The sequence below is a fragment of the Microbispora siamensis genome, assembly GCF_016863095.1.
Taxonomy (GTDB): Bacteria; Actinomycetota; Actinomycetes; order Streptosporangiales; family Streptosporangiaceae; genus Microbispora; species Microbispora siamensis.
In genome coordinates this window covers 1-56745 of the sequence record NZ_BOOF01000016.1, presented here as the reverse complement: position 1 = coordinate 56745, position 56745 = coordinate 1, and the positions used below count along the sequence as shown (strand labels likewise).

51 protein-coding genes and 2 pseudogenes (1 of these 53 only partly in view) are annotated in these 56745 nt (G+C 71.5%); 22 read left to right on the top strand and 31 right to left on the bottom strand.

The annotated features are described in order from the left end of the window. The 5 genes in view from Msi02_RS15875 to Msi02_RS15855 are tightly spaced (at most 13 nt apart) and all read right to left on the bottom strand, a layout consistent with a single transcriptional unit that may run on beyond the window. A protein-coding gene (locus Msi02_RS15875; protein ID WP_204049059.1) for a DUF5682 family protein crosses the window boundary here: on the bottom strand, positions 1–2293 show its 5' portion. The gene continues 515 nt to the left of window position 1, outside the view; 2293 of the gene's 2808 nt are visible here — the first part of the coding sequence; the start codon lies at positions 2291–2293; its stop codon lies off the left edge, out of view. Continuing rightward, entirely contained in the window at positions 2290–3405 is a 1116-nt protein-coding gene (locus Msi02_RS15870; RefSeq protein WP_142561786.1) for an ATP-binding protein, read from the bottom strand. Before Msi02_RS15870 ends, Msi02_RS15875 begins: the two co-directional genes overlap by 4 nt. Before the next feature lie 13 nt (positions 3406–3418). After that, on the bottom strand, positions 3419–4894 hold the full coding sequence (locus Msi02_RS15865) for a VWA domain-containing protein (protein WP_204049058.1): 1476 nt from the start codon (positions 4892–4894) through the stop codon (positions 3419–3421). After that, positions 4891–6324: a hypothetical protein gene (locus Msi02_RS15860; RefSeq protein WP_204049057.1), complete on the bottom strand. Its 1434-nt coding sequence runs from the start codon at positions 6322–6324 to the stop codon at positions 4891–4893. Before Msi02_RS15860 ends, Msi02_RS15865 begins: the two co-directional genes overlap by 4 nt. After that, positions 6324–6827 carry a hypothetical protein gene (locus Msi02_RS15855; RefSeq protein ID WP_079313738.1) on the bottom strand — a complete coding sequence of 168 codons (504 nt, stop codon included), beginning with the start codon at positions 6825–6827 and terminating at the stop codon, positions 6324–6326. Before Msi02_RS15855 ends, Msi02_RS15860 begins: the two co-directional genes overlap by 1 nt. Before the next feature lie 209 nt (positions 6828–7036). Here Msi02_RS15855 and Msi02_RS15850 point away from each other — a divergent pair, with 209 nt between their 5' ends. Further along, complete coding sequence (locus Msi02_RS15850; protein WP_204049056.1) at positions 7037–8125, top strand: HesA/MoeB/ThiF family protein; 1089 nt, start codon at positions 7037–7039, stop codon at positions 8123–8125. A gap of 24 nt (positions 8126–8149) precedes the next feature. Here Msi02_RS15850 and Msi02_RS15845 read toward each other — a convergent pair whose 3' ends face one another. From Msi02_RS15845 to Msi02_RS15825, 5 genes are all read right to left on the bottom strand, one after another. Then, entirely contained in the window at positions 8150–8608 is a 459-nt protein-coding gene (locus tag Msi02_RS15845) for a nuclear transport factor 2 family protein (RefSeq protein ID WP_079313739.1), read from the bottom strand. Positions 8609–8685: 77 nt separating this feature from the next. Next, on the bottom strand, positions 8686–9558 hold the full coding sequence (locus Msi02_RS15840) for a GNAT family N-acetyltransferase (RefSeq protein WP_204049055.1): 873 nt from the start codon (positions 9556–9558) through the stop codon (positions 8686–8688). A gap of 196 nt (positions 9559–9754) precedes the next feature. Then, positions 9755–10921 carry an MFS transporter gene (locus tag Msi02_RS15835; protein WP_204049054.1) on the bottom strand — a complete coding sequence of 389 codons (1167 nt, stop codon included), beginning with the start codon at positions 10919–10921 and terminating at the stop codon, positions 9755–9757. A gap of 22 nt (positions 10922–10943) precedes the next feature. Further along, positions 10944–11405: a PPOX class F420-dependent oxidoreductase gene (locus Msi02_RS15830; RefSeq protein ID WP_204049053.1), complete on the bottom strand. Its 462-nt coding sequence runs from the start codon at positions 11403–11405 to the stop codon at positions 10944–10946. A 77-nt stretch (positions 11406–11482) separates the two neighbouring features. After that, positions 11483–12499 (bottom strand): GntR family transcriptional regulator, encoded by a 1017-nt coding sequence (locus Msi02_RS15825; RefSeq protein ID WP_239108446.1) that lies wholly within the window; start codon positions 12497–12499, stop codon positions 11483–11485. A 136-nt stretch (positions 12500–12635) separates the two neighbouring features. Between Msi02_RS15825 and Msi02_RS15820 the strand changes: the two genes are divergently transcribed. The 3 genes from Msi02_RS15820 (at position 12636) to Msi02_RS15815 (ending at position 14648) form a co-directional block, all read left to right on the top strand. Beyond that, positions 12636–13733, top strand: coding sequence for an FAD-dependent monooxygenase (locus Msi02_RS15820; RefSeq protein ID WP_204049052.1), 1098 nt, complete (start codon positions 12636–12638; stop codon positions 13731–13733). Between the two features lie 163 nt (positions 13734–13896). Further along, positions 13897–14088, top strand: coding sequence for a DUF5999 family protein (locus tag Msi02_RS43255; RefSeq protein ID WP_079314569.1), 192 nt, complete (start codon positions 13897–13899; stop codon positions 14086–14088). Further along, positions 14085–14648, top strand: coding sequence for an ATP-binding protein (locus Msi02_RS15815; protein ID WP_204049051.1), 564 nt, complete (start codon positions 14085–14087; stop codon positions 14646–14648). Before Msi02_RS43255 ends, Msi02_RS15815 begins: the two co-directional genes overlap by 4 nt. Here Msi02_RS15815 and Msi02_RS15810 read toward each other — a convergent pair. From Msi02_RS15810 to Msi02_RS43250, 5 genes are all read right to left on the bottom strand, one after another. Further along, positions 14611–17031 (bottom strand): ATP-binding protein, encoded by a 2421-nt coding sequence (locus tag Msi02_RS15810; RefSeq protein WP_239108445.1) that lies wholly within the window; start codon positions 17029–17031, stop codon positions 14611–14613. The genes Msi02_RS15815 and Msi02_RS15810 overlap by 38 nt on opposite strands. Before the next feature lie 108 nt (positions 17032–17139). Continuing rightward, the gene (locus tag Msi02_RS15805) at positions 17140–17364 is read right to left on the bottom strand and encodes a hypothetical protein (RefSeq protein WP_204049049.1); all 225 of its coding nucleotides are present in this window, start codon (positions 17362–17364) and stop codon (positions 17140–17142) included. Positions 17365–17437: 73 nt separating this feature from the next. Then, positions 17438–17911 (bottom strand): NUDIX domain-containing protein, encoded by a 474-nt coding sequence (locus tag Msi02_RS15800; protein ID WP_079314572.1) that lies wholly within the window; start codon positions 17909–17911, stop codon positions 17438–17440. 195 nt (positions 17912–18106) lie between these two features. Then, on the bottom strand, positions 18107–18823 hold the full coding sequence (locus tag Msi02_RS15795; RefSeq protein ID WP_239108444.1) for an RNA-guided endonuclease InsQ/TnpB family protein: 717 nt from the start codon (positions 18821–18823) through the stop codon (positions 18107–18109). Continuing rightward, positions 18820–19125, bottom strand: a complete 306-nt coding sequence (locus tag Msi02_RS43250; protein WP_239108443.1) for a helix-turn-helix domain-containing protein — start codon at positions 19123–19125, stop codon at positions 18820–18822. The genes Msi02_RS15795 and Msi02_RS43250 overlap by 4 nt, the downstream gene beginning before the upstream one ends. Before the next feature lie 54 nt (positions 19126–19179). On the opposite strand from Msi02_RS43250, the gene Msi02_RS43985 reads away from it, so the two are divergent. Both Msi02_RS43985 and Msi02_RS15790 read left to right on the top strand, forming a co-directional pair. Continuing rightward, complete coding sequence (locus Msi02_RS43985; protein WP_275414145.1) at positions 19180–19305, top strand: hypothetical protein; 126 nt, start codon at positions 19180–19182, stop codon at positions 19303–19305. A 104-nt stretch (positions 19306–19409) separates the two neighbouring features. After that, a complete protein-coding gene (locus Msi02_RS15790) occupies positions 19410–20639 on the top strand; it encodes an MFS transporter (RefSeq protein ID WP_239108442.1) in 1230 nt (409 codons plus the stop codon). A gap of 15 nt (positions 20640–20654) precedes the next feature. Here Msi02_RS15790 and Msi02_RS15785 read toward each other — a convergent pair whose 3' ends face one another. The 4 genes from Msi02_RS15785 to Msi02_RS15770 form a co-directional block, all read right to left on the bottom strand. Next, on the bottom strand, positions 20655–21074 hold the full coding sequence (locus tag Msi02_RS15785; RefSeq protein WP_204049048.1) for a type II toxin-antitoxin system VapC family toxin: 420 nt from the start codon (positions 21072–21074) through the stop codon (positions 20655–20657). After that, the gene (locus Msi02_RS15780; protein WP_204049047.1) at positions 21071–21337 is read right to left on the bottom strand and encodes an AbrB/MazE/SpoVT family DNA-binding domain-containing protein; all 267 of its coding nucleotides are present in this window, start codon (positions 21335–21337) and stop codon (positions 21071–21073) included. Before Msi02_RS15780 ends, Msi02_RS15785 begins: the two co-directional genes overlap by 4 nt. Before the next feature lie 53 nt (positions 21338–21390). Beyond that, positions 21391–22062, bottom strand: coding sequence for an MBL fold metallo-hydrolase (locus Msi02_RS15775; protein WP_239108441.1), 672 nt, complete (start codon positions 22060–22062; stop codon positions 21391–21393). Positions 22063–22155: 93 nt separating this feature from the next. Further along, positions 22156–22302 (bottom strand): hypothetical protein, encoded by a 147-nt coding sequence (locus Msi02_RS15770; RefSeq protein WP_179155103.1) that lies wholly within the window; start codon positions 22300–22302, stop codon positions 22156–22158. 118 nt (positions 22303–22420) lie between these two features. On the opposite strand from Msi02_RS15770, the gene Msi02_RS15765 reads away from it, so the two are divergent. Continuing rightward, on the top strand, positions 22421–23236 hold the full coding sequence (locus Msi02_RS15765; protein WP_204049045.1) for a putative RNA methyltransferase: 816 nt from the start codon (positions 22421–22423) through the stop codon (positions 23234–23236). 19 nt (positions 23237–23255) lie between these two features. On the opposite strand, the gene Msi02_RS15760 is transcribed toward Msi02_RS15765, so the two are convergent. Further along, positions 23256–23603, bottom strand: coding sequence for an FtsX-like permease family protein (locus Msi02_RS15760; RefSeq protein ID WP_239108440.1), 348 nt, complete (start codon positions 23601–23603; stop codon positions 23256–23258). Between the two features lie 59 nt (positions 23604–23662). Then, the gene (locus Msi02_RS15755) at positions 23663–24859 is read right to left on the bottom strand and encodes an RNA-guided endonuclease InsQ/TnpB family protein (protein WP_204049086.1); all 1197 of its coding nucleotides are present in this window, start codon (positions 24857–24859) and stop codon (positions 23663–23665) included. A 22-nt stretch (positions 24860–24881) separates the two neighbouring features. Here Msi02_RS15755 and Msi02_RS15750 point away from each other — a divergent pair. After that, positions 24882–25206: pseudogene (locus Msi02_RS15750) on the top strand (transposase). Positions 25207–25484: 278 nt separating this feature from the next. On the opposite strand, the gene Msi02_RS15745 reads toward Msi02_RS15750, so the two are convergent. After that, positions 25485–26111, bottom strand: a complete 627-nt coding sequence (locus Msi02_RS15745) for a hypothetical protein (RefSeq protein WP_204049044.1) — start codon at positions 26109–26111, stop codon at positions 25485–25487. On the opposite strand from Msi02_RS15745, the gene Msi02_RS15740 reads away from it, so the two are divergent. Both Msi02_RS15740 and Msi02_RS15735 read left to right on the top strand, forming a co-directional pair. Then, positions 26080–27069: a helix-turn-helix transcriptional regulator gene (locus Msi02_RS15740; RefSeq protein ID WP_204049043.1), complete on the top strand. Its 990-nt coding sequence runs from the start codon at positions 26080–26082 to the stop codon at positions 27067–27069. The genes Msi02_RS15745 and Msi02_RS15740 overlap by 32 nt on opposite strands. A 109-nt stretch (positions 27070–27178) precedes the next feature. After that, positions 27179–28969 carry a S9 family peptidase gene (locus Msi02_RS15735; protein ID WP_204049042.1) on the top strand — a complete coding sequence of 597 codons (1791 nt, stop codon included), beginning with the start codon at positions 27179–27181 and terminating at the stop codon, positions 28967–28969. On the opposite strand, the gene Msi02_RS15730 is transcribed toward Msi02_RS15735, so the two are convergent. Then, positions 28966–30504 carry a PP2C family protein-serine/threonine phosphatase gene (locus Msi02_RS15730; RefSeq protein WP_204049041.1) on the bottom strand — a complete coding sequence of 513 codons (1539 nt, stop codon included), beginning with the start codon at positions 30502–30504 and terminating at the stop codon, positions 28966–28968. The genes Msi02_RS15735 and Msi02_RS15730 overlap by 4 nt on opposite strands. 153 nt (positions 30505–30657) lie before the next feature. On the opposite strand from Msi02_RS15730, the gene Msi02_RS15725 reads away from it, so the two are divergent. Both Msi02_RS15725 and Msi02_RS15720 read left to right on the top strand, forming a co-directional pair. Continuing rightward, a complete protein-coding gene (locus tag Msi02_RS15725) occupies positions 30658–34869 on the top strand; it encodes a HAMP domain-containing protein (RefSeq protein ID WP_204049040.1) in 4212 nt (1403 codons plus the stop codon). A 3-nt stretch (positions 34870–34872) separates the two neighbouring features. Further along, positions 34873–35499 (top strand): response regulator, encoded by a 627-nt coding sequence (locus tag Msi02_RS15720; RefSeq protein WP_204049039.1) that lies wholly within the window; start codon positions 34873–34875, stop codon positions 35497–35499. Between the two features lie 56 nt (positions 35500–35555). On the opposite strand, the gene Msi02_RS15715 is transcribed toward Msi02_RS15720, so the two are convergent. Together Msi02_RS15715 and Msi02_RS15710 are read right to left on the bottom strand one after the other, a co-directional pair. Continuing rightward, complete coding sequence (locus tag Msi02_RS15715; RefSeq protein ID WP_204049038.1) at positions 35556–37130, bottom strand: NYN domain-containing protein; 1575 nt, start codon at positions 37128–37130, stop codon at positions 35556–35558. A 236-nt stretch (positions 37131–37366) separates the two neighbouring features. Further along, the gene (locus Msi02_RS15710) at positions 37367–41017 is read right to left on the bottom strand and encodes a sigma factor (protein ID WP_204049037.1); all 3651 of its coding nucleotides are present in this window, start codon (positions 41015–41017) and stop codon (positions 37367–37369) included. 188 nt (positions 41018–41205) lie between these two features. On the opposite strand from Msi02_RS15710, the gene pyrE reads away from it, so the two are divergent. After that, positions 41206–41748 (top strand): orotate phosphoribosyltransferase, encoded by a 543-nt coding sequence (pyrE, locus tag Msi02_RS15705; RefSeq protein ID WP_079314585.1) that lies wholly within the window; start codon positions 41206–41208, stop codon positions 41746–41748. On the opposite strand, the gene Msi02_RS15700 is transcribed toward pyrE, so the two are convergent. Continuing rightward, positions 41720–42169 (bottom strand): hypothetical protein, encoded by a 450-nt coding sequence (locus Msi02_RS15700; RefSeq protein WP_204049036.1) that lies wholly within the window; start codon positions 42167–42169, stop codon positions 41720–41722. The genes pyrE and Msi02_RS15700 overlap by 29 nt on opposite strands. A gap of 134 nt (positions 42170–42303) precedes the next feature. Then, positions 42304–42984: a DedA family protein gene (locus Msi02_RS15695; protein WP_239108439.1), complete on the bottom strand. Its 681-nt coding sequence runs from the start codon at positions 42982–42984 to the stop codon at positions 42304–42306. A gap of 177 nt (positions 42985–43161) precedes the next feature. On the opposite strand from Msi02_RS15695, the gene fbaA reads away from it, so the two are divergent. From fbaA to Msi02_RS15675, 4 genes are all read left to right on the top strand, one after another. Beyond that, the gene (gene fbaA / locus Msi02_RS15690; RefSeq protein ID WP_079314587.1) at positions 43162–44184 is read left to right on the top strand and encodes a class II fructose-bisphosphate aldolase; all 1023 of its coding nucleotides are present in this window, start codon (positions 43162–43164) and stop codon (positions 44182–44184) included. 105 nt (positions 44185–44289) lie between these two features. Continuing rightward, entirely contained in the window at positions 44290–44712 is a 423-nt protein-coding gene (locus tag Msi02_RS15685) for a DUF3151 domain-containing protein (protein ID WP_079314588.1), read from the top strand. A 197-nt stretch (positions 44713–44909) separates the two neighbouring features. Further along, on the top strand, positions 44910–46193 hold the full coding sequence (locus tag Msi02_RS15680; protein ID WP_079314589.1) for an adenylosuccinate synthase: 1284 nt from the start codon (positions 44910–44912) through the stop codon (positions 46191–46193). 102 nt (positions 46194–46295) lie between these two features. Continuing rightward, a complete protein-coding gene (locus Msi02_RS15675; protein WP_204049035.1) occupies positions 46296–47222 on the top strand; it encodes a glycerophosphodiester phosphodiesterase family protein in 927 nt (308 codons plus the stop codon). Positions 47223–47385: 163 nt separating this feature from the next. Here Msi02_RS15675 and Msi02_RS15670 read toward each other — a convergent pair whose 3' ends face one another. From Msi02_RS15670 to sigJ, 3 genes are all read right to left on the bottom strand, one after another. Beyond that, positions 47386–47580: a ferredoxin gene (locus tag Msi02_RS15670; RefSeq protein ID WP_142561826.1), complete on the bottom strand. Its 195-nt coding sequence runs from the start codon at positions 47578–47580 to the stop codon at positions 47386–47388. A gap of 20 nt (positions 47581–47600) precedes the next feature. Further along, complete coding sequence (locus Msi02_RS15665; protein ID WP_079314592.1) at positions 47601–48797, bottom strand: cytochrome P450; 1197 nt, start codon at positions 48795–48797, stop codon at positions 47601–47603. A gap of 158 nt (positions 48798–48955) precedes the next feature. Further along, positions 48956–49891 (bottom strand): RNA polymerase sigma factor SigJ, encoded by a 936-nt coding sequence (sigJ, locus tag Msi02_RS15660; RefSeq protein ID WP_204049034.1) that lies wholly within the window; start codon positions 49889–49891, stop codon positions 48956–48958. A gap of 145 nt (positions 49892–50036) precedes the next feature. Here sigJ and wrbA point away from each other — a divergent pair, with 145 nt between their 5' ends. Further along, a complete protein-coding gene (gene wrbA, locus Msi02_RS15655) occupies positions 50037–50645 on the top strand; it encodes an NAD(P)H:quinone oxidoreductase (protein ID WP_204049033.1) in 609 nt (202 codons plus the stop codon). 77 nt (positions 50646–50722) lie between these two features. Here wrbA and corA read toward each other — a convergent pair whose 3' ends face one another. Continuing rightward, positions 50723–51841, bottom strand: coding sequence for a magnesium/cobalt transporter CorA (gene corA / locus Msi02_RS15650; protein WP_204049032.1), 1119 nt, complete (start codon positions 51839–51841; stop codon positions 50723–50725). A 403-nt stretch (positions 51842–52244) separates the two neighbouring features. On the opposite strand from corA, the gene purD reads away from it, so the two are divergent. The 4 genes and pseudogenes from purD to Msi02_RS15630 all read left to right on the top strand — a co-directional run. Beyond that, a complete protein-coding gene (gene purD, locus Msi02_RS15645; protein ID WP_204049031.1) occupies positions 52245–53486 on the top strand; it encodes a phosphoribosylamine--glycine ligase in 1242 nt (413 codons plus the stop codon). Positions 53487–53550: 64 nt separating this feature from the next. Then, positions 53551–54399, top strand: a complete 849-nt coding sequence (locus Msi02_RS15640; protein ID WP_079314598.1) for a phosphoribosylaminoimidazolesuccinocarboxamide synthase — start codon at positions 53551–53553, stop codon at positions 54397–54399. Between the two features lie 175 nt (positions 54400–54574). Next, on the top strand, positions 54575–55852 hold the full coding sequence (gene murA, locus Msi02_RS15635; protein WP_079314599.1) for a UDP-N-acetylglucosamine 1-carboxyvinyltransferase: 1278 nt from the start codon (positions 54575–54577) through the stop codon (positions 55850–55852). A gap of 262 nt (positions 55853–56114) precedes the next feature. Next, positions 56115–56745: pseudogene (locus Msi02_RS15630) on the top strand (transcriptional regulator); the annotation flags it as partial.

The following is a 56745-nucleotide window of genomic DNA, read 5'->3' as shown; positions in this document are numbered from 1 at the left end:
CGCGCAGTTCCTCCCTGGTCAGCAGGCCGAGCTGCGTCTGCGCCGCCCACAGCAGCGCGACCTTGGCCGGGGCCCGCGGGTGCGACTGCCGTACGGCCAGTTCGAGCTGGGCCCGGTCGCAGCCCAGCGACAGCGCGAGGCTCTCCAGCGTGAACAGGAAGCCGAGCATCGCGCCGACCTGACGCACGCCGGTGTCGTCGTCGGCGAAGGCGGTGGGCAGCAGCGTGCAGTAGTGGGCGTATCCGGCCGTGACGAAGTCCTCGCACCAGGCGGGCAGCTCCGGTTCGCTCGCCCGGTAGTAGGTCAGCAGCCGCCTGATCCGGCGCAGCACCTCGGGTGCGTCGTCCACGGTGCGCTCGGCGGCCAGCAGCTCGACGGCGCGGGCGCCGAGCTCGCCGGCGAGACGGCGGCCGCCCAGGTAGAGGATGGCGTCCTCGACGGCCGCGAGCGCGACTCCCGCCGTGGCCTGGGGATCCCACGCCCGGCGGCGCAGCCGCTGCTCCAGCACCTGTTCGACCGTGACACCCTCGTAGCCCAGCTCGATGATCTCCCGCTGGTGCCGGCCGAGCGCGACGTCCCAGCTCTCCTGGATCGGCCGCTCGCCGAGGCGGCGCGCCCCCATGATCGGCCGGATCGCACCGTCGGGCAGCAGGTAACGCAGCGTCCACAGCAGGTCGGAGCACGGCTCCAGCTCGGGATCCGCCTTGAGGTCGAGCAGCACCCGCTGCTGGGTGCGCTTGGTCAGGTCGAGCCCGAGGGGCTCCAGCCGGTCGTACACGTCGCGGGCCAGCGGGGGCAGCGCGTCGTAGCCGACCATCCCGATCTTGTCGCCGCCCAGGAGGATCTCGCACAGGCGGCGGACGTCCCGGCGGCCCGGCACCACGTCCTTCTCGATGCAGGTGACGGCCGCGTCGGCGAAGTCGTACGGCGTGGGCCTGGCCCGGCCGCGCAATCCGGCGAGCAGGATCGACGTCTCGAACACGGCGATGGCGTCGGCCGTGCTGGCCAGATAGCCGTTGCGGCGGGCCAGCCGCACGATGTCGACGCACCATCCGCGCAGTTCGTCCTCGTCCAGCCCGTCGAGCGCGGGCGGGGTGGCGAGGAACCCCGACAGCCGGTCGGCCTCCGGCTCGGCGACGGGCGGTGCGGCCTTGGCCGCTTTGGCGGCCCGCTTCCCGCGTCCGCCCTCCTGTCCCTCCAGCCGGTAAGGCGTGACGCCTCCGCGCTTGACCGCCTTGGCCCAGGTGGCGGCGGCGATGGACACCGAACCTTGGGCCAGGCCGAACTGCGCCTCGATCGCGGAGTGGCTGGAGGGGATCAGCCCGTAGAGCCAGCGGGTGCCCGTGCGCGGACCGATCGCGTACGGCGGCGCCTCGGACCGCAGGCCGAACTCGGCGACCGTGCTGACGGCGTGGAAGGCCCCGCACACGTACAGGCAGTCGGCGGGGTCGGCGCCCGACGCGGCGAGGTGCTCGCGGATGCGCGTCCACATGTAGCGCTCGCGTTCCTCGTCGACGGCCAGGCGGTCGTCCCCGTCGGGGCGCAGCCGCCGGAACAGGCTGCCGACCAGCGCCATCGCCTGGCGGTAGGTGTCGTAGTCGGCCCCGGTCAGCGGCTGCTCGACGTACTGGTCCCACCACTCCGACCAGTGCCGCACCTTGCCGTGGTGCAGCAGGTGCTTTTCCAGCTCGGCGAAGCGCGGCCGCAGGTCGCCGATCTCGACCCCCACGGCGTCCCCATGCAACGCAACCTCGTCGCCCTGCGCGTCTTCGATCGAGCCGGACTCCTGCGGAGCCGAGCCGTCGGTCTCCTGGGGCAGCCACTGGAAGACGTGGTCCACCGAGCGGTCGACCAGCACGATCTCGACGCCGGGGGTGTCGAGCGCGTACGCGATGGCCTGATACTCCGCCGACGCCTCCGTGACCGGCGCGATCACGCTGAGCGGTCCGGAGCCGGGCGGGAACCCGTCGAGCTGGGTGGCGAACGCCTGCAGCGCCACCGGCAGCCGGCAGTTGCGCAGCTCGTCCAGGAGCGGGCGCAGGTCCTCGCACAGCTCCAGGTAGACCACCTTGGGCCGCTTGTCGCGCAGCCGCCGGGTCATGGCCAGGGCGGAGGCCGGCGAGTGGTGGCACACCGGGAAGATCTCCAGCTCCTCGCGCAGCATGCGGTCGACGTCGTCGACCATGCCGGACAGGATGCCGGCCAGGGTCTGGGAAGGCGGTGCGTCCTTGCCGCCGGAGAAGGCCGCGGCGGCGTCGAGAAGCTGCTCGCGCAGGGCGTCGAAGGTGCTCATGACAGCGTCGAGATCGCCTGACGGCCGCCGTCGAGGAACCGCGTCCACTCGCCTCCGTCGTTCTTGCTGCGGGGTTCGACGACCCCGTGCCAGTACTTGTTGAGGATGGCCAGGTCCTCCGGGGCGCGCCTGGCCAGCGAGCCCACCAGCGAGCCGCCCAGGGTCTCGGCGCGCAGCGTGCGGTCGCCGAAGAAGTGGCTGTGCAGGATGGCGTCCTCAAGCACGCCGATCTGCTCGGCGGTGGACAGGGCCGACTCCAGCTTCTCGTCCTCGCTCGTGGCCGACGCCGCCGCGGCGCGCAGGTCGGCGAAGCTCTGCAGCAGGATGTCCAGGAGCGCGGGCGGCACGTCCAGTTCGATGCGGTGCCGGCGCAGCAGTTCTGTGGTGCGGAATCGGACGATCTCGGCCTCGCTGGCCTTGCTCGTCACCACGGGGATGCGGACGAAGTTGAACCGCCGTTTCAGTGCCGAGGACAGGTCGTTGACGCCCCGGTCCCGGCTGTTGGCGGTGGCGATGATCGAGAACCCGGGCCTGGCGAACACCGTGTTGTCGGTGTCCAGCTCGGGAATGGAGACGTACTTCTCCGAAAGGATCGAGATCAGGGCGTCCTGCACGTCGCTGGTGGCGCGGGTGAGCTCCTCGAAGCGGCCGATCATGCCCTGCTCCATCGCCGTCATGATCGGCGAGGGGATCATCGACTCACGGGACTGGCCCTTGGCGATCACCATCGAGACGTTCCACGAATACTTGATGTGGTCCTCGGTGGTGCCCGCCGTTCCCTGCACGACCAGGGTGGAGTCTCGGCAGATGGCGGCGGACAGCAGCTCGGCCAGCCAGCTCTTGCCGGTGCCCGGGTCGCCGATCAGCAGCAGGCCGCGGTCGGAGGCGAGCGTCACGATGCTGCGCTCGACGAAGCTCCGGTCGCCGAACCACTTCTGCGGGATCTCGCGGTCCAGGCCGTCGGACCGCTCGCTGCCGAGCACGAACAGGCGGACCATCCGGGGGCTGAGCCGCCAGGAGAACGGCTTGGGGCCGTCGTCGATCGACTCGAGCCAGTCGAGCTCCTCGGCGTACTTCACCTCGGCGGGCGCGCGGAGCATCTCGTTGGTCATGTGAGGGGGTCTCCTAGGCGAGGAAGTTCTTGAGTTCGAACACGAGCTTGCGGATGTGGCCCGAGATCACCGGCGTGCCCAGGTCCTTGAGCTTCTGCCGGAACCACGGGTTGACGCTCTGCTGGCCGCCGCTGTCCACCGAGCCCACGGGGATGAGCCGTACGCCGGATCGGTGCAGCGCCTCCATGCCGGCGTAGACGGCGGGGCAGTTCCACTCGTAGAAGTCCGAGATCCACACGACCACCGTGTTGCGGGGGTCGGCGACCTTCGGCTGGGCGAGGGCCAGGGCGGCGGTGCCGTCGGTGCCGCCGCCGAGCTGGGTGCGCAGTAGCACCTCGAACGGATCGTGCACCCACGGGGTGAGGTCGAGCGCGCGGGTGTCGTACGCGACCAGGTGCACGTCGACCTTGGGCAGCCCGGCGAAGATGGACGCCAGGATGGTGCAGTTGACCATCGCGTCGACCATGGAACCGGACTGGTCGACCACCACGATCATCCTGGCCGGTGTCGTACGCCTCGCGGTGTGCCGGTAGTAGAGCCGGTCGACGTAGAGCCGCTGGTCCTCGGGGCTGTAGTTGGTGAGGTTCTTCCAGATCGTGCGGTCGAGGTCCAGGTTGCGGAACACCCGCTTCGGCGGCACCGACCGGTCGATCGCGCCCACACTGGCCTTCTCGACCTGTGTGCGCAGCACCTCGGCGACCTCGTCGACGAACCTGCGGATCAGCGCCTTGGCGTTGGCAAGCGCCACCCCCGACAGGTTGGCCTTGTCGCGCAGCAACTGCTCGACCAGCGACATGCTGGGCGTGAGCTGCCGCGCCAGGGCCGGGTCGGCCAGGACCTCGCGCAGCCGCATGCGGCTGACCAGGTCGGCTTCGATACCGGCCAGCGCCTTGGCCAGGTCGTCGTCGCCGATCCTGACGCCGGAGCCCCGCCCGGACCCGGCCGTGGGGCCGGCCCCCGAGCTGGTCTCGGCCTCCGCTCCGGTTTCGCCGCCCGGCTCTCCCGGTGCCGCGTCCGTTCCCGCGCCCGCGCCCGATCCGGGCGCCGACCCCGCGCACAGGGCCCACTTGAGCCAGGCGGCGTCGCGCTGCCAGGTCGCGAGCCGGGTGGCGCTGACGTCACCGGAACCGGTGGCGAAGACGTTGAGCAGCAGCTTCGAGACGAGTGCCGCCCGGCGCACCTCGCCGCCCGGCACGTGCTCGTCCGGCGTCAGCAGGGTCTCGAACTCGGCGGACAGTTCGGGGAAGCGCTGCACCAGCGAGTCGACCGACACGGCCGGGTCGAGCAGTCCGGCGGGCAGGCCCAGGTCGCCGACGACCGCGACGCCGGCGGTCTCCAGCGCGGGCTGCTCCTCGTGGTCGAACAGCCGGGCGAGCAGCCGCCAATAGAGCACCTGACGCCGATTCCGGTCGGCGTTCGTCAGACCGTCGTCGCCGGTCGTGGAGATGCCGGTCGTGGAGATGCCGGTGGTGGAGAGGTCGTCGCTCATCGTCGCAGCAACCGTCCGGCTCGTTCCCGCAGCACGGTGACCGCGTCCGCCGCCCTGGCCTCGGCCTTGGCCGCCTTGGGGTCGGTGGGGCCGAGTGCCCAGTCGCCGGTGGCGGCCACCACCGCCTCCCGCTTGACCTTCGCCTGCACGGCGAGCGGCTGCAGCGTCCAGCGGCCGGCGTCCCACCGGACCAGTCCCACGCACGCCGACGAGGCCGCCACCAGCTTGGGCGTGAGCGGACCGCAGTCGGGCAGCCGTTCCGCGTCCACGGCGAGGACCGTTCCGCCCAGGTCGAAGGAGCCGTCCTTGGTGACCTTGTAGCCCTCCACCAGCACCGGTTCTGCGATGCGTACGGGAACGCGGTCGAGGGGCGGCACCGCCGGGGCGAGCGCGCCGGGCAGGCACAGCCGGGCGGTCGCCAACGGGTCGGCGGGCTTGCTCACGAAGGCGCGGTCGTCGTCCCAGACGAGGTCACCGCTGTCGAGCAGGGGCATGTCCGTGATCTCTACGCTGCGTCCGTCGGCCAGCGCGGCGAGCAGCACCTTGTGGCGCTGCGCCAGCTTCCACAGCGCGGGCCCGACGATGGTGTCGACCTTGGCGACCGTGACGGAGGTGCGCACCAGCCGGGACCTGCCGCCGCCGGCGGGCTCCAGGACGGCATGCACCTGGAACTGGACGGCGGTGCCGTGCTCGTGCACGTCGACGCCGAGTGCCAGCAGCCGTCCCGACACCGTGGTGGCGGACCGGGGCTCGCCGGTCAGGACGCCGTCCTGCGACAGCAGCAGAGCGCGGGTCCACAGGTCGGCCCAGCGCCGCACCGGCAGGTGCTCCGCCGGGCCGATCGGGCAGCAGGCGCGCAGTTCGGCCGCGAAGCCGTCGAGCAGCACCGCGAGCCTGTGCAGATCAGGTGCGGCGAGCAGGGCCTCGATGACCTGGTCCGCCGCGGAGACGAGGTCGTGGTCGACGCCGCGCCAGCCGGTGATGGCCAGCTCGCGCAGCCAGGAGCGGACGCCGCCGAGCACGTTCCCGGCCGGCTGAGCGCCGGCGTCGCCCGCCGTCCCCGGGCCGTCGGGCGCCGCTGGCCATTCCGCTCGCTCCCGTCCCAACGCCGTGTCCAGGCTTTCGAGCAGGGCGTCGTGCACGGCGCCGGACAACGCGACCCGGCCGCCCGCCAGGGCCCTCAGATGCTCCTGCGTGATCGAACCGGACACGACCGCGTCGGCGGCCTCCGCCAGCCGATCGCCGAGAGGGGTGGCCGCGAACGCCGCGGCCAGCGCGGTCACCGCGTCGGCGCGCTCGTCGGCGAGCCGGGCGAGGCCGTGCACCAGGGCGTCGTCGAAGCCGTCGAGCAGCGCGAGCGCCTCCCCGGCCCCGTCACCGGCGTTTCCCGAGTCGCCGGCGAGCAGCGCGGCGAGCTGTACGGCCAGCATCAGCTCACCGTCCCCGTGGCCGGGAACCAGTGCAGCTCCGGGATCGGCAGGGTGGTGTCGGGCACCTCGAGGTAGGCCAGGTGGCGCAGGAACCGGCTGAACACGACCGCGGCGGGGGCGGGCTCGTGGGCGCCGCCCAGGCAGTCGGCCAGCTCCTCGCCCTCGGGGACCTCGACCCGCAGGTAACGGGCCACGCGGTCGGCGCCGTACTGCACGACGGCCTCGGCGACCAGGGCCCGCAGGTGCTTGCACGGCGAGCCGTACAGGCCGCCGCAGGGGCGGTTGTTGTTGGTGCTGCAGTTGTAGTTGTGCGTGCCGGCGGCGATGGAGGAGACGTAGACCCGGCCGATGTCCGAGCCGCTCGACACCACGCCCTGCAGCCGGCCGTCCGCCAGCTCCACGAAGGGGACCTTCGCCAGCTTGCGCGGCTGGACCGGCGGCACCACGCGCAGCCTGCTGTGTCGTGCCCACACGGTCGCGCCGTTGGGGGAACGGTCTGTCATGATCCGGAAAGTAGCCGAGCCGTACGACAAAACCGCGGCGCCGCCCGCCCGGACCGGCCGGCTCCCGCTCGCGGCACCGGTCGCTACCGCTTCCAGGGGTGATGCCGCTTCGGAATTCGCCTTGACATGAGTGGACACTTCCAGAAAGATCCACCTGTCGATTGTTGTCCCGCTCGCGATGCCGAGAGGTCGCCTTGCGGTTGCCACGTGTGAAAGCCCAGCACCGCCCCCACAGGTACGGCAACGACCGGATCCGGATAGGCGGCGCCGCCCGGGAGATCAGCGATCCGGACGGCCATGTCTGGGCGGCCCTGAACTCCATGGACGGCACGAGGACCCCGGAGGAGGTCGCCGCCCGTCTGCTCCGCACGTTCCCGGGGCTCACCGAGGCCGAGGCGACCGGCGTCGTCGATCTCCTGCTGAAGTCGGGATACGTGGAGGACGCCGCCGCTCCGCGGCCCGAGGAGCTCAGCCTGCGGGAACTCGAGCGCTACTCACGCAACGCGGCGTTCTTCCGCGGCAGCGGCCTCGCGCCGCGCGAGCACGGCTGGGAGGCGCAGGTCCGCCTGAAGCGCTCGCGCGTGCTCGTCTTCGGGCTGGGCGGCACCGGCAGTCACACGGCCTGGGCACTCGCCGCGTGCGGCGTCGGCGAGATCCACTGCGTGGACCACGACCTGGTCGAGCTGTCCAACCTGACGCGGCAGGCCCTCTATCGGGAGGCCGACATCGGCAGTCCCAAGGTGGACGTGGCCGTCGCCCGGCTCGCCGAGGTCAACTCCTCCGTCCGCGTGACCGGGGAGGCCCGGGCGGTCGAGTGCGAGGAGGACATGCTCGACCTCGTACGCGGGTTCGACGCGGTGGCGATGTGCGCCGACGAACCGGCCGGCCGGGGCGGCATCCGCATCTGGGCCAACCGGGCCTGCCTGTCGGAGAAGATCCCGTGGGCGCTCGGCGGTTACAACGGCCCGCTGGTGAGCGTGGCGGCGTTCACCCCCGGCGGCCCGTGCTACGAGTGCCTGACCGCGAGCGTCGACGCCCCTCTCGCGCCCGGGATCCCCGTCGACCTCGGCGGGCCGGACGTCCTCGCGCCCTCGGCCGGAGTATCGGGCCACCTGACCGCCCAGGCGGTCATCGCGTTCCTGACCGGAATCCCCGCGGCCTCGGGCAGCTACGTCACCGGGATCAACCTCATCGCCCCGGACCAGCACGTCTACACGCGCCATCCGGCGGCGCCGGACTGCCCCGCCTGCGCTCCGGACGCGCTCCGCGCCGAATCCCTCGGCAGCATGGCCAGGTGACAGACCCCGGGCCGCCCCCGACGGTCAGGCGAGCGGAAGGCCTGCCCCGCGCTCGGACTCGGGGCGCGGGCCGCGGATGCGCCGCTCGCTCTCCTCGATCGGCACGTCGTTGATGCTCGCCTCCCTGCGGCTCATCAGCCCGTCGGCGGTGAACTCCCACAGTTCGTTGCCGTAACTGCGCCACCACCGGCCCTCGGCGTCGTGCCACTCGTACTGGAACCGTACGGCGATGCGGTCGCCGCCGAAGGTCCACAGGTCCTTGCGCAGGGCGTAGTCCCGCTCGCGCTCCCACTTGCGGCGCAGGAAGGCGACGATCTCCTCCCGTCCGGTCAGGAACTCCGAACGGTTGCGCCACACCGAGTCCTCGGTGTACGCGAGCGCGACACGTTCCGGGTCTCTGGTGTTCCAGGCGTCCTCGGCGGCCTGCACCTTCTGCCTGGCGGTCTCCTCGGTGAACGGCGGAAGCGGCGGACGTGTGCTCATCGTGCTCTTCTTCCCGGACGAGAGAACCCTCATTCTCCGATGGGGTAGGGGCCGAGGCCGGGCGGCGGCCGCCGCGCTCAGCCCATCGCGATCATCAGTGGGGCGAACATGCGGGTCCGGTCGCCGGGGAGCGGCCTGCCGCCGTGGACCATGAAGGACGTCGAGAACGCCGGGGACACGCCCCGATCGCCGAGCCAGTCCAGCAGGCCCGGCCGGGCGCGCTCGACCTCGATCCGCACCAGGCCGTCGGCGTTCCGCGCGAGGTCGGTGACGAGCGCGCGGGCGACCGCCTCGTCGCCGGCGACCACCGGCCCGATGAACAGGGTGTCCATGCTGCGCCACGACACGGCGTAGCCGGTCAGCCCCGTCTCGTCCTCGGCGACCCTGACCTCCTCGGCGAAGGCGAACACCCGCGCGAGCAGCCCGGCCCGGTCGGCGCCGAAGACCTCCCCGTCGAGCGCGAGCAGGGCGTCGAGATCGGCGCCGAGGTCGGCGCCGAGGTCGGCCGGCCTCGACAGGACGGGGTCGTCCCCGGCGCGCAGGCGCCCCACACGCGCCTCCGTCACGCCCAGCGTCTCGAACCCGAGCTTCTCGTACAGCGGCCGGCCGGCCTCGGTTGCCCAGAGGAAGACGGTCGCGTCACCGGCCGCGTCGAGCACGTGCGTCATCAGCCGCCTGCCCAGCCCGCGTCCGCCATACCGGGTGGCGACGAGCATCATGCCGATGCCCGCCGCGGCCGTGCCGTACCGGGTCAGCGTGACCGTGCCCGCAAGCTCTCCCGAAGGGGCGTCGATCGCGTAGACCTCGGCGTTCTCCAGGAGGAACAGCCACTTGCGCTCCTCCCGGGCCCAGGCCCTGTCCTCGCTGAGGGCGAGGCATCGATCCAGGTCCTCGGGTCCGAGCCGGCGTACGGGCAGTTCGGCGGCCGGTGTGGTGAGCGGGTCGGGCATGCGTCGTCCTTGTCCGCGCCGGTTCACGGCCCCGGCGCTCGTGGCGGCATCCGAGGCTAGCCGTATCCCCGATCCCGCGGAAACCGCTTTTCCCTCGCTGGAAATAGAGCGTTCCCGGGGGCGTACACGGCCGGCTCGGCGAGCGGCAGTTCCTCGGCCGTGACGGCCCCCACCGGGACTACCGCGCCGGCCTGATTCAGGCCGGCCACCGCCCGCGCCTGTCCGCGTACGCGGCGGCCCCCGCGAGCAGCCCGGCGAGCAGCAGGTAACCCGAGGTCAGGGACAGCGCGGTCGCGACCGCCCCAACGAGGAGCGGGCCGCCCGCGTCGCCGATCTCCCGGCCCACCTCGGCGCTTCCCATGGTCTGGCCCATGCGCTCGGGAGGTGTGGCCCCGGCCAGAACGGCGAACCCGAGCGGGGTGATCAGCCCGATCCCAGCGCCCGCCGTCGCCGCCGCGAGGACCAGCGGGACCACGCCCGGGACGGCCGCGAGCGCGAAGGCCGCCGCGCAGAGCAGCAGCCCGGTGGCCAGACCGCGGATCGGGCTGATCCTCCTCGCGTCGAGCGCCCGGCCCGCGAGCGGCTGGACGAGGGCGGCGCACGCGGCCAGCACGGAGACGGCCGCACCGGTCGTGATCGGGCCAAGCCCGTCCGCCCGGCCGGACACCGGCAGGAAGCCGACCCCCACCGACAGCGCCGCAGTCCCCGCCGCCAGGGCCGTCACCGGCCGCAGGAACCCGGGATCGGCGAGACGCCGGGCGAGGTCGCCCACGGTCTGCCTGGCGCGCGGCAGCGGCGGCACCCGGGGCACCGTGAGGGCCGCCCAGCAGGCCACCGCGGCGGCCAGCGCGGCCATGACCGCGAACAGCGAGCGCAGGCCGCCTGCCGCGACGACCGCCCCGCCGAGGAAGGGGCCGAGCGTGTAGCCGATGCTCTTGTAGAAGCCGTACGAGCCGAAGGCCCGGCCGCGAGCGCTCTCCGAGGTCAGCCGTGCGACCAGCGCGGACGCCGCGGGCGAGAACGCCGAGGCCGCCGCGCCCTGCCCCAGCCTCGCCGCCAGCAGCCACCCGGCGTCCGGGAGACCATGGGGCCGGGCCGCCACCACGTAGACGCCCGAGGCGAGGACGAACGCGACGAGGCCGCCCACGAGCACCGGCCGCGGTCCGACCCGGTCGGCCAGCGTGCCGAACGCCGGTTTGAGCACGACCTCGGCGCCGTCGTAGAGGGCGAGCAGCAGGCCGAGCCGAAGCAGGGACGCTCCCGCGCCGTCGCCGGCCACGCCGAGGTTGGCCGCGATGCCGTGCGCGCCGAAGGCGGTGGTGAACCCGGCGGCGTACAACGGCCACAGCCGCGCGCGGCTCACGGGCCGGTTCCGGGCCGGCGCGTCACGCCAGACGCGGCGGGAATCCGCCGGTGGCCACCGGCCCCCAGGACGTCGGGGTGATCCGCACCAGCGACTTGCCCTGGCGGACCATGGCGGCGCGGTACTCCTCCCAGTCGGGGTGCTCCCCGGAGATCGAGCGGTAGTACTCGACCAGCGGCTCCAGGGCCTCCGGCAGGTCGAGCACCTCGGCGGTGCCGTCCACCTGCACCCACGGCCCGTCGAAGTCGTCCGACAGCACGACCACGCTCGCCCGCGGATCGCGACGGGCGTTGCGGGTCTTGGCGCGTTCGGGGTACGTCGACACGACGATGCGGCCCTCGGCGTCGACTCCGCAGGTCACCGGGGACGCCTGGGGGCCGCCGTCGCGTCTCGTCGTGATCAGGATCGCCCGGTGGCGATCACGGACGAATTCGAGCAACTGCTCACGGGAGACCTTCTCGGCGGTCGCGATCCTCGGACTCATGCTCGCTCCTCGCCTCCGGCTCCGAGCGGCATACACCAGACACTGATTCGCTCGCTGCACTCGCTCATGCCGCCACTTTAATCACGCCCGGAGGCGCGGCTCCGCTCCACCAGGCAGGTGACGCCGTCGAGCAGGAGCCGCATGCCGAGCTCGAACAGGTCGTCGAGGCGGAAGTCGTACCCGTCCTCGCCCAGGCCGCCGATGACCTTGGCGAAGGCCGGGTAGCGCCCCGACCTCGCGATGGCGCTCAGCGCCGGCCCCTGGACGTCCATCCACTGCTCCTCGGACAGCCCGGTCGCCGCCGCGATCTGCGCCTCGCGCTCCAGGTTGATCGCGAGGCCCTGCACGTGGCTGTAGAGCAGGATGTGGACGTCGAGCACGGTCGCCGGATCGAGGCCGAGGCCGTCGAGGGCGGCCAGCGCCCAGTCGGCGTGCACGGTCAGCCCGGGCAGCGCCAGCGGCCTGCCGAGCGGGCTGAGCTGCGCCAGCCACGGATGCCGCCGGAAGATCGCCCACAGCGTACGGCCCGCGATCTCCAGCCGTTCCCGCCAGCCCTCGGGGGCATCGCCGGGGTAGCCCAGCTCGCCGAAGGCGGCGTCCGCCATGAGCAGGATCAGGTCGTCCTTGCTTCCGACGTACCGGTACGGCGACATGGCCGCGACCCCGAGCCGGGCCGCCACACCGCGCATCGACAGCGCCGGCAGCCCCTCCGCGTCGGCGATCTCGATGGCCGCCCGCACGACGCGCTCGCGGGTCAGCTCGCGTTCGGCCCCCGCGCCCGGCCGCCGCCGGGCCGCGTCGCCATCACGTGGGGCGGGCGCCGCGACGCGTACCCGATCTCCCGGCGGTGCGGCGGCTCCCGACGCGGGCGGGAGGGCCGGGGGCGGCTCCGCGACGACCGTGCCGACGCGGGATTCCGCACGGACGAGCCCTTCCCTGCGCAGCTCGGCGAGCGCCCTCGTGGCGGTGGCGAGCGCGACCCCCCACTGCGCGGCCACCTGCCGGGTCGATGGCACCCGATCGCCGGGCGCCAGCTCGCCCTCGGTGATCCTGCGCCTGAGTTCGGCGGCGATCCTCGCATACGGCGGTGTCACCTCGATCTCCTCCCTGTACTAGGACAGAATCTAGCTGTTCTAGTACAGATACTCGCCAAAATCCCAGCTTGAACGATGTGGGCGTACAGCGTACATTCACTGCACATACGGCATCCACACCCCCAAGGGAGCTTCGATGACCAACGTGCTCGTCTCCGGCGCCGGTGTCGCGGGGATCACGCTCGCCTACTGGCTGCGCCGCCACGGCTTCACCCCGACCGTGGTGGAGCGCGCACCCGGCCTCCGCTCGGGAGGGCAGGCGATCGACATCCGCGGCGTCGCGCTGGAGGTCGCCGGCCGCACCGGCGTACTCGACGAGGCGCGGCGCCTGCGCACCACCCACCGCGGCATGTCGGTGTACGACGGCGAGGGCAACGAGATCATGCGTTCGGAGGAGACGACCTACAGCAGCGGTCGGCTCGACAACGACGACATCGAACTGCTGCGCGAGGACCTCACCCGCCTGCTGTACGAGCGGACGCGCGGGGAGGTCACGTACCTGTTCGGTGACTCGATCACCGCGCTGGAGCAGGACGAGCGGGGCGTGCTGGCCCGGTTCGAGCACGCCGAGCCGCGCCGGTACGACCTCGTGGTGGGCGCGGACGGACTGCACTCCACGGTCCGGCGGCTGGCCTTCGGGCCGGAGCAGGAGTTCGTCCACCACCTGGGGACCTACCTGGCCGTGTTCGGCATGGACAACTTCCTCGGGCTGGAGGACTGGCAGGTCTGGATGCAGGACGGCGAGCGCGGATACGGGATCTTCCCGGTCCGGGGGAACACGGAGCTGCGGGTCAGCCTCGGCTTCCAGTCCGAGCCGCTCGACCATCGGGACCCCGCCCGGCTGCGCGCGGCCCTGGCCGAGGCGTTCGCGGGTGCGGGCGGGGAGACGCCGAGGGTGCTGAAGGGCATGGAGGAGGCGGGCGACTTCTACTGCGACTCGATGGCCCAGATCACCATGGACCGGTGGTCGTCGGGACGGATCGCGCTCGTCGGCGACGCCGCCTACTGCCCCTCCCCTCTGTCCGGGCAGGGCACGAGCCTCGCCCTGGTGGGCGCGTACGTGCTGGCCGCCGAGCTGGCGGGAGGCACGCACGAGGCCGCCTTCGCCCGCTACGAGCGGCGGATGCGGCCCTTCGTGGCGCTCAACCAGGCGCTGGCCACGGAAAACCCCGGCCGTGGGGCCTCCGAGGAATCGGTCGATCGCGCCAAGGACGCGATCTCCCTGGACGAGTGAGGGCCTTACGGCGCTTTACCCGCCGCCGACCCAGCCAGCACCCACTACGTACGTATGCCTCGAACAGGTATCGATACGGGTGTTTTCCCCCTCCCCACCCCAAGGCGCGAGAAGGCAGTCTGAAAACGTCTCAAAGAGTGCATGAGAGTCAGGGGGACCGATCATGTGCCAGCACCACCCTCAGTGCCCGCCGGCGGACGCACCCGACCGCGACGCGGCCTGTCTGATCGCCTTCCACCCGGAGCAGGGATGGGGTCTGCTCTGCAACGGCGTGGTGCTCTTCGACGACAGTGGTGAGCTCATGCCGGACGGTCGCAGCATCCCCGCTCGCGCATCTCTGGGGTGTGCCGCATGAGTTTGATCTACTGTCCCGTCCGAGACGAATCACCGTCATCCGCGTCACCGTCATCAGCACAGGACGGCCACGCACCCGCCGTCCCGTCACGCCGGCACTCCGCGGTCCGTCACCGCTGGGAGACGCTGCGGCAGCGGGTCGGCGACCTCGCGATCCAGCTCGTGGACGACCCCGACGTCGAGGTGGCGTCCTGGCGGCTGCCCACCGACGCCACCGCCGCCGGGCGGGCCCGGCGGCTGGTCGGTGAGCGCCTGAGCGCCTGGGGCATGGAGAACCTGTCCGACGTGACGCGGCTGTTGGTGAGCGAACTGGTCACGAACGTGCTGTGCCACACCTGCTGCGGCGACCTCGTCGTACGGCTGTCGGCCGTCGAGGGGCTGCTGCGCTGCGAGGTGGAGGACTGCGACGGCACGATGCCCGAGATGGCCCGGCCGTCCGCCGGCGACGAGCACGGGCGCGGACTGCGGCTGCTGGACTCGCTGGCCTGTTGCTGGGGCGCGGAGCGCACCCGGCAGGGCAAGATCACGTGGTTCGAGCTGCCGGTGTACGCCCTCCGCTGACCGGCCCGCTCGTCGGGCCGCTCGCGCCGTCCGCGGCCGGGCCGGCCGGGTTGGCCGGGTTGGCCGGGCGCTCGCTCAGCCGCTCCTTCAGCCAGGCGGCGACCTGGGCGCGCGACTTGAACCCGAGCTTGTCCAGGATGTGCTCGATGTGGCCTTCCGCGGTGCGCTGGGAGATGACGAGTCTGCCCGCGATGTCCTTGTTGCTCAGTCCCTCGGCGACAAGGTGCGCGATCTCCGTCTCCCGGCGCGTCAGCGGTGCGATCCGGCCCTCGAACGGCGCGGGCGCGCGGGCGGCGGGGGTCCGCTCGCGCAGGGCGTACGTGAGCGCCTCCTCCCGTGTCAGGGCCGCGCCCCGGGACACCTCGGCCTGGAAGGCGGCCTCGCCCAACGCCTCTCGGGTGACCGCCTCGCACTCGTCGTGACAGCGGCTCATGTAGCGGAACTCCGCCAGCCGCGCGCCGACGGCCCGCCAGAAGGTCCGTACGACGCCGAGCAGCCGGGCCGCCCGCTCGTACTCCTGCTCTCCGGCGGCGAACCAGGCGTGGGCCTCCAGGTTCATGCCCATGCCGAGCTGGTCGCCGACCGCCGTGTTGTAGCGCAGGCTCTCGTTGTCTATCTCGCAGGCCGCGCGCATGTCGTCCCGGTGCCAGGCGTCCATCGCGAGCGCCAGCAGCGCGTACGCCCGGTGCCATCCCTCGCCGTACAGGTCGCACAGAGCCACGCACTCCTCGGCGAGGTCACGGGCGGCCGGGCGGCCGAGGAACGCGTTGGCCAGGGCGAGCCGGTTGAGTGCGAGCGCGAGACCGATGGGGTTGCCGACGGCGCGGTGAGCGGCCGCCGCCTCCTCGTATCGCCGCATGCCCGTCTCCAGGTCGCCCCCGCACACGGCCGCCATGCCGGACAGGAACGCGATATAGCCGAGCGTCACCCGCAGCCCGAGCCGCTCGGCGATCGCCGTGGCCTCCTTCAGCCGTGCGAGCGTGGTGACGCAGTCGTCCCTCAGCAGGGCGATCCAGGCGCCCGCCCACAGGGCGTGGGCCCGCACCTCGCCGGGTTCCGTCGCGGCGGCCAGGCTCCGGTCGAACCAGCCGGCGCCCTCCGACAGGTGGTAGCCGCTCCAGTGGTAGAGCAGTTCCGCGGTCATCGCCAGGCCCGTCTCGGCCTCTCCCGGCTCGCGCAGCGACCAGCCCAGGGCCTTGCGGAGGTTGGCGTGGTCGCGCTGCAGGCGTTCCACCCACGACTGCTGGGCGGCGCTGAACAGCTCCGCCCAGGCCCGTGAGGTGATCTTCCGGTAGTAGTCGCGGTGGCGCCGGTGCAGCGTCGCCTCGTTCCCTGAGGCGGCCAGCAGCTCACGGCCGAACTGCCGCACCGTGTCGAGCAGGCAGTAGCGGACCGCCCCGTCGTACTCCCTGCGGAGCAGGACCGACTTGTCGACCAGCCCCGCGACGAGTTCGAGCACGTCCTCGCGGGCGATGCCGTCGCCCGCGCACACCTGCTCGGCCGCCTCCAGGTCCAGGCCCCCGGCGAAGACCGAGACCCGCTGCCACAGCAGCCGCTCCTGCTCGGTGCACAGGTCGTAGCTCCACTCGAACAGCGCGCGCAGCGTACGCTGCCGAGGCAGCGCGGCCCGCGATCCGCCGGTGAGCAGCCGGAACCGGTCGCCCAGCCGTTCGAGCACCTGGCTCACCGACAGGACGCGCAGCCGTACGGCGGCCATCTCGATCGCCAGGGGCAGGCCGTCGAGCCGGCGGCAGATCTCGGCCACCGCCTCCTCGTTCTCCTCGGTCACCTCGAACTCGGGGACGACCGCGGCGGCCCGCTCGGCGAACAGCCGTACCGCGTCCGACTCGGCGAGCGGCGCCGCCGGATCGCCCGGGGCGGGCATCGCCAGCGGCGCCAGCTCGACGATCTGCTCGCCGTCGATGCCGAGCGCCTGCCTGCTGGTGGCGAGGACCCGAAGGTCGGGAAGCGCCCGGACCAGCGTGTCCACGAGCACCGCGCACTCGGCGAGGACGTGCTCGCAGTTGTCGAGCACGATCAGGGTCTGGCGGCCCCGCAGGCGTTCGACCAGCGCGTCGAGCGGCGGCCGGGTCGAGTGGTCGTTGACCGACAGCACCTCGGCCACGGTCTGCACGAGCAGGGCCGGATCTTCGAGCGCGGCCAGCTCGACCAGCCGTACGCCGCCGGGGAAGCTCCGGCGGACGTCCTCGGCCGCCCGCAGCGCGAGGCGGGTCTTCCCCACCCCGCCCGCGCCGATCAGCGTGACCACGTGCGAGGTCCCCAGCAGGCGCTTGAGCTCGGCCAGCTCGTGCCGGCGCCCCACGAAGCTGGTCACCTCCGCGGGCAGACCGGCCGGTTCCCCCCTGGCAACCCTCGTTCGCATCGCGGTCATGACGCCCACGCCGCCCCCGTCGTCCGGTACGCCACCACGTCGTGGCTCATACCAGCGTACAAACGCTGTTCCGCCCGACCGGGGGACCCCGGGGCGGGCTCAGCCCTTCATCCGCCGCAGGATCTGCTCGCGCCTGACCTGCAGGTCGTCGATGAGCGCCTCCTGCTGCTCGACGTTGGTCAGCAGGGTGGCCTTCTCCGCCATGTCCGTGGGCGCGTCCCAGCTCTGCCCGATCTCCTCGCGTATCTGCGTGGTCTCCTTGCGCAGGCGCTCGATCTGGGCGTCCACCTCGTCGAGCTCCTTCTTGAGCTCCGGATCGTCCATGCCTCACCGTCCTGTTGCGTCACTCGCGTTCGCCATGGCGCGTTCGTCCACCCCATTCCACGGGGACGGGAAACTATTCGGCGACGGCGGCAGGGAGGTAGACGGTCTCGCCGGTCGCGCGGGCCCGCTGCGCCGCCGTCAGCCGGGCCACCAGGTAGGCCGGCATGAGGGAGACGGCCTGCTCCGCCGTGAAGAACCCGTAGTCGTCCAGCTCGTCCTCCTGGAGGACCACGCCCGTCCCGTCCTCGAACGTGCCACAGTCGAACAGGAAGTGGACCAGTGGGATCGGCCGGTCGTCCAGCGGCGGCACCCACTGGACCACGAGCAGGCGGCCCACGGGCCGGGTGAGGCCCAGCTCCTCGGCCAGCTCCCGGCCGCAGGCCGCCTCGGGCGACTCGCCCTCGTCGACGTGGCCGCCCGGCCAGCCCCAGTGGTCGCGATAGCCCGGCTTCACGAGCAGGACCCGCCCCGAGGAGTCGGTGAGGAAACCGGCCGCCGCGGCGGCCACCTTGAACAGCCCCGCGTAGAAGGCGTCCGCCGGGATCATCGCAGCTCCGATCGCATGCCCTGAGCCTAGTCAGGGATCTCCCCTAGATCGCGGGGAGGAGGGCGTACGCCCCGGGCAGTACGCGCGATCTGGTCTGCACGCCCGATGCCCCGCCCGTGATCGCTTCCTACCGTCGAAGCAGACGTAAAAGGGGAGGTCGTGACTCCTCCGCTACCTGAAGGGAGCGGCTTCTCGCTAGGCCGCTTCCGCAGCGTCGCGAAGGGCAAGCCCTGCCCTGAGAATGTTCTCGGCCGCGTTCGCGTCGGCGTGCGCCTCGTGGCCACACGCCTGGCATCGGAACCGGGCTTGGGTGAGGCGGTTGTCCTTCGCGCAGTGCCCGCACCGCGAGCAGGTGCGGGAGGTGTTGCGGGGATCAACTGCGATCAGCTCGCGACCGGCGCTTTCAGCCTTGTACGCGAGGACCCGCAGGAACACCCCCCAACCCGCGTCCAGGATGCTCCGGTTCAGCCCGGACTTGGCCGCGACGTTCCGCCCGGGGGCGTCGATCGTGCCGGACGCGCTGCGGGTCATGTTCGCGATCCGCAGATCCTCGTGCACGATCACGTCATACGCCCGGACCAGTGCCAGGGCGGCCTTGTGCGCGCCGTCCAAGCGCTGACGCCGGACCTTCGCGTGCAGCGCCGCCACTCTCGCCACCGCCTTGCGGCGCCGCTTGGACCCCCGATTCTTAAGGGTGAGGGCCCGCTGGGCCGCGGCCAGACGTCCGGCGGACGCTTTCAGGTGGCGCGGGTTGTCCAGGTGGTCGCCGTCGCTGGTGGTCACCAGCGAGGCGACGCCCATGTCGACACCGGCCGCCGCACCGGTCGAGGGAAGCGGCTGCGCGGGCACGTCATCGCACGACAGGATCACGTACCAGCGGGACGTTTCCCGTTTCACGCTGATCGTCTTCACCCGGGCGTGCGACCGGCCTTCACACGGGCGAACAACGCGGCGAACGCCTTATCCAATCGGCGCAAAGTGGCCTGCTGAGACGAGAACGACCAACGACCCTGGCCGTCTGGGTCGTCGGCGCGGATGTGCTTCGACTCCCCGGACTGGTCACCGTAGCGAACCGTCACGCCCGCCTTGCGGTAGGCGGTGCGCCGGTGCTCAAGAGCGGCGTTATAGAGCTGCCGGTGATCCTCAAGGCAGGCGGCGAGCGAGGCGGCCTGCCTGCTGGTGGGGCGCAGCAGGAATTTGAACGACCGGCGCACACCCACCCTCCACATTCAGGTCACTTCTTGTAATCAGACCACCACGCTACCGGAATGCACCGACATTCAGCCTCGCTCGTGGAGCTTCTGCCGCGCTGGCTCGACTGGCTGCCGCGGTTGTCGCACGGCGAGGACGCGGCCGAGGAGGCACCGGAGGAGCGGGTCCCCGCCCTCGCCTGACACTCCCGTCCTCGTGCGCCGGAACGGTGACCCTGCCGTTCCGGCGCACGCGTCATAGGGGTCACGCAAGGGGCAAGAAGTGCATAACGGTAAAATGTGTCCACGTGGTGCACACGGGTGAGAACAGTCGCAAAGCCCTGATCTACTGGATCGCCGGTGTGCTCGCGTACATGGTCGCGGTCTTCCACCGCCAGTCGCTCGGCGTGACGGGGATCGACGCGGCGACGAGGTTCGGGGTCGGGTCGGCGGCGCTGTCCACCCTCGCCATGCTGCAACTGCTCGTCTACGCGGCCATGCAGATCCCCGTCGGCGTCCTGGTCGACCGCCTGGGTTCCAAGCGCATGCTGCTCATCGGCGCGGCGGTCATGGCCCTCGGCCAGCTTCTGTTCGCCGTCGCCACCGGTCTGGGGGCGGCCGTCGCCGGGAGGGTGCTGGTCGGCTGCGGCGACGCGATGACGTTCATCAGCGTGATCCGGGTGGTCAACGTCTGGTTCCCTGCCCGCCGCAACCCGCTGATCGTGCAGCTCACCGGCATCCTGGGCCAGTTCGGCGCGGTCGTGTCGGCCGTGCCGCTGATCACCTCGCTGCACGCGTACGGCTGGACGCCGACCTTCCTGTGGGCGGCGGGCCTGGGGGTGGTGGCGCTGGCCGCCGTCGGCCTCTTCCTGCGCGACCGGCGGCCGGAACGCGCGCCCGCGGCGCTCGGCGTGCGGGCGGCCTGGGCGGAGCCGGGCACCCGCCTCGGGATGTGGACCCACGCCGCCACCCAGTGCTCGTCCGCGGCCTTCACGATCCTGTGGGGCTATCCCTTCCTCGTGCAGGGCCAGGGCCTGTCCCCGCGTACGGCCGGCGTGCTGCTGACCACGCTGACGCTGCTCGCGATGGGCTGCGGGCCGCTGCTCGGTCACCTCGCGGGGCGTTTCCCGCTGCGCCGCTCGTGGATGGTGCTCACGGTCATCGGCGCCACGGCCGGCGCGTGGACGCTCGTCCTCCTGTGGCCCGGCCCCGCCCCGCTGTGGACGCTCGGGCTGCTCATGCTGGCCCTCGCCACGAACGGCCCGGGCTCGATGGTCGGCTTCGACTACGCCCGCACGTTCAACCCGGCCGAGCGCATCGGCGTCGCGACCGGCATCGTCAACGGCGGCGGCTTCGCCGCCTCGATGTCCCTGATCGCGCTCGTCGGGGTCGTCATGGACCTGCAGAGCGACTTCCGCTGGGCATTCGCCGTGCAGTATCCGATCTGGCTGCTCGGGGCCGTACAGGTGATCCGCTATCGCGCCCGCGCCCGCCGCCGCGCCACCCTTCACCCCGCCCCCGCCCCTGCCCCCGCCTGACGGAAGCTGCCGACGCTATGAGGGCCGTATGAGTTCGACCAGACCCGGCGAAATCTTGGCGAGCTTCTTGTCCGCGGTGAGAAGCGCCGTGGCCCCGCTCTCGTGAGCTGTCGCGAGGATCAAAGCATCGGGAACTCGTACCGAGAGGTCCCCTGCCCGGATCTGAGCGGCAGCCTCGGCGGTGGCCTCAGATGGCAACAGAACATCGTCAAGACCAGCTTCCCGAAACCTTCGCAGAGCCAACTCCGCTGCTGGCCCCCTCCGGATCGCACCTACCCGGCATTCGCTCCAGGTGATCAGGGAGATGGCGAACAAGGCTCCCCGCGCCTCCCATGCTTCAGCAGCCTCGCCCGCGTCCACGTGCAGGGCGTCCCCAGGATCCAGTAATCCGCTCACGATGTTCGTGTCCAGCAACACCAGGGGTCGGCTGGTCATTGCCAGCTGTCCCTGCTGTTCTCCACGTCCACCGCATCCGTGAAGCCGGGGATTGTTCCTATCACACCCTTGAAACGACTGCGGTGGCGGCGAATCACGATGTGGTCGTCCTCGTCCGCGATATCGACCGCATCCCCTGGCCCGAGACCCAGCTTGCGCAGGAGGGAGACGGGAAGGGTGACCTGGTTCTTACGAGAGATGCGCGCAGGCCCCCTCCGCGTTGACGGGTTCGCGTCCTCCATGAGCTTTACCGTTACCGCCATGAGTAAAGGCTAAACACCAGCACTCTCCGTACACAAACGGATTCGCAAAGCCATCAGATTGTCCGCAGGAGTCCCACGAAGGGGTCGGGGAAGTGGGAGGGGGCGAGGACGGCGGCCCGGGCGAGGATGTCCTCGCGCGTCCGTACGGCGAGGTCGGGGTCCTCGTCGTACACGTAGGGGATCGAGGGATCGGCGACTTGGACCGGGTGGAGCACGGCGTCGCCGCTCATCACCAGATCTCCCACCTCGACGCACTGGTGGCCGGGCGTGTGGCCGGGCGCGTGCAGCACCCGGACCCCGGGCACGGGTTCGGCGTCGCCGTCGACGACGTCGAGCAGGTCCCGCAGAGGGTCGAGGATCAGCGCGCGCACCGGCTCGGCGGCCCACTCGGTCTCCGCCCGCTGCACGACGTATCGGGCGTTCGGGAAGGCGGGAGCGCCGTCCGCGACCGCGCCACCGGCGTGGTCGCTGTGCAGGTGGGTCAGCACGACGACGTCCACGTCGGCCGGGGCGGCCCCGGCGGCGGCCAGTTCCCCGCCGAGGCGGCCGGGCAGGGGCGCCCAGGTCGCGGGCGAGCCGGCGCCGCCGATCCCGGTGTCCACCAGGACCGTACGGCCCGCCGCCCGCAGCAGGTAGCAGTGGAAGTGGAGCACCCACTCCTCGCCGGGCTCGAACACCGCACCGGCGAACATCTCGGGCAGCGGCTTGCGGACCGGTTCCTTCATGGGACCCACGGCATCGCAAAGCGGGATGATCTCGACACCGGCCACGATTCTCGGCTCATGCGGCATCGCACCACGATAGAAGAGACTCGGGTTTCAGCGGGCGCCGGCCTGGACGGGCGTGTAGTCGACGTCGAGGTCGGCCGCGTAGACGGCGCGCTCGCAGTGGGCGCAGCGGTAGAGGATCGGGCCCTCGTCAAGCTCGGTACGGCAGCGCGGGCAGCGGCGGCGGGTGCGGGTCATCGCGATCTCCCCCTTCGAAAAGCTCCTTGCGTGTCCATGGGACCTCCGCCGGCTTGCCGTACTCCTGCAGCCGACTTGCCGACGGTTCGCAGTCCCGCACGGGGTGGATGATGGACGGGTGCTCGCCGACGTCATCGATCACCTCGTCTGCCCGGCCTGCCGTACGGCGGTCCACCTGGCCGGCGGGTCGGTCAGGTGCGTGCACGGCCACTCCTACGACGTGGCGCGGCAGGGGTACGTGAACATGCTCACCCGCCCAGCCGGCACGGCCGATACGCCCGCCATGGTGGCCGCACGGGCGCGCTTCCTGGAGGCGGGCCACTACGGCCCGCTGGCCCGCCGCCTCGCCCGGATGTGCGAGGGCGCCGCCGTGGTCGCCGACGCCGGCGCGGGCACCGGTTACTACCTGGCCGCGGCGCTCGGCGACGACGCGGTGGGCATCGCGATCGACGTGTCCAAGCACGCGCTGAAACGGGCCGCCCGCGCGCACCCCCGCATCGGCGCCCTGGTGGCGGACGTGTGGCGGCCGATCCCCGTCGGCGACGACCGCGTGGACGTGCTGCTCAACGTCTTCGCGCCGCGCAACGCGGAGGAGTTCGCCCGGGTGCTGCGGCCCGGCGGTTCCCTGGTCGTCGTCACGCCCGGCCCCGGCCACCTGAGCCCGCTCGTCGAGCGCCTCGGCCTGCTGAGCGTGGACGAGGACAAGGGCCGCCGCCTGGAAGACACCCTGGGCGGCCACTTCGCCCGCGCCGCGGAGGAGACCGAGGAGATCGCGCTCTCCCTCGGCCACGACGAGGTCGAGGCGGTGGTCGGCATGGGCCCGAGCGCCTGGCACACGCGCCCGGAGGAACTGGCCGCGAAGATCGCCGCACTGCCCGACCCCGTGCCGGTGACCGCGTCCTTCCACGTCACCCGCTGGACCGCTCCGGCTTGACACGCCCGCGTAGCGCGGTTCACGAGCGCGGGATCGCCGCGCCCCCGGTGCGGATGGTGCGGATCGCGGGGGCGACCGCCGCGACCGCCCCCAGCAGGAAGCAGATCCCGATCACCAAGGCGACCGGCCGCCAGGGCACCTCGAAGGCGAACAGCCCGGCCAGGCGCAGCAGGGCCGCCTCCAGCCCCAGCAGGCCGAGCGCCGTGGCCGCGAACCCCAGCACCACTCCGACCGCCACCACCGCCAGCGCCTCGGCCACGACGTATCGCAGCACCTGCGCCCGCGTCGCTCCCAGCAGCCGCAGACCGCCCCGCTCGGCCGCCCGGTCGGAGGCCGCCATCAACAGCGTGTTGACCAGCGCGATCACGGTTTGACGCGCTCTCCGGCCTGAAGCTGAAGGCCGGGGATTCAGCCCGTGCCGCGCGTTCACGCGGCACCTCTGAGGCTTCCTGCTTCCTCGCGCTGCGCCGGAGCAGGCCCCGGTCTTACCTGCGCTCCACAGGCGTTTAGCCTGTCCGCCCGTCCGGCGGCCAGGATGTTCTTCGCCGCGTTGACGTCCCGATCGTGGACCGCCCCACAGGGGCAGGCCCACTCCCGGACGTTCAGCGGCATCGACTGCTGGACAGTCCCGCATTCCGAGCACAGCTTGGAGGAGGGGAACCACCGGTCGATCCGGTGGAAGGCACGCCCGTACAAGCGGGCTTTGTACTCCAGCATGGTCACGAACTGCGACCAGCCCGCGTCGTGGACGCTTTTGGCCAGCCGGGTGCGCGCCAGTCCCTTGACCGCCAGGTTTTCCACGTAGACCACTTGGTTGTCGCGGATCAGCTTCGTGGACAGCTGGTGGTGGAACTCGCGGCGCGCGTCGGCGACCTTCGCGTGCTGGCGGGCAACCTTCTGCCGGGCTTTGGCCCGGTTGTTCGACCCCTTGGCTTTGCGGGACAGCGCCCGCTGGAGCCGCTTGAGTTTCTTCTCCGCCCGGCGCAGGAAACGCGGTGAGTCGATCTTCCGGCCGTTCGACAGGACCGCGAAGGCCGACAGCCCAAGATCGATCCCGGCCTCGGGCTCTACCTGTGGCAGGGGCTGCTCGGCGACCTCGATCACAAAGGATGCGAAGTATCGGCCGGCTGCGTCCTTGACCACCGTCACCGAGGACGGTTCGGCGGGCAGGGCGCGCGACCAGCGAACCGGCACCTCGCCGATCTTCGGCAGGCGCAGCTTCCCGCCCGCCGTGATCGAGAACCGGGCGTTGCGGGTGAAGCGGATCGCCTGCCGGTTGTCCCTCTTGGACCGGAACCGGGGCGGGGCGACCTTCGGCCCCTTCCGCTTGCCCGTGATGGAGGCGAAGAAGTTCCGGTAGGCGGTGTTCAGATCGGCAAGCGCCTGCTGTAACACCACGGATGAGACCTCGCCCAGCCAGGAGCGTTCCGGGGTCAGCTTCGCCTGGGTGATGACCCGCTTGGACAACTCCCCATCCGCGATGTACGGCAAGCCCTGCTCCCGAGCGTCCTGCCGTGCGCGCAGCGCGTCGTTGAACACCACCCTGGCGCACCCGAACGCCCGAGCCAGCGCGACACGCTGGCCCGGCGTCGGGGACATGCGGTAGTTGTACCGGAGCTGCACACGATGATCCTGCCATTGGTCCATGGCCGAACATGGGAACATCAGAACCGGCAGGCACTGCGTTTTCGTCCTGCACGCCCACTTGGTATTCGTGACCAAGTTCCGGCATCCGGTGTTCACCGGCGCTCACCTGGAGCGCATGGAGCAGAAAGGTCGCCCTGTCCCGCCTCGTCAACTCGTTGAAAGGGGTGTCCTTCCGCCGGATGCGGACCGAGTTCCCCGAACTGGCCCGCCACTACTACCGGGCCAACAAGCTATGGTCGGGCTCCTACTTCGCCGGAAGCGTGGGCGGCGCACCGATCAGCCTCCTGCGTCAGTACATCGAGCAGCACAACCGCCCTCTCTGATCCACCACGACGCCGATCCGGCCTGGCGGCGGATCGGCTTTCCCGTCTCGCTGTCCCTCGAGGGCGCGTGGCCCGCGACGAGCGCCTGCGGGGCCGTACGAGCGGTCGACCAGGGCCTGCCCACCGCCGCCGGCCCGTCCGAGAGCCGCGCGGGGAAGACCCGGTCCACCACCGCGCCGGGGAAGCGAGCGACCAGGTCGTCCCCGAGGCCGCGCGGCTCGGCCAGGGGCGCGACGGCAACGCCGGGGCCTGCGCCGCACTGGAACGGGCCGCCGAGCTCACCGAGGACCACGCGCTAAGGTGTGTGCGCCGGAGGCGATCCGGCCACCCCTGGCGACCATGTCGCGCATGATGGGGATCCCCTCCGCCGGTCCCTGCCGCAGCAGCACCGACGCGCCGGTCACGGCCTGGACGGCGGGATCGAGGCCGTCCTCCGGACGCAGGCCGAGTCTGTGGAGGCGTTCGGCCGCCTCGGCGACCCTGGCCGGGTCGCTGAGCTGCCAGGCGTTGCGCGCGGCGTCGGTCAGCATCAGCCCGGCCGCGATCCGGTCCTGCCGCGCCTGCCCGTCGGAACCCTCCGCGGTCGTGAGCGCGGTCAGCTCCTCCGCGCCGGCCATCAGCAGGTCGTGGGCCAGGTGCGGGGCGCCCTCGTCGAACGCGATCCTGGCGCGCAGGTCGCAGAGCCGCGCGCGGGAACGGGGGTCGGTGACCAGCGCGGCGGCGCGCTCGACCAACTCCTTGGCCCGGCCGGCCTGGCCCGCGTCCGCGGCGGCGACGGCGGCCTCGGTCAGCCGCCCCGCCCTGCGGATCAACGCGGCTTTCGTCGCCCCGCTCGTCGGCGACTTCAGGACCGGGCACGACATCTCGGCCGCCATGGCGGCGGAGTGCCGGACCGCGGGCGACATCGGCAAACTCCCCCTGGTCCACGTCACGCTCGCCGCCGCCGAGCTGTACCTGGGCAGGTTCAGGGACGCCGAGGCCACCGCGGTCGAGGGCCTGCGGCTCACCTCCGGCACCGGGCAGCGCAACCGGGCGGGCTACCTGGAGGGCACGCTGGCGTGGCTGGCCGCCGTACGCGGAGAGGCGGACCGGTGCGCCGAACTGGCCGCCCGCTCGCGCGACCGCTTCGACGCCAACCACATCGTCAACGGCCTGGCGTGGGCCGAGTGGGCGCTGGCCCTGCTCGATCTCGGGCAGGGCCGGTTCGCCGAGGCTCTTGACCGGCTCGACGCCGCCATGACCGGCCCGGTGCGCCACCAGATCCAGGCCGTCTACTTCGCCCCCGACCAGATCGAGGCGGCCGTACGGCTCGGGCTGCCCGCGCGCGAGCCATTGCACCGATTCGAGGAGTGGGCGACGGCGTCGGGACAGGACTGGGCACTGGCCGTCCTGCACCGCTGCCGCGCCCTGCTCGAAAGCGACTGGGAGCGGGCGCACGAGGACTTCATCGCCGCCGTACGGCTCCACGCCGGCAGCGGCCGCCCCTGGGAGGCGGCCCGCACCAGGCTCGCCTTCGGGGAGCGCCTGCGCAGGGAGCGCGACAAGGGCAGCGCCCGGCCGCACCTGCGGGCCGCGTGGGAGACCTTCGAGCGGCTGGGCGCCCGTCCGTGGGCCGAGCGCGCCCGCACCGAGCTGCGTGCCACCGGTGACACCAGCTCCCCGGCCGCCCGTACGGAAGCGCTGTCCGCGCTGTCCCCGCAGGAGCTGCAGATCGTGCGGCTGGCCGCCAGGGGTCTGACCAACCGGGAGATCGGCGCGCAGTTGTTCCTCAGCCCGAAGACCGTCAGCTACCACCTCTATCGGGCGTTTCCGAAGCTCAACGTGGCCAGCCGCGCCCAGCTCGCCGGCCTGGACCTGTCCTGACCGGCGCACCGCCCGAACTCGTGGCCCGACATCGCCTGTTTGTCAGGCATTGTCGCGTCTGGCGGGACATACTGAACCCGACCCCGTAGGAGCGCAGGGGAGGGCCGGCATGAAGGCCGAGGAACGCTGGCAGGCCAGGTTCCGGGCACCGCGGGTGACCCTGCCGACCTGGGCGCGCCAGGCGCCGCACCGCGCCGTCTACCGCGGCACCGCCTCGGGCTGCTGGGAGATCTACGCCTGGGACCGGTCGAGCGGCCAGACCCGCCAGGTCACCGACCGCCCCCACGGCACCCGGTATGGCGCGATCGACCCCACCGGCCAGTGGATCTGGTGGTTCGGCGACATACACGGCGACACGGACGGCGACGGGCACGGCGTGTGGTCGCGCCAGCCGTTCCACGGCGGCCCGGACGTGCCCCTGGCCATGCCGCCCGGCCACCCCTGCGGGCTCGCGCTCGCCTCGGACGGCACCGCGGCCGTCGGCCGCTCCTCCCGGGACGGCTTCGAGATCCTGCTGGCCAGGCCCGGAAACGAGCCGGTCACGGTGTATCGCCACGACGAGTACGCCGCGGTCGCCGACATGTCGCTCGACGGCTCGCTCATCGCCGTCAACCACAGCGAGCACGGCGACGTCCTGCACCCGGCCGTACGGGTCGTCAGGGCGAACGGCTCGACCGTCGCCGAACTGAACGACGGACCGGGCAGGGGCGTGACCGGCGGCAGATTCGCCCCCGTCCCCGGCGACCGGCGCCTGCTCGTCCTGCACGAGCGCCGGGGCCGCCGCGAACCGCTCGTGTGGGACCCGGTGACCGGCGAGCAGCGGGAGATCTGGCTGCGGGTGCGCGGCGAGATCTCCGCGGACTGGTACGACGACGGCCGGGCGCTGCTCATCATCCACAACCAGCGGGGACGCACGGAACTGCTGCGCTACGACCTCGCCGGAGGCGGCCTCACCCCGATCGAGAGCCCGCACGGGGTGATCGAGGCGGCCGCGCCGCGCCCCGACGGCACCGTCGAGTACGCCTGGTCGAGCGCCGCCCACCCGCCGGTCGTCAAGTCGAGCAACGGCCACGTGGTCTTCAGCCCCGGACGCACGCCGCCGCCGTCCGTGCCGCTGGAGGACATCGACGTGGAGGGCCCGGGAGGACGCATCCACGCCCTCGTCTCCCGGCCGGAGCGGGTGGCCGCGCCCTACCCGACGGTGTTCCTCCTGCGCAGCGGTCTCCCGGGGTTCGGCGGCGGCCCGGGCGGCCAGGACGACGACTCGTTCCAGCCGCAGGTCGCGGCGTGGGTCGACAGCGGTTTCGCGGTGATCCGGGTGAACCACCGGGGCTCGGCCGGGTACGGCTCGGCCTGGCGCGAAGCCCTGCGCGGCGAGGTCGGCCACATCGAGCTGGCCGACGTGGCGGCGGTGCGCGACTGGGCGGTGGAGCGCGGCATCGCCGACCCCGACCGCCTCGTGCTCGCCGGCACGGCGTGGGGCGGTTACCTGACCCTGCTGGCGCTCGGCACCCAGCCGAAGTCGTGGGCGGCGGGGATCGCCGCCGTGCCCATCGCCGACCACGCGGCGGCGTACGAGGACGAGGCAGAAAGCCTGCGCGCGGCGCACCGGGCGCTGCTGGGCGGCTCCCCGGCCGAGGTGCCCGAGCGGTACGCCGCGTCCTCCCCGATCACCTACGCCGACATGGTGGAGGCCCCGCTGCTGATCCTCACGGGGGCGAACGACCCACGCTGCCCGGCGCGGCAGGTCGAGCACTACGTGCGGGCCCTGGCGGACCACGGCAGGGAGGCCTCCGTCTACCGGTACGACACCGGACCGGGCACGCCGATGGTGGAGGAGCGGGTGCACCAGATGGCCGCGGCCATCGACTTCGCCGTCCGGGCCATAGGGGGTGTCTAGGGCGCGCGCAGGACGAGGATGGCCAGGTCGTCCGCGCTCGGCTCGGGCGCGAAGTCCTGCACGGCGCGGCGGATGCGCTCGGCCACCGCGCGGGCGGACAGATCCACGCACTCCTCCAGCAGCTTGGCCAGGCCGCCGTCGTCGTCGAGCAGCCGGTCGCCCGACCGCCGCTCGGTGACCCCGTCGGTCACGCCCAGCAGCACGTCGCCGGGGGCGAGCCGCAGGCTGTCCTCCTGGAACTTCGCCTCGGGGAACACACCGAGCAGCGACTGCGGCGAGGCGACGACCTCGACGAGGCCGTTCGGCCGCAGCCGCAGCGCCTCCGGGTGCCCGGCCGAGACGAGGCGGATGTCGAGGCCTTCCGGCACCACCGTGATCTGGCCGTGCAGCAGTGTCAGGAAGCGGGCGCGCTCCCCCTCCTCCAGGATGGCCTGGTTGAGCCGGCCCACGACGGCGGCCACGCCGTACCCCTCGCGGGCGAGCAGCCGGAGCGTGTGACGGGCCAGTCCGGTGACCGCGGCGGCCTCGGGCCCGGTGCCGCAGACGTCGCCGATCGCGAAGCGCCAGACCCCGTCCGCGATCGGGAACAGGTCGTAGAAGTCGCCGCCGACCTCGTTGTTCTCCCCGGCCGGCTCGTAGATGACATGGAAGTCGAGCCCGGGGGTCGTGGGCTCGTCCGGCGGCAGGAGGCTGCGCTGCAGCGCCCGGTTGGCCGCCGCCTGCTGCGCGTACAGGCGGGCGTTGTCGAGCGCGAGCGCCGCGCGCCTGCTGAGATCCTCGGCGATCTGCATGGCCTCGTCGGGGAAGCGGTCGCGCCGGCCCAGGCACATCACGCCGAGCCGCCGCCCCCGCGCGGTCAGCGGGTAGGCCAGCGCCTGCCAGTCGCTCATCGGCAGCACGGCGGGGTCGTCGTCCCCCGGCAGCGCGATCTCCTCCAGCTCGTCGCGCATGGCGTCGATCTGCGTCTCGTCCGCGTGCCAGAGGTAGGCGGGCCGCAGCTCCCCCAGCCCGTCCTGGTCGGTGTAGACGGCGCACCAGCTCGCCAGGCGCGGCACCACGATCTGCGCGATGATCGCCGGCACCATCTCCGGGTTGAGCGTGCCCGCGAGCAGGTCGCTCGCGTCCGCGAGGAAGCCCAGCCAGCCCGGGCCGTGCGCGGCCTCGAGCAGCCATTCGTCGCTCTGCACCGGCTCCCCGCCCGGCAGTTCCAGCCGGGCCCAGCGGGTGCGCAGCGACGACGTGAACGTGACGCCCCACGTGACGGCGTCGGCCGGCGGCCCGAAGTCCTGGCCGTCCGTCTTCTCCCGCACCTCCACCTGGATGGACTCGCCGTGGTGCAGCCACACGACCTCGAAGGGCGCGTCGACGGCCTCCGCGACCAGTTCGCCCACCAGGCGTTCGGCCTCGGGGTACACCGACAGCGCGGCCCACGCCGTCATCACCTCGCGCGTGAACCGCTGCACTTCGGGTACGGCCGTCTCACCCGGCGTGAAGGACGCCGCCAGGACGGCTCGAGGGGTAGTTGTCACCACCATTGTGCTTACCACACTTTCGCCTGACCTCGGGTCAAGCAAGGGGGCCCCGCACCCCACGGAACGTGACAGACTGGCATGGAGTCCACGGCTGGACAGGCCGTATGAGGCCCAACGCCTTGGTCGCGTCAGCCCCGTCGGGGTAAAGGAGGCTAAATGTCGCCCGCCAACGCCGAGCTGGCCGGGACCGAACGGGTCTATCGCGAATCCGATCTCGTGCCCTTCCTGGAGACGCTCATCACATGGCGAGACGGCGACTTCCGCCGCCGCGTCTCGCACGCCCCGCCGGGAATCCTCAGCGAGATCCGGCTGCTGCTCAACGAAGTGGCCGACCGGCGCGAACACCTGGCCAACGAGCTGGCCCGGGTGCGCCGCGAGATCGTCAAGGAGGGCCGTTTCACCGAACGGCTGAGCCCCGGGCCGGGCGTCGGCGCGTGGGCGGAGAGCGTGGGCTCGGTCAACGACCTCATCGACGCCATCGTGACACCGGTCAGCGGCGCCGCCGACGTGATCGACGCGGTGGCCAAGGGCGACCTGTCCCGCCGGATCGACGTGGACCGCGCTGCCCGGGGCGAGGTACGCCGCCTGGGCAAGGCCATCAACGGCATGGTCGACCAGCTCTCGCTGTTCACCTCGGAGGTGACGCGGGTCACCCGCGACCTCGGCACCGAGGGCAAGCTGGGCGGCCGGGCCAACCTGCGGGGCATGTCGGGAAGCTGGCGCGACCTCACCGAGGCCGTCAACACGATGTCCGACCGCGTCTCCGCACAGGTCCGCGACATCGCCGAGGTGACGACGGGGGTCGCGCGAGGCGACCTGAGCCGCAAGGTCACCGTCGACGCCGTCGGCGAGATGCTGGAGCTGAAGCACACCGTCAACACGATGGTCGACCAGCTCTCGGCGTTCGCCGAGGAGGTCACCCGGGTGGCCCGCGAGGTCGGCACCGAGGGCAAGCTGGGCGGCCAGGCGCAGGTGCGCGGCGTGTCGGGGGTCTGGAAGGACCTCACCGACAACGTCAACTTCATGGCCAACAACCTGACCTCGCAGGTGCGGCAGATCGCCGTCGTCTCCACCGCCGTGGCCAAGGGCGATCTGTCCAGGAAGATCACGGTGGACGCCCAGGGCGAGATCCTGGAGCTCAAGGAGACCCTCAACACGATGGTCGACCAGCTCTCGGCGTTCGCCGACGAGGTGACCCGCGTCGCCCGAGAGGTCGGCACCGAGGGCAAGCTGGGCGGCCGCGCCGAGGTCAAGGGCGTGTCGGGGGTCTGGAAGGACCTCACCGACAACGTCAACTCGATGGCCAACAACCTGACCTACCAGGTGCGCAACATCGCCCAGGTCACCACCGCCGTCGCCAACGGCGACTTCACCCGCAAGATCGACGTCGACGCCCAGGGCGAGATGCTCGAACTCAAGAGCACCATGAACACCATGGTCGACCAGCTGTCGTCCTTCGCCTCCGAGGTCACCCGCGTCGCCCGAGAGGTCGGCACCGAGGGACGGCTGGGCGGCCAGGCGCAGGTGCGCGGCGTGTCGGGCATCTGGAAGGACCTCACCGACAACGTCAACTTCATGGCGAACAACCTGACGTCGCAGATCCGTCAGATCGCCGTCGTCTCCACCGCCGTGGCGCAGGGCAACCTGTCCAAGAAGATCACCGTGGACGCCCAGGGAGAGATCCTGGAGCTCAAGGACACGATGAACACGATGGTGGACCAGCTTTCCGCCTTCGCCGACGAGGTGACCCGCGTCGCCCGCGAGGTCGGCACCGAGGGACGGCTGGGCGGCCAGGCGCGCGTCCCCGGCGTGTCGGGCGTCTGGAAGGACCTCACCGACAACGTCAACTCGATGGCGAACAACTTCACCTATCAGGTGCGCAACATCGCCCAGGTCACCACCGCCGTCGCCAACGGCGACCTGACGCGCAAGATCGACGTCGACGCCCAGGGCGAGATCCTCGAGCTCAAGAGCACCATGAACACCATGGTCGACCAGCTGTCGTCCTTCGCCTCCGAGGTCACCCGCGTCGCCCGCGAGGTCGGCTCCGAGGGCCAGCTCGGCGGCCAGGCCCGCGTCGAGGGCGTCGAGGGCACCTGGAAGCGGCTCACCGAGAGCGTGAACGAACTGGCCGGCAACCTGACCACGCAGGTGCGCGCGATCGCCGAGGTGACCAGCGCGGTCGCCAGGGGCGACCTCACCCGGTCGATCACGGTGGAGGCGCCGGGCGAGCTGGCCCAGCTCAAGGACAACATCAACACGATGGTCGCCACCCTGCGCGAGACGACCAAGACCAACCAGGAGCAGGACTGGCTCAAGTCCAACCTGGCCCGGATCTCCCGCCTGATGCAGGGCCACCGCGACCTGATGGAGGTCGCCCGGCTGATCATGAGCGAGCTCACCCCGCTCGTCTCGGCCAGCCACGGCGCCTGCTACCTCTACGACGACGGCCGGCTCAACCTCATCGCCGGGTACGGCATCCAGCCGGGCTCGTCCCCCAAGCCGAACTTCGAGCTGGGCGAGGGGATCATCGGCCAGGCCGCCCTGGAGGCCAAGCAGATCATCCTGGAGAACGTGCCGGTCGACTCGATCACGGTCGAGACCGGGCTCAGCCGGTCGAACCCGGCGCAGATCGTCGTGCTGCCGATCCTCTTCGAGAACAAGGTGCTCGGCGTCCTGGAGATGGCCTCGTTCAGGCAGTTCAGCGAGGTGCACCTGGCGTTCCTCACCCAGCTCGTCGAGACCATCGGCGTCACGATCAACACGATCATGGCCAACTCCCGGACCGAGGACCTGCTCACCGAGTCGCAGCGGCTCGCGATCGAGCTGCAGGAGCGCTCCGACGAGCTCCAGCGCCAGCAGGAGGAGCTGCGCCGGTCCAACGCCGAGCTGGAGGACAAGGCAGCGCTGCTGGCCAAGCAGAACCGCGCCATCGAGATCCAGAACTTCCAGATCGAGCAGGCCCGGCGGACGCTGGAGGAGCGGGCCGAGCAGCTCGCGGTGTCCTCGCGCTACAAGTCCGAGTTCCTGGCGAACATGTCCCACGAGCTGCGCACCCCGCTGAACAGCCTGCTCGTGCTCGCGAAGCTGCTGACGGAGAACGCCGAGGGCAACCTGACGCCGCAGCAGGTCGAGTTCGCCCGGACGATCCACGACGCCGGATCGGCGCTGCTGCAGCTGATCAACGACATCCTCGACCTGTCCAAGGTCGAGGCCGGCCGCATGGACATCCACCCGCAGGCGATGTCGCTGTCCGCGCTGGTCGACTACATGGAGGCCACCTTCGCGCCGCTCGCGCAGGACAAGGGCCTGTCGTTCACGGTCCAGGTCGATCCCTCCGTGCCGAACGAACTGCGCAGCGACGAGCAGCGGCTCCAGCAGGTGCTGCGCAACCTGCTGTCCAACGCGGTGAAGTTCACCCACGAGGGCGAGGTCAGGCTGGAGGTCACCCACGCGCCGGCCGACGTGCCGTACGTGGACGAGAAGCTGCAGGGCTCGCAGGAGGACATGCTGGCCTTCAGGGTCGTGGACACCGGCATCGGCATCGCGCCGGACAAGCTCGAAGTGATCTTCGAGCAGTTCCGCCAGGCCGACGGCACGACCAGCCGCAAGTACGGCGGCACCGGCCTCGGCCTGTCGATCTGCCGGGAGATCGCCCGCCTCCTCGGCGGTGAGATCCACGTGCAGAGCGCCCCCGGAGAGGGCAGCACCTTCACGCTGTACCTGCCCCCGAACTACTCCGGGCCGCTCGCCGCGCCCGACGGCGGCGCGATCGCCACGCCTCTGGAGCCGGAGGGCCGGGACGCCGAGGTGCCCGACCTGCACATCAAGGACATCCTCCCGGAGATCCCCCTCCCGACCGACCTGCCGGTCCCCCAGTACGCGCCGCTCGTGGACGGCCACGACTGGCAGGGGGACGACCCGCTGTCCGGCGCCAAGATCCTCATCGTGGACGACGACATCCGCAACGTCTTCGCGCTGACCAGCGTGCTGGAGCGGCACGGCTCGACCGTCGTGTACGCCGAGAACGGCCGCGAGGGCATCGAGCAGCTCGAACGCAACGAGGACGTGGCGCTCGTGCTGATGGACATCATGATGCCCGAGATGGACGGCTGGGCCACGACCTCGGCGATCCGCACGATGCCGCAGTTCGCCGACCTGCCGATCATCGCGCTGACGGCGAAGGTCATGCGGGGAGACCGCGAGAAGAGCATCGCGTCGGGCGCCTCCGACTACGTGCCCAAGCCCGTCGACGTCGACCGCCTGCTCGAACGGCTGCGCGGATGGCTCATGCGCGGCCGCAACGGGGGCACAGAACGAACGAGGGGCGTGCCGTCCCCAGAGTCCCGAGACTCCCAGGAGGCATGATCGATGCCTGACCGCGCCAGGGTCCTGCTGGTCGACGACCGCGAGGAGAACCTGATCGCCTTGGAGGCGATCCTCAGCTCGCTCGACGTCGTGCCCGTACGGGCCCGGTCCGGAGAGGAGGCGCTGAAGGCCCTCCTGTCGACCGATTTCGCGCTGATCCTGCTCGACGTGCGCATGCCGGGCATGGACGGCTTCGAGACCGCCGCGCACATCAAACGGAGAGAGCGCACCAGGAACATCCCGATCATCTTCCTGACCGTGGTCGACAGCGCCCCCGACTACGCCTTCCGGGGGTACGCCGCCGGGGCGGTGGACTACCTCACCAAACCGTTCGACCCCTGGGTGCTGCGCGCCAAGGTCGCCGTGTTCGTGGAGCTGTACACGATGAACCGGCGGCTCACCGAGCAGGCGGCGCTGCTGCGCGATCGCCTGTCGAACGAGTTGCCGCGCGGCGGCGACCACGCCTCCGTACTGGCCGAACTGGCCGGTCGCGTCACCGCCGTCGAGGACGAGCTACGGCGAGTGCAGGAGCTGGCGGACAAGTCCGGCGACCGGCCCCTGAACGGCGCCGTCGCCGAACTGAGCGAGCGCGTCTCCCATCTGCGGGCCGGCTTCGACGCCCTCGGCTGACACCACACCCCGCGACCGGCTCAGACGCGGCCGGTCGCGGGCGGTGGAACGGCGAGTCAGCGCCGGGCGCGCTCCAGTGCGTCCCAGAAGCCGCGGCGCAGGGCGTGCCTGACCTCGTCGTGCAGCAGGAAGTCGATCGGCAGCGAGGACCCCTGCAGCAGGCGGGCCTCCAGGTCGGACGGCATCCGGGGCTTGCGGGCGAGCACGGCCTCCAGCCACAGCGCGGGGGCGTCCCGGGCGACCGACTCGCCGAAGTCGTGGCCCTCCTTGTGCGCGGCCGTCACCGCCTCGGCGAGCGTCGTGGTGCCTCCTGTCTGGATAGGCACCGGCGCGGGCTGTGGACCGGTGTACGGCCCCAGCTGGGAGGGCGAGTAGCCGGCGGGGCCGGAGCCGTACTGGCTCTGCGCCGGGCTGCTCGGCGGCGTCTGGACTCCCGAGGAGGGCGGTGACGGCGGCGACGGCGGCGACGGCGTGGACGCCGGCGGGGCCGGCAGCGGAGCGCTCGCGGGCGGCTGAGCCTGCCGCTGCGGCAGAGACGGCTGGCCGGGCGGCTGCTGGGACTCCGGCGAGTAGCCGTTGTAGACCGGCGGAGACGGCTGCGCGGGAAGGGCCGGACGTGCGTGGGCGGCGGACGACCGCCCGCCGCTGTGTGCCCCAGTACCGTGTGAGCCCGTGCCGTGTGAGCCGGTACCGAGCGAGCCCGTGCCATGTGAGCCAGGGCCGTGTGAGCTCGTGTCTTGGGCGCCGCTTGCGGGGGTGCCGCCTCCTGAGGTGCCCGTGCCGTGCGATCCGCCGCTGTGGATGCCCGCGCCGGGTGTCCCCGTGGCGTGCGGTTGGGTGACGTTCGACGCCGCACCGGATGCGCCCAGGTCGTGCGACGCGCTCTGCGACGGGCTGCCGTGTGGTCCCGTCACCGGGGTCGCCCCGCCGTGGAGGCCGGTGGCGTGGCTCCCCTGCGACTGGGTGCCGTTCTGCTGGGAGCCGTTCTGCTGCGAGCCTTTGAAGTGCGTCCCGTTGGACAGCGAGCCGTTTCCGTGGGGGACGAGGCCGTTGCCGTGGGACTGGCCGTTGCCGAGGCCCGGGCCCGGGTCCGCCCCGGTGAGCATCGTGACGTACGGCCGGAGATGGCCGCTCGCGATCTCGACGAGGTCGTCGCACTCCTGCCGCAGGGTGCGCGCCGACGACCAGGCGCCGTCGGTGGCGATCTGCATGACGGTCACGCGGACGCCGAGGTCCTGCGCGTCGCTCACCACCTGGGCGAGGTCCTCGTCGCCGCTGACCACGACCGCGTCGCAGACCGCGTTGTTGCGCGCCAGGGTCATGAGGTCACGGTGGACCTGGGCGTCCACGCCTTCCCGCCGGCCCGGCCGGATCCGGCCGAGACGGAGCTTGAGCCCGGGGATGTCCGCCAGCACGTCGTGCTCGGGCGTACGGCGGCCCTCGACGGTCGCCTCGTACCAGTAGCAGCGCAGGAGCGGCAGGCCCGTGCGCTCTCTTGACAGGTTCGTCAGGAGCTGCAGCAGGCCCGGATAGTCCCAGGAGACGGCCTCGCGATGGCGGGTCCCATGGACGGCCATCGCGCCGTCTGCCAGCAAGTAGCCGGCGTCAACGAACAGCGCGCAGCGATCCACGCGACACCGCCCTTCCTACGTGGCTCTCTCAGGGTAGTCAAGGGTGTCTTCCCGCGAGGGTGATTCCCGGCGATTCAGCCCTCGCCCGCCTGGTGGGGGATCGGGACGCCCACGACCCTGGGACCGGAAGCGTTCATGCCGACCGTACCAGTTTGTCCATGTATCGCCTCCCACCAATTTGTTATGGAGAACGTACGGGGAACATCCGCTTTCCGGCGAGACAGCAAGGGAGGATGTCAAGACCACGTTCTGGCGCTCACCACCGCGACGCCGAAGAACACGGGGTCGCGCCGGGTGGCGAGCTGGAGTGCGGGGTGGGGTCCCAGGAGGGCGTGGAGCGTGTCGACCGCGACACCTCCGGCATCTCCCTGGCCCAGGACATCCGCCCGGCTCCGGTCCTCCCGGCCCCCGCGATCATTCATCGTGATGACCCCCGCCCTGACTCCCTCGCCGTTCCACACCATCAGGTCGATCCGCGCGGGCGCGCCGCCCGGAGCGAGGCCGTCGAGGGGGAGTCGCAGGGCCCTGTCCTCGCTCCCGACGACCGCCGCGGCGTCCAGGACCACGGCCCGTGTGTACGGCTGCCGCGCGTCCTCGGCCATCACCACCAGGCCCCAGGCCGCGTGCCGGACCGTTCCCGTACGCGCCGGGGCACCCGCGACCCACCAGCGGCCTCCACCCGCCGTACGGACGAGAGAGGTCACGTCGGCGAACGCCTGATAACCGGACCCGGTGGGCAGATTTCGCCGGGCGACCTCGGCGGCGTGCAGCGTCGTGTATCCCGGCATCCCCGGAGCGCGCACCCGGATGTCCTCCGCGGGAACCGCTCCCCGGCCGCCGCCGGACCAGTAGAGGCCCGCCCACAACACCTGGCCGCCGGCGGGCAGGTCGAGATCGGCGCAACTGGACGTACGCGTCGAGGGGTCCCTGTCGAGGTCGACCGGCACGCTCACGCCCGAGTCCCGCTCCCGGTCGCCCGCTGCCGCTCCGCAGGGAGCGGCCGGCGCGGCGGAACTCACGAGCGCGTTGCCGACGACCCGCGCGGCGAGGCGGCCGTCAGCGGCGAAGCGGGCCGCCGCGCCCGAGGCGCGCACCCCCACGGACGACTCGGCGGTGGTCTCCAGCCGCCCCGACCGTACCCGTACCGTGAAGGGCCGTCCCGCGGGCGCGTCCGCGGCCACGGCCACCTTGAGGAAGATCGCCGTCACCTCACCGGCGGCGAGCGGTCCCCGGACGCACCGCACCGCGCTCGTGGACACCCCGCTGGTTGACACCCGGCTACTCGGCGCCTGACTGCTCGGCACCTGGCTGCTGGACCCCTGGCTGCTGGACCCCTGGCTGCTGGACCCCTGGCGACCCGACGCCGCACACGACCAGCCGTCGCCCGCGCCGCTTCCCGGCCGTGCGCGGTCCGCGCGCCCGCCCGCCGCATGGCCCCGGCCTCCGTGCCCGCCCTGATCCAGGTAGCGGACGCCGGGCGGGAGGGTCACCGTCGCGGTGACGTCGCCGGTGGCGGCGTCGCCCGCGTTGCGCAGCCGTACGGCGACGAGCCCGGACTGACCGCGCAGCAGGGCGCCCAGCGGATCGACGGCGGCGACGAGGGCCTCCTTCGCCTTCTTCCCGTTCCTTCCGGCCTTCGGGGCTCCACTGCTGTCGCTCTGGCCCGATCGGGCATGCTCACGGGCCTCACGGCCGCGTTCCCCGGCCTGCGGGCGGCCCTGTACGTCCCCGGGCCGCACAACCGGGGTGCGACCGGTGGCCGGACGGTGGGCCTGTCGCTCGCGCCGGTCACGAGCCCGCTCCGGCGCCTGCCGCGTCCCGCCCTGCGCACGGGTCTGGCCGCTCTCCTGGGTGCTGCCCTGCGCGTGGGTCTGGGCGCGGGTCTGGCCGCTGCCCTCGGCACTGCCCTGAGCACGGGCCTCGGCGCCGTCCTGGCCGCTGCCCTGGGCGCGGGTCTGGGGGCGATGGTCCTGGTAGGGATGCCGGTAGATCTTGCCGCGCACCGGTTGCCGTTCGGGAGCCGAACCCCCGGAGGCGTTCGTGTGGCGGGACTCCTGACCTCGTTCGGCGAGGACGGTAGTCGTGTCCGGCTCGCTCACCGGGCGTCTGTCCGCCTGCACGTTGCTGGCCTGCCCCCTGCTGTCCTGCCCCTTGTTGGCCTGCCCCCTGCTGTCCTGCCCCGCACCGGTGAGACGGCCGCTCTCGCGGTCGGCGCCCGGGCGCTCTCCGCCTCCACGGCCTTGGGCGCCGGAGGCCGCCGGTCGTCCGTCGTGACGTGCGGCCGGATGATCCTCGCCCGCCCTGCCGGCGCCGGGCAGCGACCCCGTGGCCTCCTGCGCCGTGTCTTCCTGCGCCCTTGGCTCCTCGCGTGGCGACTGCCGATCGGCACCAGGCGTGACCCTGCCGGTGATCTCGGGCATGCCGAGCGCGATGCCCGCGCTCGGCTCGTCGGTATCACCCCCGGCCGCCGGACCGCCCCCAACCGCCGGATCGTCCGCGGTCTCCGGCGTCGGGGAACCCACGGCCGACCGGGACGTGTGGCCGGTGGCGGCCCGCGAACGCGAGGCCGCGCTGTCCGCGGGCTGCGGGCGGTCCAGGGCCCGCGTCCCGCCCTGTCCCCCCGAGCCGCCGGTGAAGAGCATTCCCGTCGGCTGGGCGACGAGCAGGAAGGCGGCCGTCGCGAGGGCGGCGACGGCGATGCCTCCCAGCACCGCCCGATGCGGCGTCGGCACGCTCCGCACCAGTGCGGACAACCACGCCAGCGCCGCCCGCGCCCGGACGAACGCCGCCCGCGGCAGCGCACTCACCTTCGGGCCCACCTTCGCGTACACACGCCGGGTCGCCATCCGCGCGCGGCCGTACATCGCTCTCGGCGCCGCGCCGACCTTCGCGCACGCGCGCCGGGTCGTCGTCCGGGCCCGGCCGTACGCCCCGCGGAGCAGGGCGTCCGCCCGCCCGCGTGCACGCCCGGCCGGGCCCGTCCCGTCCTGGGCGGCCCGAACGGCTCCCCTCATGCGGCGGTCCGCGCGGCTCGTCAATCCCCCCATGTGATGGCGAACGGCTTCCAGTCGCGCCCGCGCCCTGCCGCTCACCCTGCCGTCCGGCCCGCGCCCGCTGGTGCCGCTCGTCATGCCGCCGCCGTACGACCGTGAGCCCGCGGCGGTCGTGGTGGCGAGGTCGGCGAGATAGTCGTCCACGGCCGGGCCGGCGATGAGCTGGCCGACGACGGCCCGCAGTTCCTGCGTGAGATCGACCATCTGGAGGAAGACCGACCGGCAGTCGATGCACTCGGCCACATGGGCGTCGACCGCGCCGGCCTCCTGCTTGGGCAGGCCGTTCTCGACGTAGCGGAGGATCATGGAGAGGATGGGCCGGCACTCGGCACGGGGACCGTTCTCCAGGTGCAGCCGCACGTACGCCTCCCGCAGGCCCTGACGGGCCCTCCGGGTGAGAAGGGCCGCGGCCCTGCCCGACAGGCCGAGCAGCGGGCCCGCGTCAGCGGGCCTGCCGCCCTCGACCTCCACGTGCCACAGCAGCATGCGCCAGCGTTCCGGCAGCGAGCGGTACGCCCGGGCGAGCGGCGAGCGCTCCAGCCCGGCGAGTTCGGGGTCCACGTAGAGCGAGTCGCCGTCGGCCAGATCGACCACTCCGGCGGCGGCGTAGCGGCGCAGCGACGCGAGGAGATAGGGCCGGAACGCGGAGGCGGGGCCGCCGCCCCGCCGCACCACCTCGAGCACTCGGGCGAAGGTCTCGACGAGGAGGTCCTCGACCGCGTCCTCGCTCTGCACGACCTGCCGGGCCAGCGACCGCGCGGCGGGCGAGTGCCGCCGGTAGAGCGTCCCGAAGGCCGCCGTGTCGCCTCCCCGCACGGCCTCAAGCAGTTCCATGTCGGTATGCCGGACTTCTCTACGCATTGCGACCTCGCGATTACGATGAGTTGCACGGCGATACATTCCGCAGTCCATGTCCTGGCTAAACCGCTGGAGCCTCTTTACTCTCAGTAGTCGTCGCACGCCACGCACGGCCCCCGGGCCCGTAGGGCCCGCATCACGGGGCCGGCCGTACGCTGAGCCTCATGAGTGACCGCGAGAGACTGCTGGACGAGATCAAGAACAAGGGCATCGTGCACGGCCGGGTCGTACTGTCCTCCGGCAAGGAGGCCGACTGGTACGTCGACCTGCGCCGCATCACCCTGGACGGCGTGGCGGCGCCACTGGTGGGCCGCGTGATGCTGGACCTCACCGAGGACCTGGACTACGAGGCGGTCGGCGGTCTCACGCTGGGCGCCGACCCGGTGGCGACGTCGATGCTGCACGCCGCGGCGGCCCGTGGCCGCACGCTCGACGCGTTCGTGGTGCGCAAGGCGGGCAAGGCCCACGGCCTGCAGCGCAGGATCGAGGGTCCGGACGTCGCCGGACGCCGGGTGCTCGCGGTGGAGGACACCACGACGACGGGCGGGTCCGTGCTCACCGCCGTGGAGGCGTTGCGCGAGGCCGGTGCGCAGGTCGTCGGCATCGCGACGATCGTGCACCGGGGCGGCGACGAGGCGCTGGCCGCGACCGGCGTGCCGTACCGCTCCGCCTTTTCGCTCACTGATCTGGGGATCGCCTCACACTGAACGCCTGCCGCTCGCCGGCCGGCCCGGGGGACCTGGCGGTTCCGTTCTCGAAGACCTGGACCGTGCTCGCGTCGTCGAGGACGACGTCGAGTTCGGGCTGGAAGTAGGACGCCTCCTCGCCCCGGGCCAGGTCCCGGTCGATGAGCACGTCGCCGCCGGGCACCCGGACGAACACGGGACACCGGTCGGCCCGGCAGACCACGCGGACGGTGGGCACGCGGGGCGTGGCGGACGCGGCGGAAGGCTCGGCGGAGGGCCGCGCCGACGGGGTGGAGGATGCGCCCGCGGCGGCCTCCTCCGAGCCGAACGTGGACAGCAGCGCTCTCGCGCCGACCACGATGACGGCGAGCAGCAGCACGACCACCAGACCGACCAGCGCCAGCCTGGCGATGCCGAGGGGATCAGACCTGTGGCGTCCCACATTCGGGAGGGTAGCGGGTGTGAGGCATATCTCAGTACTGACCGGTCACTTCTTGTGCGGCAGCACTTTCCCGCAGGTCATCCGCCGACTCCCCCGTAGGCACTCGCCCACGGCCGGAGCGTCCCACCGGCGGCTTACCGGGGGGCGTGGTGGCGGCCCTTGGGGACGGCGGAGGCGGCCCGGCGATTTTTCATGACCTCGCGCACAATCGGGATCACCGACAGAAGGACCACGACGAAGACCCCCGGAAGGATGTACTTGTCGATGCCCTCGACCTTGCTGCCGAGGAAATAGCCGAGCAGGAGCAGGGCCTCGACCCAGACGACACCGCCGAGGACGTTCCAGACGAAGAAGCGGCGCGCGTCCATCTCCAGCACGCCGGCGACAGGGTTCATGAAGGTGCGGACGATCGGCATGAACCGCGCGGCGACCACGGCCTTCGCCGGGCCGAACTTCTCGAAGTAGAACTCCGCCTTCTCGACGTGCTCCCTCTTGAACAGCCGGGAGTCCGGCTTGTCGAACATCTTCCTGCCGACCTTGGCCCCCAGGAAGTGGCCCAGCTGCGCCCCCGCGATCGCCGCCAGCGGCGCTCCGATCAGCAGGGTGGGCAGTGACAGAGGCGCGATCCCGAATCCCTGTGCGGCGGCGGCCGTGCTGAAAATTCCAGCGGTCACCAACAGCGAGTCACCGGGCAGGAAGAACCCGACGAGCAGCCCCGTCTCGGCGAATACGATGGCGATGACGCCGATCGTCGCGAAGGCGCCGAGCATGCTCAGCCACCACTTCGGGTCAAGAAGGTCCAAGAGCACGTCCACGGGGCGAGCCTACCTGTCCCGGATGAGATGAGACTGAGAAGCGGCAGGGCTGTGGAAAACCGTGAATCGCGGAATCACCGCGTCTTTCCCGGCGGCCCCACATACCCGGCTTTCCCGATCGGCCCGGGCTTCGGGATACTTGCCACGCCGCATACCGTCAGAAGGAGATGACTTCGCATGCCTATCGCGACTCCAGAGGTCTACGCCGAGATGCTCGACCGCGCCAAAGCGGGCGGCTTCGCGTACCCGGCGATCAACGTGACCTCGTCGCAGACCCTGCACGCCGCGCTGCGCGGCTTCGCGGAGGCGGAAAGTGACGGGATCATCCAGGTGTCGACCGGTGGCGCGGAGTTCCTCTCCGGCACCACCGTGAAGGACATGGTCACCGGGTCGGTGGCGTTCGCCGAGTTCGCCCGTGTGGTCGCCGAGAAGTACCCGGTGACGGTGGCGCTGCACACCGACCACTGCCCGAAGGACAAGCTCGGCTCGTTCGTCCGCCCGCTGCTGGAGATCTCCGCCGAGCGCGTCGCGCGCGGCCAGGACCCGCTGTTCCAGTCGCACATGTGGGACGGCTCCGCCGTGCCGCTCGACGAGAACCTCCAGATCGCCAGCGAGCTGCTCGACAAGACCGCCGCCGCCAAGGTCGTCCTCGAGATCGAGATCGGCGTGGTCGGCGGTGAGGAGGACGGCATCGTCGGCGAGATCAACGAGAAGCTCTACACGACGCCGGAGGACGCGCTGGCCGTCGCCGAGACCCTCGGCCTGGGCGAGCGCGGCCGCTACATCGTCGCCGCCACCTTCGGCAACGTCCACGGCGTCTACAAGCCGGGCCACGTCAAGCTGCGCCCGAGCGTGCTCAAGGAGATCCAGGACGCCGTCGGCGCCAAGTACGGCAAGGAGAAGCCGTTCTCGCTGGTCTTCCACGGCGGCTCCGGCTCCGCCCTTGAGGAGATCCACGAGTCGATCTCGTACGGCGTGGTGAAGATGAACATCGACACCGACACGCAGTACGCCTTCACCCGCCCGATCGTGGACCACGTGTTCCGCAACTACGACGGCGTGCTGAAGGTCGACGGCGAGGTCGGCAACAAGAAGGCCTACGACCCGCGTGCGTACGGTAAGGCGGCCGAGGCCGGCATGGCCGCGCGCGTGGCCGAGGCGTGCCAGCAGCTCAAGTCCGCGGGCACCAAGATCAAGTAAGGGAACGGCCCGGCGGGAAACCGGAAGATCCATTCTTGTATCGATCTTCTGTTCCCGCCGGGACGCCCATACCCCTGCGGCTCCTGGACAGGTAAGACTGTGCCCATGGAATCGCACGAGAACCTCCTTGCCGGCCCGCCGCCCACCTTGCTGCCGGACAACCCCGAGGCGCGGCAGATGCTCGAGTCGGGCGCCAAGGCGGCAGACGTGGCCGCCCGCTTCCCCGCCTACTCGGCGGCCTGGGCCGCTCTCGCCGACGACTACTTCGCCGCGGGTCACGCCGTCACCTCGTACGCGTTCGCGCGCACCGGTTACCACCGGGGTCTCGACCAGCTGCGCCGCGCGGGCTGGAAGGGGCACGGGCCGATCCCGTGGGAGCACGAGCCGAACCAGGGGTTCCTGCGCTGCCTGAACGCCCTCGCCCGGGCGGCCCAGGCGATCGGCGAGAAGGACGAGGCCGAGCGCTGCGCCCAGTTCCTGCGCGACAGCAGCCAGGCCGCCGCGGAGGCGCTCACCGCGAACTCCTGAACGACCTCCAGGACGAACTGCCTGAACGGAGCCGTTACACACGGAGCCGTTACACGGGGTCGTACGCGGACGGCCGGGCCCGTCTCGGGACTTAAGACTCCGTTCACCGTCGGCATGCCCCTCAGGTAGTCTCTGTGTGCAAGAGGCCCCTGCCGCGCTTGCGTCAGGGGCTTTCGTCTTGGTGCGGGAGTTGAACCATGCCGGCTGTCGTTCTCGTTGGCGCCCAGTGGGGCGATGAGGGCAAGGGGAAGGCCACCGACCTGCTGGGCGGTGACGTCGACTACGTCGTGCGTTACCAGGGCGGCAACAACGCGGGCCACACCGTCGTCATCGGCGACCAGAAGTACGCGTTGCACCTGCTGCCGACCGGTGTGCTCTCACCCGACGTGGTGCCGGTGATCGGCAACGGCGTGGTCATCGACCCGGGCGTGCTGCTCAGCGAGATCGACGGGCTGGCCGAGCGCGGCATCTCCTGCGACCGGCTGCTGATCTCGGCCAACGCGCACCTGATCATGCCCCAGCACAAGGCCATCGACAAGGTCAGCGAGCGTTTCCTCGGCAAGGCCAAGATCGGCACGACCGGCCGCGGCATCGGCCCGGCGTACGGCGACAAGATCTACCGCATGGGCATCCGGGTCCAGGACCTGCTCGACCCCGGCATCCTCGGCAAGAAGATCGAGGCCGCGGTGGGCGAGAAGAACCAGATCCTCACCAAGATCTACAACCGCCGTGGGCTCGACCCGGCGAAGGTGCTGGAGGAGTACCTCGGCTACGCCGAGCGGCTGCGCCCCCACATCGCCGACACCTCGCTGGTGCTCTCGCAGGCGCTCGACCAGGACAAGGTCGTGCTGCTCGAGGGCGGGCAGGGCACGCTGCTCGACATCGACCACGGCACCTACCCCTTCGTGACCTCCAGCTCCCCCACCTCGGGCGGCGCCTGCGCCGGTTCCGGCATCCCGCCGACCCGCCTGACCAGGATCATCGGCATCCTGAAGGCGTACACCACGCGCGTGGGGTCGGGGCCGTTCCCGACCGAGCTGCTGGACGAGCAGGGCGACTGGCTGCGCCAGACCGGCGGCGAGTACGGCGTGACCACCGGCCGCAACCGCCGCTGCGGCTGGTTCGACGCGGTCATCGCGCGGTACGCCACCCGGATCAACGGCGTGACCGACTTCTTCCTGACCAAGCTCGACGTGCTGTCCGGGCTGGAGCGGATCCCGGTCTGCGTGGCGTACGACGTGGACGGCGTCCGCCACGACGAGATCCCGATGACGCAGACCGACTTCCACCACGCCACGCCGATCTACGAGGAGCTGCCGGGCTGGCAGGAGGACATCACCAGCGCCAAGACGTTCGAGGACCTGCCGCCGAACGCGCAGGCGTACGTCAGGGCGCTGGAGGAGATGAGCGGCGCCCCGATCTCCGCCATCGGCGTCGGCCCGGGCCGCACGCAGACCATTCAGATTCGCTCCCTCATCTGAGGACCATCCAGATCCGTCCCCTCATCTGATGATTCGTGGCGTACGCGCCCGGAACCGGAGGGTTCCGGGCCGCGGACGGGCGAGGCGGTAAGGTACGCCGCTGTGCATGGATACGTTGAGCTGCACGGACACCGTGGAGCGCGGGGCCTGAGGCCCGAGAACACCCTGCCCGGCCTGGCCTTCGCGCTGGAGCTGGGGGTCGACGCACTCGAGTTCGACGTCGCCATGTCCGCGGACGGGCAGCTCGTGCTCACTCACGACCTGCACGTGTCCGCGGTGACCAGCGCCGACACGGGCATGGCCGTTCCCGGGGACGAGATGTTCCCCTACGTCGGCAAGCCGATCATCGCGCTCACGCTGCCGCAGCTGCGCACCCTCGACGTCGGCGTACGGCTGCCCGAGCGGCCGGACGACCGCTTCGCGCTCACGCAGGTGCCGCTGCCGGACACCCGGATGCCGACGCTCGGCGCGGTGCTCGGCCTGATCGGCGCCCTCGGCGCCGACCACGTGCGCCTCCACGTCGAGCTGAAGTCCGATCCCACCCGTCCCGACCTGTGCGCCGACCCCCGCCGCTTCGTGGAGGAGGTCGTCAACGAGCTCGACCGGCACGACCGGTTGTCGAGGGCGGCCCTGCTCAGCTTCGACTGGCGGATCCTGGAGATCGCCAGGCCGCTGGTCGAGCGGCGGTACGCCCTGGTCGAGCGCGACACGATGACCCCCGCCTGGATGAACGGCATCCGCCTCGGCGAGGCCGGCGGCGACCTCGCGGCGGCGGCAGCGGCGGTGGGGGCGACGACACTGTCCCCCGACCGCGTGCTCGTCGACGAGGCGCTGATGACCGGGGCGGCCCGGCAGGGCCTGCCGGTCGTGGTGTGGACGGTCAACGAGCCCGACGAGGCAGCCCGGCTGATCGACATGGGCGTGGCCGGCATCGTCACCGACTACCCCGACCGCATGCGCCGTCTCTGGAAGGCCCGCGGCCTGCCGCTGCCCGACCCGGTGACCCCACTCCGGCCGGTCGGAGCCTGACGCACATGGGAGGAGCCCCGCCTGCGGCAAGAGGCGGGGCTCCAGGGTCACCCACAAGAATGGCTTTCACAGCCGATTACCAGCCAAGCCCATCGGACCGTGCCCGTCAAGTAGCTGAGCGTCACCCGGCCCAGCGTGTCGCCGTCACACAGCCCGTACGGGCTCACTCCTCCACGGACAGCGCGCCGGACGGACAGAGCTGCACGGCCCTGTTCACGGCGGGCGCGAGGTCGGCCGAGGGCTCGGCGTCGAGCACCACGACCGTCCCGTCGTCCTCGCTCTGATCGAACACCTGGGGCAGCGTGAGCACGCACATCCCCGCGCCGATACACCGTCCGGTGTCCGCCTTGATCTTCATCGTTCCCCCAGCGACTTTCCTCACCACAGCACCGGCAGGCGGTGCACACCGTAGATCGCCATATTGGACCGCAACGGTACCTCCCGCGCGGGCACGGCCAGGCGCAGGTTGGGGAAGCGGCGCAGCAGCGCGGGATAGGCGATGCGCATCTCGATCCTGGCGAGCTGCTGGCCCAGGCACTGGTGGATGCCGTGCCCGAAGCTCAGGTGCCCGTGCGCCGGCCGGGTCACGTCGAGGGCGTCGCCGCCCTCGAACCGCTCGGGATCCCGGTTCGCCGCCCCGACGGACATCGTCACCGACTCGCCGGCCCTGATCAGGGCGCCGCCGACCTCCACGTCCTCCAGGGCCGTACGGGTCGGCCCGATGTGCACGATGCTGAGGTAGCGCAGCAGTTCCTCCACCGCGTTCTCGACGGCGGCCGGGTCGTCCCGTACGACGGCGAGCTGGTCCGGGTTCGTCAGCAGCGCGAACGTGCCGAGGCCGAGCATGTTGGCGGTCGTCTCGTGCCCCGCGATGAGCAGCAGCAGCCCGATGCCGCCGATCTCCTCGGTCGTCAGTTCCCCGCCCGCGACCAGGCCGCTCAGTATGTCGTCGGCGGGTTCCTCCGCCTTCATCGTGACGAGACCGTGCAGGTAGGAGTACAGGTCCTGCACAGCCGCCCGGACGTCCTCTATCGAGGAGTCCAGGTTCAGCAGCACCGCCGAGTCGCGCTGGAACTTCTCCCGGTCCTCGTACGGCACGCCGAGCAGTTCGCAGATCACCAGGGAGGGGATGGGCAGCGCGAAGGACTCGACGAGGTCGGCGGGGGCGCCCTCGCGCTCCATGGCGTCGAGGCGGCTCTCGGTGATCTCCTGGATCCTCGGTTCGAGCGTCTTCATCCGCCGCACGGTGAACTGCCCGGTCAGGAGGCGGCGGTAGCGGGTGTGCGCGGGGGGATCCATGCGGATGAAGAACCCCGGTGTCAGCGGCTCACGGCGGAACTCCCCGCGCTGGGGGATCGGCGAGTGCAGCAGTTCGGGGCGGCTGCTGAAGCGGTTGTCGGCCAGGATGGCGCGCGACTCCGCGTACCCCGTCACCAGCCAGCCCTCGTGCCCGTCCGCGTACGTCATCCGCTGGATCGGCGCCTCAGCGCGGCGACGTGCCAGTTCGTCCGGCGGATCGAAGGCACGTTCCCGAGTGAGAGGATAAGTTGCCAGCCGGGGTGTCGCCTCTGTCATGACACGCTCCTGCGAGAGTGGAAACGGTCGATGTGTCGAGCGGCCCGCTCCCCCCACCTAACAACATCATCTGACATATCGCAATGACTGATTGCTCATGATTGCGGTCACGAAGCGTACGCATCCGGATCCCGCCGGCCGAACGGATGCCATGGTTGTCAGCCCGTCGTCCAAGGCCGGAGCTTGTCGGGGTTGAGTACCGCCCAGATGTGCGTGATCCGGTCGCCTGCGACGTCGAACGCCATCACCGACACGGTGACGCCGTCCTGCCGGCCCACCAGACCGGGCTGGCCGTTGACCGTGCACTCCAGAATCGTCACGCCGGGCACCGCCCTGGCCCGGTCCGCGAAGAAGCGCGCGATCTGCTCGGCGCCTTCGACCGGACGAAGCGCGGCGCCGACGAGTCCGCCGCCGTCGCCGGTCGCCGTGGCGTCGGGGGCGAGGAGGCCGATGAGGGCGTCGATGTCCTTGGCTTCCCACGCCTGTTTGAATTCCCTCACGATGCCGGCACGCCGGGCCGCCGGGGTCGCGGGGACCCGTGAGTCGCGGATGCGGCGGCGGGCCGATGAGGCCAGCTGGCGGCATGCCGCCGGGGTGCGGCCGACGATCTCGGCCACCTCGGCGAAGGAGTAGCGGAAGACGTCGTGCAGGATGAACGCGACGCGCTCGGCCGGGGTCATCGAGTCGAGCACGACGAGGAAGGCCATGTTGACGGATTCGTCGAGGGTGACCCGGTCGGCCGGATCGACCGTGGCACCGCCCGGCCGCCCGTCGATCCACTCCGCGGGCTCGGGCAGCGGCTCCGGGATCCATTCGCCCACGTAGCGCTCCCGCCGGGCCCGCGCCGAGCCGAGCAGGTCCAGGCAGATGCGACTGGCGACCGTCGTCAGCCAGCCGCCGGGGGACCCGACGGCATCCTGCCGCTGCCGCGGCATGGCGTACCAGCGGGCGTAGGTCTCCTGCACGACGTCCTCGGCATCGGCCAGGGAGCCGAGGAGCCGGTACGCGAGGTTGATCAACCGGCGCCGCTCGCTCATGATCACGCTCAGGCTGGGGTCGGGCCGGCCGTGTCCCGGCCCGGATGGGTTGGTCATGGTGTCGCCGGCTCCCTTGGTCGCATCCGTCCTCACTCGGTTCGACGAGACATCCCACCGAAGTGTGAGGTCGCGGCGTCGCCTCACATTCCGACGGGGTGTGTCGTCCTACCGCTGAGACCGACCCTGAGGAAGGAAACCGATCATGGAACCCGTCAACGTCGCGATCGTCTACTACAGTGCCACCGGCACCGTGCACGCCTTGGCGCAGGCCGCCGTCGAGGGCGCGGAGAAGGCCGGCGCACACGTGAGACTGCGCAAGGTCGCGGAGACGGCCCCGCCGGAAGTCGTCGGCTCCAGGCCGGAGTGGGTCGCGCACCTCCGGGACACCGCCGACGTCGCCGAGGCCGGCCTCGACGACCTGGAGTGGGCCGACGCGGTGCTGTTCGGCACCCCCAGCCGCTTCGGCAACCCGGCCGGCCAGCTCAGGGCGTTCATCGACACCACCGGCCCCCTGTGGTACCAGGGCAAGCTCGCGGACAAGGTGTACTCGGCCTTCACCGCCTCCAACACCGCCCACGGCGGACAGGAATCCACCCTCCTGGCGCTGGGGAACACGTTCTACCACTGGGGCGGCATCATCGTGCCTCCCGGCTACACCGACCCCATCCAGTTCCAGTCAGGCAATCCGTACGGCACCTCGCACGTGGCCGGTGACGGTGCACCCGGCGAGGTGTCCCTGCAGGCGGCCCGTCATCAGGCCCGCCGCGTCGTCGACACCGCGGCCTTGCTGAAGGCCGGTCGCGCCGCCTGATCGGGCACACGCGCGTCCTGGCGAGCAGGAGACGCCCGCCGGGACGCACGTGGGGCGGCGTCCCGGGGGAAGGGCGGTCAGAGCCAGCCGTTGCGGCGGAAGGCGCGGTGCAGGAGCGTGCAGGCGACGACCATGACGCCGATCACGACGGGGTAGCCGTAAACGGACTTGAGCTCGGGCATGTGGTCGAAGTTCATGCCGTAGATGCCGGCGATCATCGTGGGGACCGAGATGATCGCCACCCAGGAGGAGATCTTGCGCATGTCCTCGTTCGCGAGGGCGTTGGAGCGGGCCAGCGCAGCCTGGAGGATCGAGTCGGACAGCTCGTTGGACGCCTGGACCTGCTCGCACACGCGGGACAGGTGGTCTCCGACGTCGCGGAAGTACTCACGCATCTCGGAGGGGATGCTGCGCCGCTGGGGAAGGGCGTTGAAGGGGGTCTGGAGCGGTCCGACGGCCCGCTTGAGCTCCAGCATCTCGCGCTTGAGCTGGTAGATCCTGTTGATGTCGCGGGAGCTGACCTCGGCGAAGACGGCCGCCTCGACCTCTTCGAGCTCGGCCTGCATGAGGTCGGCGACCTGCAGGTACTTGTCCACGACGTGGTCGGCGATGGCGTGGAGGACACCCGTGGGACCGCGGCCGATCAGCTTCGGCTTCGACTCCAGCTTCTCGCGGACGTCGCCGAGCGGACAGTGCCGCCCGTGCCGTACGGTCACGACGAAGTCGGGCCCGACGAACACCATGATCTCGCCGGTGCCGATGATCTCGCTGCTCGCCGCCGACACCTCGTGGTCGAGGAACGCGACGGTCTTGAGCACCACGAACAGCGAGTCGCCGTAGCGCTCGACCTTGGGCCGCTGGTGGGCCTTGATGGCGTCCTCGACGGCGAGCGGGTGCAGGCCGAACACGTCGGCGAGCCACTCGACCTCGGGCGCGGCGGGCTCGTGCAGCCCGACCCAGACGTACGCGTCGGGCACCTCGTTGGCCTCGTTGTGCTCCCGGACCAGGCGCACGGCCTCGGGAATGCCTCCGGCGTCGACCTTCTTGCCGCCGATGTACGCGCCGAACTCGACGAGGGAGTTGCTCGGCGGCACGCAGCGGACGACCGGATCGGCGTTCACCGGCGCGGCGCCGAGGTGCGTGGACATGACGCGGGTGTGCCTGTTGATGCGGGGAAAGAGCAGAGAGGAGCGCATGGCGGTCCCTTCCCGCCCGAGCCGGCACGCTCTACGCGCGACGTGATGTCACCCCTTCATACAGGCGTGAGCTGCCCCTCGGGCTTCAGTTTCGGAGTGGTCGGGAATGCGCACGACGTACGTGCGCGAGCACGTACTGACGGGATCACCAGAATTCATCCCAGACCACCTCCAATCGCCACGAGACAGCGCGAAGCCTATCTAACCTACCACACGGCCGTTGGACACCTGTTCCAGGGTACCCGCGTCAAGTGCCACCGATCATGCACTTCTTGCCAAAAACAGCCCGAACAAACTGGCCATCGCTGTGTATCCCCGCTTAAAACGGGGCAGGCGTCGTCCGCATCCACCCGGGCGCCATACCTGAGACCGGAAGGCGGCCGACCACTGCGACAATGGTCGGGTGCGCGTACTTGTCATCGGTTCCGGGGGTCGCGAGCACGCTCTGTGCCGGGCCCTGCGGCTCGACCCCGCCGTCGAAGAAGTCCACTGCGCCCCCGGCAACGCCGGGATCGCGGAAGTGGCCACTCTGCACCAGGTCACACCGACCGACGGCGCGGCGGTGACGGCGCTCGCCGAGCGGCTGGGCGCCGGCCTCGTCGTGATCGGCCCCGAGGCGCCGCTGGTCGCCGGCGTCGCCGACGCCGTCAGGGCCGCCGGGATCGCCTGCTTCGGCCCGTCGGCGGAGGCGGCGCGGATCGAGGGGTCCAAGGCCTTCGCGAAGGACGTGATGACCGCCGCCGGGGTGCCGACCGCGCGCGCGTACACCTGCACGACGGAGGAGGAGGCCACGGCGGCGCTCGACGCGTTCGGCCCGCCGTACGTCGTGAAGGACGACGGCCTGGCCGCGGGCAAGGGCGTGGTCGTGACCGACAGCCGCGAGGAGGCCCTGGAGCACGCCGGGGCGTGCGGGCGGGTCGTCATCGAGGAGTACCTCGCCGGTCCCGAGGTGTCGCTGTTCGCGCTGTGCGACGGGACGGACGCGGTGGCGCTGCAGCCGGCCCAGGACTTCAAGCGGGCCTACGACGGCGACAAGGGCCCCAACACCGGCGGCATGGGGGCCTACACCCCGCTGCCGTGGGCGCCGGAGGACCTGTCCGAGCGGGTGATGGCCGAGATCGTGCGCCCGACCGTGGCGGAGATGGCGCGGCGCGGCACGCCGTACACGGGAGTGCTGTACGCCGGGCTGGCGCTGACCGCGGACGGCCCCCGGGTGATCGAGTTCAACGCGCGGTTCGGCGACCCGGAGACCCAGGTCGTGCTCGACCGGCTGGAGACCCCCCTGGGAGAACTGCTGCTCGCGTGCGCGACCGGCACGCTCGCCGGGCACCCGCCGCTGCGGTGGCGTGACGGGGCCGCCGTGACCGTGGTGCTCGCCGCGGAGAACTACCCGGCCGACCCGGTGAAGGGCGACCCGATCGCGGGGCTCCCGGTGACGGTCGAGGGCGCGTACGTGCTGCACGCGGGCACGACGCTGGACGAGGACAACCGGCTCGTGTCGAACGGCGGGCGGGTGCTCAACGTGGTCGGCACGGGCGCCGACGTCGCCCAGGCCAGGGCCCGGGCCTACGAGGCGCTGGAGCAGATCACCCTGCGCGGCTCCCACCACCGCTCCGACATCGCCCTGACCGCCGCCTCCTCCTGACGCTCGGCTCTCCCCGTGCGCTCCCCCTGCTTCGGGCGCACGGGAGAGCTGGGAAGATGGAACGGTGAAGCACCTGCACTCCGGTAAGGTACGCGACCTCTACGAGACCCCCGACGGGCTGCTGCTGATGGTCGCGTCCGACCGCATCTCGGCCTTCGACTACGTGCTCGAACCCGGCATCCCCGACAAGGGGGAGATCCTCACCCGGCTGTCGCTGTGGTGGTTCGAGCAGCTCAAGGACGTCGTCCCCAACCACGTGGTCTCGACCGACGTCCCGGCGGAGTTCGCCGGTCGCGGAGTGCTGTGCCGCAGACTGCGGATGGTGCCGGTGGAGTGCGTGGCCCGCGGCTACCTCACCGGCTCCGGGCTCGTGGACTACCGCAGGGAGGGCGTCGTCTCCGGCGTACGGCTCCCTGAAGGGCTCACCGACGGGTCCCGGCTGCCCGAACCGATCTTCACCCCGTCGTCCAAGGCCCCCATGGGCGAGCACGACGAGCCCATGACGTACGAGGAGGTCGCGGCGGAGGTGGGCGAGGACGTGGCCGAGCGGCTGCGCCGGATCACCCTCGACGTCTACAGCCGCGGGGCCGAGATCGCTTTGGAACGTGGCATCATCCTGGCCGACACGAAGATCGAGCTGGGCTGGGACGCCGACGGCGTGCTGACGCTCGGCGACGAAGTGCTGACGCCCGACTCCTCCCGCTTCTGGCCGCTGGACCAATGGGAGCCGGGCCGCTCCCAGCCGTCGTTCGACAAGCAGTTCGTCAGGGACTGGCTGCTGTCCCCCGAGTCGGGCTGGGACAGGTCGTCGGGTGAGGCGCCCCCGCCGCTGCCCGACGAGATCGTCGAGCGCACCCGCAGCCGCTACGTCGAGGCGTACGAGCGGCTCACCGGCGAGCGCTTCCGCGGCTGAATCACACAGGTCACACAAGTAGTCTCAAGTGACCCGTTCCCCCATTCGTTCTGGGGGTAGTTCCTCCCCGAAGCTCCCGGGACAGCGGCTACTCTAGGCCGATCGTCCTCGCCGACGACTCGGCTGCCGGCTGACGGGAGTCCCCCACCCTTCCCCCGAAATAGGAGTCGAATTCATGGTCCGTTACCGCGTGCGCGGTGGCAACGTACTGCGTGGAACCGCCTTCATCCAGGGCGCGAAGAACGCCGTACTGCCCATGATCGGGGCGGCGCTGCTCGCGGCCGAGGGCCGCACGGTGCTCCGCAACGTGCCCGTCATCGAGGACGTGCGCCGGGCGGTGGAACTCGCCCAGGCCGTCGGCGCGAAGGTGGAGTTCCACGAGAGCGAGCGGACGCTCGTCATCGACGCCTCCCGCCTGACCAGCCCGGTCCTGCCCGCGGAGATCGCCCGCCGGTTCCGGGGATCGGTGCTGTTCGTCCCCGCGCTGCTCCACCGCCTCGGTGAGGCGATCATCGAGGGCATCGGCGGATGCAACCTCGGCAGCCGCAACCTCGACTTCCACTACCTGGGCTACAAGCGCCTGGGCGCGATGGTGGACGAGGGCGAGGCCGTCATCCACATCAAGGCCGGCGGCCTTGTCGGCGCTCCGCTGTACCTCGACACCCCGTCGCACACCGGCACCGAGAACCTGATCATGGCGGCCTCGCTGGCGCGGGGCACCACCGTCATCGAGAACGCCGCCCTCGAACCCGAGGTGCTCGACGTCATCACGATGCTGACCCGGATGGGCGCGCGCATTCGCGGCGGCGGCACGGGCTTCATCACGGTCGAGGGCGTGGACGAGCTGACCGCGGTCGAGCACACGGTCATGCCCGACCGGCTCGACGCGGGCGTGTTCGCCATGGCCGCGGCGATCACCGGAGGCGAGGTCAGCCTGGTCGGCGCCTCCCTGGAGCACCTCGGCGTGGTCCGGTGGAAGCTGGAGCAGATGGGCGTCGAGTTCGAGAACCACGGCGCGGTGCTCCAGGTCCGCCGCAACCGCCCGCTGCGCCCGATCAACGTCATCACCGACACCTACCCCGGCTTCGCGACCGACCTGCAGTCGCCGCTGATGACCGTGGCCTGCCTCGCGGAGGGCTCCAGCTACATCCACGAGCGCATCTTCGACGGCCGCTTCGCGCTCGCGGGCGAGCTGAACAAGATGGGGGCGAACGTCGAGGTCGAGGGCAGCCGGGCGGTCGTGCACGGTCCGACGCCGCTGCACGGCACCGAGGTGACGGCGCACGACCTGCGGTCGGGAATCGCACTCGTGCTCGCCGGTCTCGCGGCGGAGGGCGAGACCACGATCGGGTCCGGATATCTCATCGACCGCGGTCACGCCGCGCTCGCACAGCGTATGCAGGCCCTTGGTGCAGATGTGGTGCGTGAAATTTCCACTTCGGACGAGGGCTGAGTCCGGAAACCTTTACTAATGCCCTGACCAGCGGGGACCTTCCGATTTACGGAACCGCCGAGACCACCCAGAATGGTATTCCGGCAAATCTGGGCGTGACATTACGGCCTTAACCAGCGATCGTTCCAAAGAGAAGCCACAACAACGAGGGCGACGTGGGATGGGACGAACATTGGTCGAGCGCACGGAAGACACTCCGCGCGGGTCACGTCTGGGCACGGTGACACCCGACCTCACCATCGGAGTGGTGGGGTCGCACGATCTGGTCGAGCGGGTGATGCTCATGGGGCACTCGGCTGCCCCGGTGCCCTGCCGGCTGGTCGCCGCCGCGTACCGGGACGAGCAGGAGGCGGCGGACAAGGTGACCCGGCTCGGTCCGGGTGTGGACGCGTGCCTGTTCGCGAGTCCGGTGCCTTTCGAGCTCGCCCGGCGGGCCGGCGTGCTGACGATGCCCGCCACGCACGTGCAGCTCGGCGGGGCCGCGCTCGTGGCGGCGATCGCGCGGGCAGCGCTGGACGAGCGGATCGATCCGCGCCGGGTGAGCCTCGACGTGCTCGGCCGGCCGGACATCGACGAGGCGTACAGCGACCTCAACCTCTCCTCGGGCGAGGTGCACAGCCGTGACGAGCCGGGCCCGGTCGGTACGATCACGGCCTTCCACGAGCGGCTGTTCCGCCAGGGGGCCACGACGGGCGCGCTCACGTGCGTCCAGGGCGTGGCCGACCGGCTGAGCGCCGCCGGGGTGCCGGTGGTGCCGATCCGGCCGACCTCCGCGGCCGTCCGTACGGCACTGCACACGGCGGCGCTGCTCGGCGCCCGGCACCGGCTGGAGGAGTCGCAGCTCACGGTCGTGCTGGTCGAGGTGCCGACGCTGCGCGAGCCGGTACGGCGGG

Excerpts from the sequence above, each read along its gene's own strand:
- Msi02_RS15870 (WP_142561786.1), bottom strand. The coding sequence starts at position 3,405 with ATGACCAACGAGATGCTCCGCGCGCCCGCCGAGGTGAAGTACGCCGAG.
- Msi02_RS15865 (WP_204049058.1), bottom strand. The coding sequence starts at position 4,894 with ATGAGCGACGACCTCTCCACCACCGGCATCTCCACGACCGGCATCTCC.
- Msi02_RS15860 (WP_204049057.1), bottom strand. The coding sequence starts at position 6,324 with ATGCTGGCCGTACAGCTCGCCGCGCTGCTCGCCGGCGACTCGGGAAAC.
- Msi02_RS15855 (WP_079313738.1), bottom strand. The coding sequence starts at position 6,827 with ATGACAGACCGTTCCCCCAACGGCGCGACCGTGTGGGCACGACACAGC.
- Msi02_RS15845 (WP_079313739.1), bottom strand. The coding sequence starts at position 8,608 with ATGAGCACACGTCCGCCGCTTCCGCCGTTCACCGAGGAGACCGCCAGG.
- Msi02_RS15840 (WP_204049055.1), bottom strand. The coding sequence starts at position 9,558 with ATGCCCGACCCGCTCACCACACCGGCCGCCGAACTGCCCGTACGCCGG.
- Msi02_RS15830 (WP_204049053.1), bottom strand. The coding sequence starts at position 11,405 with ATGAGTCCGAGGATCGCGACCGCCGAGAAGGTCTCCCGTGAGCAGTTG.
- Msi02_RS15820 (WP_204049052.1), top strand. The coding sequence starts at position 12,636 with ATGACCAACGTGCTCGTCTCCGGCGCCGGTGTCGCGGGGATCACGCTC.
- Msi02_RS43255 (WP_079314569.1), top strand. The coding sequence starts at position 13,897 with ATGTGCCAGCACCACCCTCAGTGCCCGCCGGCGGACGCACCCGACCGC.
- Msi02_RS15815 (WP_204049051.1), top strand. The coding sequence starts at position 14,085 with ATGAGTTTGATCTACTGTCCCGTCCGAGACGAATCACCGTCATCCGCG.
- Msi02_RS15810 (WP_239108445.1), bottom strand. The coding sequence starts at position 17,031 with ATGCGAACGAGGGTTGCCAGGGGGGAACCGGCCGGTCTGCCCGCGGAG.
- Msi02_RS15805 (WP_204049049.1), bottom strand. The coding sequence starts at position 17,364 with ATGGACGATCCGGAGCTCAAGAAGGAGCTCGACGAGGTGGACGCCCAG.
- Msi02_RS15800 (WP_079314572.1), bottom strand. The coding sequence starts at position 17,911 with ATGATCCCGGCGGACGCCTTCTACGCGGGGCTGTTCAAGGTGGCCGCC.
- Msi02_RS43985 (WP_275414145.1), top strand. The coding sequence starts at position 19,180 with ATGCACCGACATTCAGCCTCGCTCGTGGAGCTTCTGCCGCGCTGGCTC.
- Msi02_RS15785 (WP_204049048.1), bottom strand. The coding sequence starts at position 21,074 with ATGACCAGCCGACCCCTGGTGTTGCTGGACACGAACATCGTGAGCGGA.
- Msi02_RS15780 (WP_204049047.1), bottom strand. The coding sequence starts at position 21,337 with ATGGCGGTAACGGTAAAGCTCATGGAGGACGCGAACCCGTCAACGCGG.
- Msi02_RS15775 (WP_239108441.1), bottom strand. The coding sequence starts at position 22,062 with ATGAAGGAACCGGTCCGCAAGCCGCTGCCCGAGATGTTCGCCGGTGCG.
- Msi02_RS15770 (WP_179155103.1), bottom strand. The coding sequence starts at position 22,302 with ATGACCCGCACCCGCCGCCGCTGCCCGCGCTGCCGTACCGAGCTTGAC.
- Msi02_RS15740 (WP_204049043.1), top strand. The coding sequence starts at position 26,080 with ATGGCGGCGGAGTGCCGGACCGCGGGCGACATCGGCAAACTCCCCCTG.
- Msi02_RS15745 (WP_204049044.1), bottom strand. The coding sequence starts at position 26,111 with ATGTCGCCCGCGGTCCGGCACTCCGCCGCCATGGCGGCCGAGATGTCG.
- Msi02_RS15735 (WP_204049042.1), top strand. The coding sequence starts at position 27,179 with ATGAAGGCCGAGGAACGCTGGCAGGCCAGGTTCCGGGCACCGCGGGTG.
- Msi02_RS15730 (WP_204049041.1), bottom strand. The coding sequence starts at position 30,504 with ATGGTGGTGACAACTACCCCTCGAGCCGTCCTGGCGGCGTCCTTCACG.
- Msi02_RS15725 (WP_204049040.1), top strand. The coding sequence starts at position 30,658 with ATGTCGCCCGCCAACGCCGAGCTGGCCGGGACCGAACGGGTCTATCGC.
- Msi02_RS15720 (WP_204049039.1), top strand. The coding sequence starts at position 34,873 with ATGCCTGACCGCGCCAGGGTCCTGCTGGTCGACGACCGCGAGGAGAAC.
- Msi02_RS15710 (WP_204049037.1), bottom strand. The coding sequence starts at position 41,017 with ATGGAACTGCTTGAGGCCGTGCGGGGAGGCGACACGGCGGCCTTCGGG.
- pyrE (WP_079314585.1), top strand. The coding sequence starts at position 41,206 with ATGAGTGACCGCGAGAGACTGCTGGACGAGATCAAGAACAAGGGCATC.
- fbaA (WP_079314587.1), top strand. The coding sequence starts at position 43,162 with ATGCCTATCGCGACTCCAGAGGTCTACGCCGAGATGCTCGACCGCGCC.
- Msi02_RS15685 (WP_079314588.1), top strand. The coding sequence starts at position 44,290 with ATGGAATCGCACGAGAACCTCCTTGCCGGCCCGCCGCCCACCTTGCTG.
- Msi02_RS15680 (WP_079314589.1), top strand. The coding sequence starts at position 44,910 with ATGCCGGCTGTCGTTCTCGTTGGCGCCCAGTGGGGCGATGAGGGCAAG.
- Msi02_RS15670 (WP_142561826.1), bottom strand. The coding sequence starts at position 47,580 with ATGAAGATCAAGGCGGACACCGGACGGTGTATCGGCGCGGGGATGTGC.
- Msi02_RS15665 (WP_079314592.1), bottom strand. The coding sequence starts at position 48,797 with ATGACAGAGGCGACACCCCGGCTGGCAACTTATCCTCTCACTCGGGAA.
- sigJ (WP_204049034.1), bottom strand. The coding sequence starts at position 49,891 with ATGACCAACCCATCCGGGCCGGGACACGGCCGGCCCGACCCCAGCCTG.
- wrbA (WP_204049033.1), top strand. The coding sequence starts at position 50,037 with ATGGAACCCGTCAACGTCGCGATCGTCTACTACAGTGCCACCGGCACC.
- corA (WP_204049032.1), bottom strand. The coding sequence starts at position 51,841 with ATGCGCTCCTCTCTGCTCTTTCCCCGCATCAACAGGCACACCCGCGTC.
- murA (WP_079314599.1), top strand. The coding sequence starts at position 54,575 with ATGGTCCGTTACCGCGTGCGCGGTGGCAACGTACTGCGTGGAACCGCC.